Genomic DNA, 57,671 nt, shown 5'->3' on the forward strand with positions numbered 1-57,671 from the left:
GTAGAATTTCCTCGGCCAGTTTCTGAATGGCTGCTGTGGCTTGACTTAAAGAAACTTCTGGTAAAGTGTCAAAAGATATAGTTGCTGAAGGTAATTGTGCAAGGTGGTTTACTGTTAAAAGTGCAACAGTTTGGGTAATATTAGCTATGGCACTCAAAGGAACTAATTTACCATTATTTGAGCGCACATACAGCATCGCTAAAGCATTTGGATCACGTTGGTATTCTGGCTGCAATTCTAAAATTACATAAAATTGATCTAATTTTCTGCATGAGCCAAGTTTCCTAACCTGACTAGGAAAAAAGTCACAATAGTTTCATGACTTTTTTCCTAATTTAAAACTAGATCCAGCAATCAAATCAGCAATTAACCCCATATAAACCTCCATCATGACAACTAAAACCACTTTCACATCTTGGATAACTTGCCCTAAACCCAACCCCCAAGCTAAATTACGCCTATTTTGCTTTGCTTATGCTGGTGCTAGTGCCTCAGTTTTTCGGACTTGGGCTGATGATTTACCCGCAACTATTGAATTATGCCCTATCGAAATTCCCGGTAGAGGCAGACAAATCAAATCACCTCCATACACAAAAATCCTCCCTTTAGTCCGAGAAATAGCCACTAATATCATCCCCTGTCTAGATAAACCTTTTGCTTTTTTCGGTTACAGTATGGGTGCATTAATCAGTTTTGAGTTAATTAGGCTACTGCGCTCTGAATATAATCTTTATCCTTTGCATCTTTTTATTGCTGCCCGTTGCGCCCCACAATTCCCTAGGGAAAACCCACCCATTTCTAAATTACCAGATGCCGATTTTTTAGCCGCAATATCCCAGTTTAATGGGACTGCCAAAATGGTGCTAGAAAATGCCGAATTGATGCAGATTTTTTTGCCGATTATTCGGGCTGATTTTACAGTTTTGGAATCCTATGTTTATACTTCTCAACCACCTCTAAATTGTCCTATTAGTGCTTTTGGTGGGTCAGAAGATCCAACAGTTAGCTATACTGCTCTTTCTGCCTGGGAAAAACAAACTGTTGCCCCTTTTTCATTGAAAATGATCGGTGGTGATCACTTTTTTATCAATACGGCTAAAAGCACTTTAGTTAATAGTGTAATTCAATCTGTACAGTGTTATATTTAAGATATTTTTGGCTAAAAAATAGTAGCAATATCCACTCTCGCATTCTAACATACGAACCTGAAGTTATTAGCTCAATAGTACGGTTATTACGAAGATTATATCTATAAAACCGAACTGTAATTAATTGATTTTCTAGTGCTATCATCTAATTGGGAGGCTAAAGATTAGGCTTCAAGAAGTTAAAAGTTAGAGATTTTGCCAGTAGTATTATTGTTTACCAAGTCACAAGCTGAAGATTTAGTCTCACCAAATCAGAAAGTCCAATAGTGAATTTTTGAGGAGATAGTTATGACACTTGTACGTTGGAATCCGTTACGGGAAATAGAACGCTGGGAACCATTCCCTGAAATGGGTATTATCCGGCAGCAAATGGATCGCTTGTTTGAACAATTATTACCACCTGATGCAGTTGAAAGGGTGGGGTTAACTTTCATTCCTCCGGCTGAGATTGCAGAAACTGATAGTGATTTGAAGTTGAAAGTAGAAATACCAGGTTTGGACGCAAAGGATCTTGATGTCGAAGTCACTCCTGAATCGGTTTCTATTAGCGGTGAGCGGAAGTCGGAAACAACAACGGAAGCAGAAGGTTTGACTCGCTCGGAATTCCGTTATGGTAAGTTCCAACGGGTAATTGCCTTGCCTGCTGTTGTGGATAATGAGAAGGTAGCGGCAGAATATAAGGATGGAATTCTCTATCTAACTATTCCTAAAGCCGAATCGGAAAAACACAAAGCTGTGAAGGTTCGTCTTTAGTTAGTTACCTTTGATTAGGCTAGATCAGGAAGGGTGAGGGATTTTATAATTACTTCATCCTTCATTTTTTTTGTTACTAGTAGGCGATATCATAATTTATTATCAATAGTCCAGGTTTAAAAATATGCCTAAAAATATGTTTTCAATTATATAGTTAATTCTCAAGATAGATGCTAAAAAAGCATTCTTATATTCACAAGTCTTGAGAGCAACAAGTTTAACCTATATTTCTTTTCATTCTTTTATGTAAGGGATGGGAAAATATATCCCAGTCACTGTTAATATATCGGAAATAGCAGTTTATGCCTCTGAGTTACATGGGATTTTTTAATTTTTTAGAAAACTTCTATGAAAACACACACTGATACAGTTTCATTTGCTTGAATAGCTATATAAAGAGGATTAAGACTGGCAATTATTAATTATGGCAACCAAAGTAATTGATGTTAGAGAATATACTGTCCGAGCGCACAAAAGGCAGATTCATACGCGAGTTTTCAACTTTGTCTGTAAAGAATGTAATCAGGCTACAAAACGAGAAACTTTCGGAACTCGCCCTTTATATTGTGAATGTTGTCGTCCTCCCCAACCTCCTAAAAAATCACTCCAGGTATCGACACCGAGCAAACCTAGAGCCATGACTTACACCAGCAATATAGATTTAAGTTGAGTGAATTACTATGAATTCTCCAGAACAATTACAAGCACCACCCGATGTATTTATTACGCCATTGTTGGAATTACGAGATTACTATGGGAGTCTCGCAAAAAAGTACCAACATCTATTTATAGAGGCGCGATCGCAATTAGATAATGTAGAATCTTTGTTGTCTACTTGGTCTTATCCTCATGACAACGAACAAGTTGAGGCTGCTGAAGAAGATTCACTGTTGTTGTTGTCTTCCAATCAGAGTTCTCGTGTAGAATATTTGGATTCTCTAGAGTCAGAAATTCCTAAATCAGACTCTTTCAAGGTTGATCATTCCCTTTCTGAAGTTAGCAACTCAGGCAATTTTTCCTTTCAACGTCGTCACTATGTTGGTAAAGGGGAAGACGTTCCCATGCTGGCTCAGTATGAAAATATGACTCGCATGGAAGCACTTAAAAAGCTATTGCGAGAATATGTGGGAACTGTCTGTCACATAGATTTTATTGTGCGATCGCTCTACGGTAATTTAGAGTCTACTATCTTTAAAGTCGTTAAAGGTAGAGTCCAATCATCTCTAACTCAAGGGAGAGAAAGTGGTTATTGGTCAGCGATTCCCAATGAACCTGGTTGCTATACCCTAGATGTAAATTCACTAGGACCCATTCAAGGTAAGGGAATATCTAGAAGTATTAAATCCACCAAAACCAACAAACATTTCACTAGACCCCAGATGAAAGTAGTCCCGATGTTGGCACAATTTGATGGTCAATTTTTAATTGATGCTCTGACCTTATTTCTAGAACAAAATGCCGGACGAATTTTCAATGTGAATGAGATAGTCAATGGTATTTATGGACATTTAGATGCTGAAGAAGTCAGAGAGGTCAAAAATAAGGTTCTCAATGAACTATCTAGGGGTCATCGCACAGGCCGCTTTGTGAGAGTTCCTAACCAAATCGGTTTGTATACTTGGGATATGAATATGATTGTCCAGAAATGATCCAAAAAAGGGGCGTTAACAAATTGTAACGCCCTCTCTAAAGTTTGCCTATATACAAAAATGGGATGAGATTTTAAGCCCACCCCTAATTTATTAATCTTATTTGAATAGTCAAGAATTATTGAGGTTTATCTTGTTGACGACGAGAACGCATATTTTCTCGCATTTGCTTCATTTGTGCTTGCTGTTCCGGAGTTAACACAGCTTGCATTTGTTGTTTTGATGACTCTCTAATTTGTTTAATTTGATTTTTCTGTGTTTCAGTTAAGTTCAAAGAAGCAAAAATATCACCTTTTTTACCACGTCCTTCTTGACGTTCTCCTTGTCCTTGTCTTTGTTGACGTTGCGTTTGATGTTGAGCCTTACGTTCAGCCATTGCAGCTTGTAATTTGGTCTTTTGTTCGGGAGTCAGAACAGCTTCAATTTGAGCGCGGGTACTGCGGCCGATTTCCTTCATTTTAGCTTTTTGTTCAGGTGTCAAATTCAACTTTTTAAATTGACCCTTTTTTTGCCATTCTTTACCAGGTTGAGGTGAGGATGGATTATTTTGTTCCGCTTGAACTGCAAATGGAGTTGCGATTAAAGTTAAAGCCAGAGTACCAGCAATCAGTGATAATGTCTTCAGTTTCATAAATACCTTTTGGTTATGTCGGCTTTCTATAGTTCCTATCATATAGATTAACGCCCAGTAATGATATGAGGCAAAGGTCACGTCTACACCCATGACTTTAGTCATGAAATTAGGATTTCAATATCTTCCTCTCATCCTATTGAACTTGAATCATGATACAAATATATTAAATCTAGGTTAGGCTGCCATTTTTTCAATTATCAATTTTTTATGAATCGTCCTATTCAATTTAATAATCATCCTTTTCGATTTCTACTTTATTTAGAATGGCTACTATTAGGATTTTCAGCGTTAATGGCATTAATGCCATCTCCTTCACCGCGCTTTTCTGTCATGTATCCAGAACTGACAATTTGCAGTTTGACATTTTTCGGTTTAATGGGTTTAAGATTGCCTACTTACAATAAAATCAATAAATTTATTTATACGACTATTGAAGTTATATTAATTTTAATTACTGGCTTTTTTGGTGGTAGAAGTGCGAGGCTTTTTCCCTTTCTCTATCTAATTTTGGTAACTCGCAGTTGTTTAATTTTTCCACTACCAGGAAGATTAGCAGTTACTTTTTCCTCATTTATTTTATTTTTACTTACCCTCAGACAAAGGATGCCTCCTGGACGATTTTCACCAATAGCCCAAGAAAGATTTTGGTTTTTTAGTTTTAGTTTAGCAGTTTTATTTGGTTTAAGTTTAGTATTTGTTTTAGTATTAATGAATACTGTTTTATCTGAACGGCAAAGTCGAGATAAACTCCAAGCTGCAAACGAAAAACTCCGTCAATATGCTTTGAAAATTGAAAGTCAGGCAACTTTGGAAGAACGCAACCGCATTGCTAGAGAAATTCATGATTCTTTAGGACATTCTCTGACGGCTTTAAATCTTCAATTAGAAACTGCTTTAAAGTTATCAAAACATGATATACCTAGAGCAATGACGTTTTTAGCCACTGCCAAAGAACTCGGTTCAAAAGCCTTACAAGATGTCCGTCAATCGGTTTCTAGCATGAGATCCCATCCTTTACAAGAACAATCGTTAGCACAGGCAATTCAGAATCTTGCGGCAGATTTTCAGCGTTCTACTGGCATTTTACCCAGTTGTCAAATATCCATTATTTCTCCATTGTCTATGGAAGTCAGCACTCCTATTTATCGAGTTATTCAAGAATCATTAACTAATATTTCTAAATATGCCCAAGCCACAGAAGTTCAACTAGAATTAACAACAACATTAGAAACTGTGAAGTTAACAATTCAGGATAATGGCAGAGGTTTTGATTTAGAGCAAAATACTACTGGATTTGGTTTACAAAGTATGCGCGATCGCACGTTGGCATTAGGAGGTGAATTTCATATTCATAGCAGTCATAATCATGGTTGTCAAATTATAGTTGATATCCCTTGTTTATAGCAGGGGAGAATATTTTTTCCAATCACCAATCACCAATCACCAATCACCAATTACCAATTACCAATTACCAATTACCAATCACCAATCACCAATCACCAATTACCAATTACCAATTACCAATTACCAACAAAAATGATTAAAGTCTTACTTGTAGATGATCAAAGTTTAATTCGTCAAGGTTTAAGAGCCTTATTAGAATTAGAAGCAGATATAGAAATTGTCGGGGAAGCTGAAAATGGTCAAATCGCAATTAATCTAGTTGAAAAATTAAAACCTGACGTAATTTTAATGGATATTAGAATGCCTATCATAGATGGAGTTGCTGCTACCAAAGAAATTAATCACCATTTTCCTCACAGCAAAATTCTTATTTTAACAACTTTTGATGATGATGAATATGTGAAAGCAGGATTACAAAATGGCGCAATGGGTTATTTACTTAAAGATACACCCTCAGAAGAGTTAGCAGTTGCCATTCGTGCAGTTGACAAAGGATATTCCCAATTGGGACCAGGAATAGTCAAAAAACTAGTCACTCAATTTCCGGCTAATTCACAACCAGTATTAGCTGTACCAGCGAACTTAGCGGAACTCACCCCTAGAGAAAAAGAAGTTTTGCGGTTAATTGCTATTGGTGATAATAATCGAGAAATTGCCCAAAAATTGTATATTTCTGAGGGTACAGTTAAAAATCATGTTACGAATATCTTAAATAGACTAAGTTTACGCGATCGCACACAAGCTGCTATCCTGGCAAATAGTTTTTTTACTTACTTACAACAAAATATTGAAAATAAATAGCACATAATTTGCGGTACTCAAAGAAACAGGATGGTCAGCAGCCTTATTCAGAAGTTTAATTGCTACTGGTGCATCTGATATGTAGTGCCATAGGGAATAGGGAATAGGTGTAGGGGTTTAGCTCATGCTTTATCCCTATTTTTGGATGTGAATCCTGCTATATAATAGATATCACTTCTCACTGTTTACCTCTCATGCAAATTCCCCGCTTACATCCAGACACTATCGAAGAAGTAAAACTCAGGGCTGATATTGTTGATGTGGTTTCGGAGTATGTAGTTTTGCGAAAACGAGGTAAAGATTTTTTGGGGTTATGTCCTTTTCATGATGAGAAAAGCCCCAGTTTTAGCGTTAGTCCTAATAAGCAAATGTATTATTGCTTTGGCTGTCAAGCAGCGGGTAATGCGATTAAGTTTGTCATGGACTTGGGAAAACGTCAATTTGCAGACGTGGTACTAGATTTAGCAAAACGTTATCAAGTCCCGGTTAAAACTTTAGAACCTGAACAAAGACAAGAATTACAACGGCAAATATCTTTACGTGATCAATTATATACGGTTCTTGCTACTGCTGCTCAATTTTATCAACACACTTTAAGACAGTCTCAAGGACAAAAAGCATTAGAGTATTTAGAACAAACTCGTCAATTTAAACAAGGAACAATTCAACAATTTGGTTTAGGTTATGCTCCTGCTGGTTGGGAAACTCTTTACCGTTATTTGGTAGAAAGTAAACATTATCCCGTGCAATTAGTAGAACAAGCGGGATTAATTAAACCCCGGAAAGAAGGAGGTGGATATTATGATGTATTTCGTGATCGCTTAATGATTCCTATTCGGGATATTCAAGGTAGAGTCATTGCTTTTGGTGGCAGAACTTTAACAGATGAACAACCTAAATATCTCAATTCTCCAGAGACAGAATTATTTAGTAAAGGGAAAATGTTATTTGCTTTAGATGAAGCTAAAGACGGTATTTCTAAAGTTGATCAAGCGGTGGTAGTTGAGGGATATTTTGATGCGATCGCTCTCCATGCAGCCGGAATTAATAACGCCGTTGCTTCCCTAGGAACTGCATTAAGTATAGAACAAGTGCGGCTATTATTACGTTACACAGAATCCAAACAATTAATCCTCAATTTTGATGCTGATAAAGCCGGCACAAACGCCACAGAAAGAGCAATTGGTGAAATTGCTAATTTGGCTTATGCAGGGGAAGTGCAATTAAAAATCCTCAATTTACCTAATGGTAAAGATGCTGATGAATATCTACATAGTCACACTTCAGCCGATTATCAAAAACTATTAACAAATGCGCCACTTTGGCTTGATTGGCAAATTCAAAATATTATTAAAAATCGAGATTTAAAACAAGCTACTGATTTCCAACAAGTCACCCAACAAATAGTTAAACTATTGCAAAATATAGTTAATAGTGATACACTTAATTATTATGTTTCTTCCTGTGCAGAAATATTGAGTTTAGGAGATACTCGACTTATTCCTTTAAGAGTTGAAAATCTCCTAACTCAAATTAAACCTGGTAGGATAAAATCTCTAAATCCGCGGACAAGTAATCCCGCAACTAAAACCCCAAAGCTATCTTTAGTGAACACAGAACGCAGTTTACTAGAACGAGCGGAGGCATTATTATTAATTATTTATCTTCATTCTTCCCAGCAGCGGCAAATAATTATTGAAGATTTAGAAAACCGTAATTTAGAATTTAGTCTTTCTCATCATCGCTTTTTATGGCAACAAATGGCAGAATTTACAGTTGATGAAGTTGATTTAATTTCTAGTGTGCAAAATAGATATTTAGAATTAGCAGAAGAACTAGAAATAGTTTCTCATATATTTCATCTCAACGAAAAAAATAAAACAGAAATATTACGAACTCCTCATGTTATTCAAGCAGCACTAGCTTGTATGGAGAGAGTATTTCGAGAAAAACGCTATCGTTATTTTATGGAACAATGGGAAAAAATAGATCCTGAAGCCGAACCAGAAAAAGATAAATATTATGCTGAAGCCATATATATAGAAAAACTTCATTTACAAGACCTTGAGAAACAGCGACAATTTTCTATTACTGACTTAATTTAGGCAAGATGAAATTTTAGCAACACCTAACTTTTAATCTTCATTAGACATCTCCGAAAATGAATGTAGAGACGTTCTATAGAACGTCTCTACAAGGGTTTCAAACCACGCACATTTAATTACCGGAGATGCCTATTATCAAAATAATAGCAGCAGATATAGCCATTACACCATATCTGCTGCTTGATTACATGAAAAACTTCGATGATTAACTTCTTGATCATCCGTTTGCAATTACACTAGACTTTTGCTTGTAAAGACTTCAGTAATTCAGTATTCACACCCGATTCACGAGTCAGAGAAATTTTACCTGTGCGAGCGATTTCTCTCAGTCCAAATTTTTGTAGCATTTGCACAATCGCCACCATTTTACCAGGATCACCCACAACTTCCAAAGTTAAAGAATCTTCAGCCACATCCACAATTCGCGCTCGGAAAATCTGCGACAATTCGATAATCTCCGAACGATTACTGCTAGTAGCATTTACTTTCAGAAGCATCAATTCTCTTTCTACACAAGGAATTTCTGTAATGTCCTGCACTTTGAGAACATTAACTAACTTATACAGTTGTTTGGTAAGTTGCTCAATAATGCGATCATCACCAGGAACAACCATCGTAATTCGGGATACTCCTTCCTGTTCCGCAGGTCCCACAGCCAGGCTTTCAATATTAAAACCCCGACGAGCAAATAAACTAGCAATGCGGGATAGAACCCCCGCTTCATCTTCCACAATAACTGACAGCGTATGTTTCATCGGCGACTAAAGGAGCATGACATGAACGCAGACCGGCACTCATGACTGCAAAGCGAGTTTCGACTACGCTGCATTGTCGGTCTGAATTTTTATTTTATACTTAATAATTGCCATCATTCCGTTCCTGTGGAAAAGTTATCTATTTTCAAAGATAGATGCAGCCTTTAAATTAAAGCCATATATTGTCATCAGCAGTGAAAATTGACAGGAACAAAGTATTTATGGGTTGGTTACAAAGAATATTTGGCTTAGAGCAATCGGAAAGCGCCCAAGTTAATCCAATTTCTAGCGATGATGTTAATACACAAACAACAGAGCCAGAACGCATGGGATTGAATGGAGAATATGACCAAAGTGGTTTAGCCAAGCGCGTAGCATTAGCATTTGATCAAGATCCTGACCTTGATGATATTGACACTATTTGGGTTGCTCAAACAGGTAGCACTGTGGTACTAAAAGGTCAAGTTCCCACCCAAGATATTCTTAATCAACTAATTGCTGTAGCTCACACCGTTGATGGCACTACAGATGTTGATACAACGCAAGTTAATACTAATTAAAATTTACTGAATAATTTTTTAGTAAAAAGAAGAATCAGGGAGCAGGGAGCAGGGAAAATATATCTTTTGCAACTGACAACTAACAACTGTACGGGCGAAGCATTTGGAGAACTATTTTTGGCAATGACCGATAATTTATCTTCCAAATGCTTCGCCCCTACTAACAACTGTACGGGCGAAGCATTTGGAGAACTATTTTTGGCAATGACCGATAATTATCTTCCAAATGCTTCGCCCCTACTGACAACTGACGAATTACCAATTCTCAATCCAATCTAAAATCGCCTGGTTAACTTGTTCTGGTGATTCATCCTGGGGACAATGACCGACATCTTCCAAATATAGCAATTGCAATTTTTCATTGTAGCCAACAAATTGATTTGCTAGTTTTGGTGGCACAAATCGGTCTTTTTTCCCCCAAATTAACAGCATAGGAATTGTTAAGTTTGGTAAAATCTTCTTGACACTAGGACTAAAATTAACCCCCGTTGTCGCTTTAAACAAGGCTCTAAAGGCACGGGCAGATCCCCTATCCTGGGGCGGTCCTGCTAAAATATCTATAAGTTCATCAGTAATAGCTTCAGGATTTGCATAAGCTAAACTAGCCCAAGGACGCAGTACACCAGGACGACGCACAAAATAAAATATCGGTTTTAGTATTAATCTGGAAGTAAATATACTTTTAATCCCGCTAACAAGAGGTTGTAAAGCAGTCGGGATCATCTCCTGTTCCAAATTAGGATCAGGTAAGCTCATCATCACTATCCCCTTTACCATATCAGGATGGTTAGCGGCTGCGACTATAGAAATTAGTGAACCGATGGAATTACCCACTAAAACCACTGGTTGACGAATAAAGGTTTTCCAAAAATCGTAAACCTGCTCTACCCACAGTTCCACATTGTAGCTAGTTGCAGCCTTTTCCGAAGCCCCAAAACCAATCATGTCTAAGGCGTAAACCGGATGAGATTTACCCAAAACCTCTAAATTATGTCGCCAATGACCAATGGACGCGCCGAAACCATGAAGTAAAATTAAAGGTGTTGTTTTTGCATAATCATGGGGAGGACGAATATAAGTATAACGGGTTTGCCAACCACGCCACACCCAATCCCTTTGATTACCAACTCTTTGCTGCCAATGTGTTACGGTAGTCACAGTTATCTCTTACTGATTAGTTGGAAACTATTAATTTTGTGCGTTCTTTCTTAATATGTTACATTATATTTGGTTAGCTTCAATGTATACCTAATTTTGCTATCATGGAAACATCTTCTAGATATCATACCTCTATGTATCTCAGAAGAAAATTGTAACAATAGTTATTAGTGTCAAATATCATGTAATTTACGTTAAATAATGCAGTGGAATCAACTCAGAGTCAGACTATACAGTCAATCACTTGATTAAACTTCCCTTATAAATTTGCTACACTAGAGAGGGATATTCATTTTCCAATTCTGAGTTACTGTTGTATTTTGCCTTCAATGGCATATCAAACTAAACTAACTAAATTCAAGACCAGTCCAAAATCTTAACTAATAGAGCTGCCACTAATCATAATGCCTGTGATTGAGAAAAAAAGAACTCGCGATCTGCCCCAAATTAACGAACGGATTCGCTTCCCGAAAATTCGGGTGATTGACACTGATGGCGCACAACTGGGAATTATAACTCCGCAGGAAGCGATACAATTAGCAGAGGAAAAGGAATTAGACCTAGTGCTAATTAGTGACAAGGCTGATCCGCCAGTGTGTCGAATAATGGACTATGGGAAATATAAGTTTGAGCAGGAGAAAAAGGCGCGGGAAGCCCGGAAGAAGCAGCACACGGCTGATGTGAAAGAAGTGAAAATGCGCTACAAAATAGAAGAACATGACTATAATGTGCGCGTTAAGCAAGCTGAACGCTTCCTCAAAGATGGCGATAAAGTTAAGGCTACTGTGATGTTCCGAGGTCGGGAAATTCAACACAGTGACTTGGCAGAAACGCTGCTTAAACGGATGGCTACGGATTTAGAGCCTTTTGGTGAACTTCAGCAAGCACCTAAGAAAGAAGGGCGGAATATGATGATGCTGATTTCACCCAAAAAATAATCTTGTCAACAACCTGGTAATGAGTGCTGTATGAATTAGTGAATAATAGGATCTAAAATTGACCCCAGGGAAATTTTTCCCATTCCCTCAGCATTCAACCATAATTAGATTTATGTCAATTTATTCTAAAATGATAGTCCTGAAGGCTGAGTGGGAAAAATAATACTCAGTTGTTCAGGACTTTTGCTATGTTATTGCATATTTTAGATCGCCGTCCACCACAGGAAAAACTCCAGCGGCTGATAGAACACGGAATTGTGGAACGGGAAAAAATGCCGGATAGTAATGAAAAACATTAAAAACAGATCCAAATCCTCTGGTAGCGGCTCAAGTTCAGGAATTGATGAAGAAATCCGCTCTTTGACATTCTCTGATATGAAATTCTCAACATAAAAAAGAGGTCATTACTGACCCCTGATAAAATCAAAATAAAATAATGTTTGATTTATAGAAATTAAGACAAACCAGTATTAGTACCTTGTTTACCAGTTGCTAATTCCACCTTAACAATCTTGCCACCCATTTTTTGAATCCGTTGTTGTTCACGGAACCAATTTTCATAAGGAACTAACTTAGTAAAGTAAGTATTTTGTAATTCGCGTTGGGTGCGAGTCCGAGTTAGGCTGGGAACACAAGCAGTTACTTTAAATAAACGAGCCATTTTGTTTCAAATCTCCTGATATTGTTTTAGAAACTTTTTTATCTCAAATATCTTGAGTCAAAATCTTTAATTATTTTTTCCAAGGCTGGAAATCAACCATCAATACTAGACTGATAACACTTACAATCAATCAGCAAGAGAACCTTCTAGCAATCATGATTGATCTCCAGACCTTAACAAAGCCGCACCTATATGACTAAGTGCAAAGCTAACTCTTAGCTCAAGCCAGAGGAGACATAGTCAAAGTAAACACCCATTTCTTTACCAGCGTCAGGACCAACCAAACTAGCGGTTACTTCCTTCATAGCTTGGATAGCTTGAACAGTAGCGCCTACGGGTACTCCCAAGGAGTTGTAGGTTTCTTTCAAACCATTCAATACGCGCTCATCCAAAATGGAAGCGTCGCCAGCAAGCATAGCGTAGGTAGAATAACGCAAGTAGTAATCCAAGTCACGGATACAAGCTGCGTAACGGCGTGTGGTGTACATATTACCACCGGGACGGGTGATGTCAGAGTACAACAAGGATTTAGCTACAGCTTCTTTAACGATAGCAGCAGCGTTAGCGCTGATGGTTGTAGCTGCACGAACGCGCAGTTCACCAGTAGCGAAGTAGCCTTTTAGCTTTTCGAGAGCAGCGGTATCAAGGTATTTACCTTGAACATCTGAAGAATTGATAACGGAGGTAATTGCGTCTTGCATTGTTGTTTTTTCCTTATTTCCAACCTTATTGCCACAGTTTTAGTTTGAGCCAAAAAACAGCTAAAACTTACTGCATTGCACCAACAACGTAGTCGAAGTAAGAACCAGCTTCACCAGCGTCTTCAGAAGACAACAGGGTAGCAGCAACGTTCTTCATAGCGGCAACGCCACCAGCAACTGCATCAATGGGAGTACCCAAAGACTTGTACATTTCGCGGACACCAACGATACCGATTTCTTCGATGGCTGTAACATCACCAGAAACGATTCCGTAGGTAACAAGACGCAAGTAGTAGTCTAAGTCACGCAAGCAAGTAGCTGTCATTTCTTGACCGTAAGCGTTACCACCGGGGGAAACAACATCAGGACGTTTTTGGAACAGTTGGTCGCCAGCACCTTTAACAATGCGTTCGCGGTTTTCGGTCAATACTTGAGCGATGCGAAGACGTTGTGCGCCACCAGCAACAAAACCTTTGATTCTGTCTAATTCACCGGGGCTGAGGTAGCGAGCTTCTGCATCAGCATTCACGATAGCTTTCGTGACGATACTCATTAATGGATTCCTCCAAAACTAATGGAACCAGAATTTGATTAAACTGGTACGACTTTATATGGTTGGTACTGAATTTACATCTTGATTTACATTTCTAGCCAGATTGACTGGATTTGGTGTAAACCAGGTGGAAAACTCAATTACCTCCCGCAAAATATTGTCCAGTATTATGTTGAGCATTTATTACTGCTCTTAATATTTTGTAACACTTATTTTCAGATTTGCTCATTCTCAGGGAACAGAGAGCAGCGCGGTCTTGGGGTCTCCCCAAGTGGAGCGACTGCGGAGGAACAGGGAACAGGGAACAGGGAACAGTAAAAAGCTAGATAAAACAACCTTTTCTGTCACCTATTACCTATTACCCATGACCCATTTTCCTATCTATTGGGAAGACCACCTGTGAGAACAGAAGGAGACAAGCTAGACCAAGATTGTTTCACCAAGTCAGCTTCAGCTTGAACACTGCCTAAATAGTTACCTGCTGGTAAAGATGGATAGCGTTTGTAGGGAACAACGTCTTCACCAAAGTAACGAGCATACTCAGGACTGTTAACAATTGCCTCTACAGCCGACCGTAAACCGCTATCAGCCAATAATTTGTTATATTGACGGATTTCGCCTTGGGTAGCTGGTGCGCGTCCCAAAAGGTGACGGAAGAGGAATTCAATTACCTTGGTGTTGGGATAAGGCGCGTAGAAACGTTTGCGATAGATTTCGGAACTGGCTAGTTCGAGAACAAATTCACGCACGGTAATTTCACCGTTACGCAATTTGCTATCCAAGTCAGAACGGCGGAAATAAGCAGGTACTTGACCGCTAAATACGTCCATTACCTGACAGTAGATAGCATTAATGACTTGATTGGTTTCGGGGGAATTTGTCCCAGTGGTAGCACGGTAAATCCGGGCTGGTTTGCGACGGCTTGTACCAACACCAACTTCTACAGATTGACCACGACCATCATTGAAAGAACGACCCAATTCAATAAACAAGGGTTTAGTCTTGTCCATTTTCTTGGCTTGGGCTGCCAAATCAGCGATCGCCTTGGCGAGAATTGGCGTATTCTCAGTTTTAATCCGGGGCTTCACAGTGGCAAAACTAGGAACAACCAAATCATCATTTTGCTTGGTTAATTGGTTGTAAAGCTTCTCGGTATTGGGGAAGTTAGCCGCAGGTAAAGTGGGGAAGCGACGGAAAGGAACAGTATCTTCTCCAAACACTTGACCATATTCAGCACTTTCAACCATCGCGCTAATAAAAGCCCGAATCCCTTGAGTAGCGAGAATTTGGTTGTATTTACGAATTTCTGCTTGGTCAATAGGAGCGCGACCCAAGAAATGCTTAGTACCCAACTCAATTACCTTTGTATTGGGGTAAGGTGTGTAGAACTCCTTCAGGTACAGGCTAGAGTAACCCAAACCTTGAATAAATTCCTTAACGCTGATTTCACCATTCACCAACTTACTTTCTAGAACCGTGAACTCGTTCTTAGAGATGTAAGGAGCAATATCGCGCTCGAAAATCTGCCGATAAGCGCCGCTAATCACAGTTTCCGCCGCAACCTTGTCATTTTTAACTGCTGTCAGTTTAAAGACCTTGGTTTGCTCACGTTGCTTAGTAACACCTTGGTTAATGCGGAACTCAATATCTGGTTCAGTCCGCATTTCTGTGACTGTACCCAATTCCACAAAGCGAGGTGTTTCCTGTTTCTCAACATTCGCCAAATCTTCGCGGATAGTCCCCACACGTAATTGACGTAAAGACACACCCGCAGGAGTTAGATAGCGTTCGTAAGGAACTGTATCTTCATTAAATGCTTGGCTGTATTCGTCACTGTCCAGAATGGCATCAACGACCGCATAAAAGCCCTTCTTAGCAGCGATGTCAAAATACTTATTGTTTTCTTCCCGACCATAGGTAGGACGACCTAACAAGCGACGGTGAATGTACTCAATGGCTTTACAGACATAGAGAGAAGTCCAGTACATCTTCCGGAATAAATCCGACTTCGCCAACATCCGCACAAACTCGCGGACGGTGATATCGCCGTTTTCCAGCTTAATTTCTGCAACTTTCAGCCGTTGACCTTCGTAAACATCACGACCAAAAACTTGTAGATAAGTAGCCTTAATTACCGCTTGGGTAGAACTTTCCGAGAACTTGACACTTACACCCTTAGGAGCTTTTCTGCCAATAGTTCCAGGTAACTGGTCTAACTTGAACACCTTCGCGCCCAAAGTCCCAGGAGCTACACTCCGAGCATTAGGATTGCTGAGTTGGTTATTGATACCAGGACCTTGGTGAATCAAGATCCGGCGAGTATCCTTACTAAACGGTGCAGGGCTGCTGCTGGGGTTGCGGGTTGCTTTCGGGAAAATCGCCCCAAATTGGATTTCCAAGGGGTCATTACCAGAACCGTAGGGATGTTGGTCAGGTAATGGTTGTTCGTAAGCAGCAAAAGTTGTAATAAACTGAGGAACTTTCCGGAAAGGCGCACTGTATTTAAACAGGTCTTGCTGTTGTCCCCAGTTACGACATTCTTGGGCTTCTTGACCCAGACCCCGAATGTAGGGAACTGTTTCTTCACCAAAGTAATCGCTGTATTCGGTAGAATCTACCAAAGCATCAACTAAACCAGCCAAACCTTTGAGGGAAACAATGGCAAAATATTTTTGCACTTCCTCACGGCTACTTGGTCCCCGTCCTAAAATGTGACGGAAAGCCAATTCAATCACCCGGCTATTAATAAAAGGCTGATAAAACTGTTTTTGGTAAAGGGGAGATTTAGCAAGACGGCGAATAAACTCCCGCATGGAGATGTCGCAGTTTTTGACTTTCGATTCTAAGTCAGAAATAGACAAGCTATAAGCACGGGTAATATCGCGCTCAAATACTTGACGATAAGCCGCTTTGATGACTTCTGTTTTTTCGCCAGAAGACAAGCCGGGCTTCATGGCGTACTTGGGACGACGTTCTGCGGCCACAGCGTAAATTTGTGGCAGTTGTAACCCTTGTTGGTCGCCGGAAGGACGTTGACGAACTTTAGTAGAAGGTGTTGGTGCTTTAAATTCTGTCAGCAACACATTCATGTACTCAGTCACAATTTCTGTGGCTACGGCATCTTTACGGAAATAAGACAGGGACGCTGCTTTGATTTCTTGTAAAGCGACGATGGTTGCTTCTCCAGAACAGGCATTTTCAATAATTTCCCGCAAACCTCTGGTATTTACAGAGATGATGTTGGGGTCGCCAGCGACAATGGCGTAGGTGGCATAGCGCAAGAACCAAGACAAGTCACGTAAGCTTTTGGCCATGTTGCTAGGCCCATAACGAGCGACGTTAATAGGTCTAAAGCCTGGAGGTGTTGGTCCACCAGCAGAAGTATTGAAGATAGAACGGAGGTTTTCAAAGAAACCACCACTACTTTCAACGTAGGTGACTGTTCCTAGTTTCATGCCCTCTTGGACATTAGCACCAGCGCCAACCATTGCCAATTCTTTCTCTTGGGGCTTTTCTAAGAAAGCCATTGGTGAACCACCAATGAAAATCCGGTTAGCCGCACGAGAAACGATGATTTCGGAATTGTCTGTCAAAATTTTGGCAATTTCTAACCGCTTTGCCCCAGAGGTAAAATAACTGCCAAGTTCACTTAGTTCACCTCTTCCCAAAAAGCGGTCTTGTTGTTCCGCTTGGGAAATGGTGGCGACAGGTAAGGTTTGATATAGTTGCGGACGCGCAACTGAGCTTCCACCGCTTGCCTTAACACTCATGGGATTTTTAAGACTCCTATCATAATTGTTTATCTGTTCAGCCTGGGTTATTTATTTTAAGGCTTGACATTTTTGCGTATTTATGAATGTTACGCCTCTAAAACCCAGTAAATTAACTCGGTCGATTTTCAGATTAGAACGTTTTGCGTTTACACTGTTGGTTTATTAAGAAGTATGTCGAATCTGTAATCTAAATTTGATATTCAAGAAGATACATACTTCCATTTTCTGGGATGAATATAGATTTTATCCTACATTCTGTACTCTGATGATTCTTAAACTTATTCATAAAACCAGGGGACAGACGGGAGGCAAAAATGAGAATGCTATATTAGTAACGGGTTGGTAAACCGCTATATTCTCTATTTCGGTGATTGATATCAGAAGGAAATTACGTAAGATAAATTAAATGAGTAGTAAATACAACATTATTTATTAAGTATTATTGTTTATCTTAACAAGTTACAAAATTTACGCAGAAACGGAGAATGTAAATCTCCATATATATTACAGTGGTGAAATTATGACGAAAATTTTAGTTACAGGTGCGGCTGGTTTTATTGGTTTTCACCTCAGTAAACACTTACTAGAAAGGGGCGATGAAGTTATTGGTTTGGATAATCTCAATGATTATTACGATGTAACTTTAAAAAAAGATCGACTAAAACAACTTTTAGAAAAACCTGGTTTTAGCTTCCATTTATTAGATTTAGCAGACAGAGAAAGTATCCCCAAATTATTCATTGAATCAAACTTTGATAAAGTTGTAAATTTGGCTGCACAACCAGGAGTGCGCTATTCATTAAAAAATCCCCACGCCTATGTAGATAGTAATTTGGTAGGATTTGTCAATATTCTAGAAGGTTGCCGGCATACAAATGTACAACATTTAGTATTTGCTTCTTCCAGTTCAGTTTACGGTGCAAATACAAAAATTCCTTTCTCCGTTCACGACAATGTAGATCATCCCGTTAGTTTATACGCAGCCAGCAAAAAAGCCAACGAATTAATGGCACATACTTATAGTAGTTTGTATGGCTTGCCAGCGTCAGGATTGCGCTTTTTTACAGTTTACGGTCCCTGGGGTCGTCCTGATATGGCATTGTTTCTCTTCACTAAAGCAATTTTGGCAGGACAACCAATTGATGTTTTTAATTATGGTAAAATGAAACGCGATTTTACTTATATTGATGACATTGTTGAAGGTGTAATTCGCGTTATTGATCAAGTTGCTGAATCGAATCCCAATTGGTCGGGAAATGCACCTGACCCCGCGACAAGTTATGCACCATATAAAAATTACAATATCGGCAATAATCAGCCGATTGAATTAATGAACTTCATCGAAACCCTAGAAAATTACTTGGGTATGAAAGCCAAAAAGAATCTGCTACCAATACAACCTGGTGATTTACCTATGACTTATGCTGATGTTGATGATTTGGTGCAAGATATTGGTTTTAAACCCAATACCTCGATTGAAGTGGGTATTGAGCGATTTGTTGTATGGTATCGGTCATATTACCAAGTTTAAATGCAAAAATATTGACTCTTTAGCTTTTCTATAAATTCCGTCTTGAAGATGGACAAATATCATTTTCCTTGGTTAAAAATTAGTAATTGATGATTGGCCATAGTTTATTTTATGGCTTCAATCACCAATCACCAAGTTAAGTAAGCGCTTCCGCACCACCGACAACTTCCAGAAGTTCCTGGGTAATTGCGGCTTGACGGGCTTTGTTGTAAGACAAAGATAGAGTTTTAATCAATTCACCGGCGTTTTCGCTGGCGTTACTCATCGCTGTCATCCGTGCGGCCAGTTCACTAGCTGCTGATTCTTGTAATGACCGTAATAGCTGATTGCTCAGATATAATGGCAACAAAGAATCCAGAATTTGCACTGGATCTTGTTCAAAAATCATGTCACTAGGTAAAGCGGTAACTGTACTAGCTACCTTTTCCCGTTCCACTTGGAATTGACCACCACGGGTAGTTAAACGGAAAACTTCGTCATCCGCTGCTTCTAAACCTTGGGTATCCAAAGGGAGAAGGGTTTGGACTACGGGACGAGAACTAACCAGGGAGACAAATTTTGTATAAACTAGCTCAATCCGGTCTACTTTTTCCGAGAGGAAGAGAGAAAGTAGTTCATCAGCAATATTTGTAGCTTCTGCGGCGGTAGGAAGTTGTTCTAAACCGCTGTAGGTGGCATCAATAGGCTGATTCCGGCGTTGAAAGTATTGAGTAGCTTTGCGGCCAACCAATACATAAGTATAGTTTACACCTTCAGCTTTGAGTTCCTTGGCCCGATTTTCAGCCCGGCGGATCACGTTAGAGTTGTAACCACCACACAAACCCCGGTCGCCGGAAATTACCAACAAACCGACTGTTTTAACTTCGCGTTTTTTCAGTAGGGGGAGGTTGACATCTTCAAACCGCAATCTGGTTTGCAAGCCAAATAATACTTGCGCCAAACGGTCTGCAAAGGGACGGGTAGCAATTACCTGTTCTTGAGCGCGACGGACTCTCGCCGCTGCTACAAGCCGCATGGCTTCTGTGATTTTTTTGGTGTTTTTGACCGACTGAATGCGATCGCGTATTGATTTGAGATTAGCCATAATTTTTAGGTCATTGGTAATTGGTAATTGGTAATTGGTAATTGGTAATTGGGTAAAAGTTATTGCTATTACCTATTACCCACTACCTATTACCTGTTACCTGTTACGCTGCTGCTTGGAAGGTCTTTTTGAATTCGGTAAGAGCGGCTTTCAAAGCTGCTTCTTCTGCATCACCTAGAGCTTTGCTACCTTGTACGCCTTGGAAGTATGCAGTGTTAACATTCTTCAAGTAGCCACGTAGACCTAGGGCAAAGGTAGTTACTTGATTAACTGCAATGTCATCTAAGTAACCGTTAATACCAGCGTAAAGAACCGCTACTTGTTCAGCTACGGAGAGAGGATCGTTTTGGGGCTGTTTTAATAGTTCCCGTAAACGGACACCACGCGCCAACTGGTCTTGAGTGGCTTTGTCTAAATCAGAAGCGAATTGTGCGAAAGCTTGTAAGTCGTCAAACTGAGCCAATTCTAGTTTGATTTTACCAGCAACTTTTTTCATTGCCTTGGTTTGTGCCGCAGAACCTACACGGGATACAGAGATACCGGGGTTTACAGCGGGACGGATACCAGAGTTAAACAAGTCAGAAGACAAGAAAATCTGACCGTCAGTAATAGAAATTACGTTGGTAGGAATGTATGCAGATACGTCACCAGCTTGGGTTTCAATGATAGGTAGAGCAGTCATACTGCCTTTACCTAATTCATCGCTGAGTTTAGCAGCACGTTCCAACAAGCGAGAGTGAATGTAGAATACGTCTCCAGGATAGGCTTCCCGACCGGGTGGACGACGGAGGAGCAAGGACATTTGGCGATAAGCCTGTGCTTGCTTGGAAAGGTCATCATAGATGATTAAGGTCGCTTTGCCTTTGTACATGAAATACTCAGCAATACTAGCGCCTGTGTAGGGTGCGAGGAATTGGAGGGTAGCTGGGTCACTGGCGTTAGCCGCAACAACTACTGTGTAGTCCATCGCGCCCTTTTCTTGTAAGGTTTGGACTACGTTAGCAACGGTGGAAGCTTTTTGACCGATAGCTACGTAAACGCAAACTACATCTTCACCTTTTTGGTTGATGATGGTGTCAATAGCGATCGCAGTTTTACCAGTTTGACGGTCGCCAATGATTAATTCCCGTTGACCACGGCCGACGGGAATCATGGAGTCAATAGCGGTAATCCCTGTTTGCATCGGTTCATGTACAGACCGACGGGCAATAATCCCAGGGGCAGGAGATTCAATTAACCGAGTTTCGGTTGTTTTTGGATCACCTTTACCATCAATAGGACGACCCAAAGCATCAACAACGCGACCAATGAGAGCGTCACCTACGCCTACTTGGGCAATTCTACCAGTAGCGGTTACAGAGCTACCTTCTTGAATACTCCGACCTTCGCCCATCAGTACCGCACCGACGTTATCTTCTTCTAAGTTTTGGGCGATACCAATTGTGCCATCTTCAAATTCTAGGAGTTCCCCAGCCATAGCTTTTTCCAAGCCATAAATCCGGGCAATACCGTCACCTACTTGTAGCACTGTACCAACGTTAGCAACTTTAACCTCTTGGTCATATTGCTCGATTTGTTGTTGGATGATACTGCTGATTTCGTCAGGTCTAATGGAAATACTCATTTGTCAGTTGTCAGTTGTTAGTTGTTAGTTGTCAGTTGTCAGTTGTCAGTTGTCAGTTGTCAGTTGTTTTTTATTAGCTATTGACTATTGACCATTAACTAATGACTACTGACATTTATCAGAACTTTTTAGTTACTGCTTAAACGCAAAGAAAGACGACGTATTTGTCCACGCAAACTAGCGTCAATTACTTGAGAACCAACTTTGATAATTACACCACCAATTAAATCGCTGTCTATTTTTGTGGCTAATTCCACTTGACGAGCTTTGGTCAGAGTAATTACCTTTTCTGTAATTGCTTGCAGTTGGGTTTGGGTCAACGGAACCGCAGAAGTAATTTCAGCTAATACAGTTTGATTTAGTTGGCGTAATAGCACTAAATACTGCTGTAAAATTGGTTCTAAGAAAGCAATCCGTCTTCTGTCAACTAACAGCAGTAAAAAGTTACGGAGGCAGAGGTTTACACCTTCACCAAGTAATTGTTTGAGGACATTTTTCTTGTTCTCTGGCTTGACAAAGGGATTGCTCAAAAAGCTTGTGAGTTCTTGACTCCCTGTTAATAAGCTCAAGAAAGTCCGTGCGTCTCCCCCAACCTCTTCTGTTAAGTTTTGAGATTGAGCAATGGATAACAGTGCCTGTGCATAAGGCTGAGATACTTCAGCGGTTGCTGCATCACTTTTCATATCTCGCCTCCCAGTTGTGCGATGCTACGATCAATTAGAATTTGTTGAGCATCTGCGCTAATACCACCCTTGAGTTGTCCTTCCACTTTTTGCAGTGCTTGTGCAACTACCTTTTGTCGAAGTTGGGAGATAGCTTTTTCTAGTTCTGCATTCAAATCAGATGCTGCGGTTTCTTTTAAACGGGCTACATCCAGATTCGCTTTAACTAAAATAGCTTCTTTAGCTGCTTGAGCATTTTGTTCAGCTACTTGAGTAATTCTCTGTGCTTCCTGCTGTGCTTGGGTTAACTGCCCTTGGGCTTTTGCCAAAGCAGTTTGTGCTTCCCGCAAGCGTCCTTCTGCATCTTGAATAACGCTTTCAATACCGGAGCGTCTTTCATTCAAGATATTGGTTAAAACTTTGCGTCCAAAGTAGAATAGTATGCCAATCAGAATTACTAAGTTAATTAGATTGGTTTCCAGGATGTCTAGGTTTAGACCGAAACCGCCTTCTGCTGCGCCTTCTGCCATTTCAGAGTTAACAGCTTCTGCGGCAAGTAATAAAATATTGCCCATGTTAGCCATCTACAAGTGCGCTGCTCGCTTGGTAATTCGTTGATTTTTCCCGACAGGGAAAAAAGTGCCAATGTTTTGGACACTTAAATTTCGCCACATTTTTGGGCATAAGCCCTGATGTGTTTATGCTTTCGTAGCACCAACTTGGTGATATAGTTAGAACTATTTCACCAAAGCAGGTCCTAATAGTTTTTCTAGAATCTGGTTGCTGAGGGCATCAACTTGTGCTTCTAGGGTTGCCATAGCTGCTTGCTTTTGCTGCTCTATTTCTCTAGCAGCTTGTTCGCGTTGAGCTTGGGCTTCCTGTTGAGCTTCAGCTATTTTTTGTGCTGTAATTTTCTTAGCTTCATTCTGGGCAGCTTCTACAGTCAATTGAGATTGCTTACGCGCAGATGATAGTTGCTGCTCATACTCTTTAGCTAATGCTTCAGCTTTAGCCAAGCGTTCACGAGCATCAAGGTTATTGGTACGGACATAATTATCCCGATCATCCAATACCTTGGTCATAGGCTTGTAGAAAATTGCATTCAACAAAGCTGCCAACAACAGGAATTGCAATGCCATTAATGGCAAGGTAGCATCGAAATCAAACATTTCTCTCCTCTTTGGCTGGAATACTAATTTTCTTGGCTAGTAAGATGATCCAGCCTTTGATAATTTTACGAATCCCGTTCTGACTAATGAGCGATAAGTTGCCAGTTTGTAGAGGCGTGCAGATGTCCAGCTTTTCGCTGTCTGTGACATCTTTCACGTCTCTACACTAACAAAACTTTTTCGGTCTTAGGCAAAAGGGTTAGCGAATAGCAATACCAAGGCAATTACCAAACCGTAAATTGTCAAGGATTCCATGAAGGCTAATGTTAAAAGTAGTGTGCCGCGAATTTTGCCTTCTGCTTCGGGCTGACGAGCAATACCTTCTACTGCTTGACCGGCTGCATTACCTTGACCAATACCAGGTCCAATTGCAGCTAAACCGATAGCGAGGGCAGCAGCTAGAACTGAAGCAGCTTGTACGATTGGATCCATGACGATTTTCCTTGCTTTAACTACAAAAATTACAAATGTACGTAACAACTAGATATGTGTTTTTCACACTGTACTAGGTTCTCAAATCGCTGTAGCGATGTTTTGAGCGAATTTGCTCGTTTTAACTGGGCGATCAACTGAGGGCGTTAATGCTCCTCATGTCCTTCTTCGCCGTGTCCCTCTAGGGCTTCATGAATATATGCCCCGGCTAGGGTAGCAAATACTAGGGCTTGAATGGCACTAGTAAATAAACCCAAAGCCATTACTGGCAAAGGCACAAAGAGAGGCACGAGCAATACCAATACCGCGACTACTAATTCATCCGCTAATATATTTCCAAATAACCGGAAGCTTAGGGAGAGGGGCTTGGTAAAATCTTCGAGAATGGCAATTGGCAACAGAATTGGTGTTGGCTCAATATATTTCTTAAAGTAGCCTAAACCTCTTTTGCGAAATCCAGCGTAGAAATACGCCAAGGAGGTTAGCAATGCCAATGCGACGGTTGTATTGATGTCGTTGGTAGGGGCGGCTAGTTCACCAGAAGGCAAGTGGATTAGCTTCCAGGGAATTAATGCTCCTGACCAATTTGATACGAAGATAAACAAGAATAGCGTACCAATAAATGGTACCCAGGGGCGATACTCTTTCTCTCCGAGTTGGTTTTTCGCTAGATCCCGAATAAATTCTAGGGCATATTCCATCAAATTTTGGATGCCGCTAGGAATTTTTTGGACGTTTCTGGTGGCAGCTAGTGATGCTATTACTAGGATAGCAATCACAAACCATGAGGTGAGAAATACTTGCCCATGTATTTTGAGACTGCCCAGTTGCCACAAGAAGTGATGACCTACTTCTAATTCGGCGAGGGGAAAAGCGTTAAAAGCGTTTAATACACTAAGCATGGGCGTTCTTCAAGGTTTTCCCCAAAAATCGAGGATTGGAGGATTGTCTGTAGTGGTTTAGCATTGTGCTTTACCTCTACAACTTTAAGCTTCAGGAATGAATGCAGTTTGCACCATATAGATGAGGAGGGTAGCTTTGTAGGTGAGAAACCCCAAGAATATAGGCAGAATATGTAGCTGATGCCATTGACTCGCCAATATAATCGGTATCATGATCAGAGCAAAACGATTTTTACTCAAACTTTGTTTTTCACCACCAAGTCTCTCGACATCGTTAGCCAGCATTTTTAAGTAAACCACACCTGTACACGCCCCAATCAAATAATTTAGGGCTATGTTTAAGGAATAAAAAATCCACACAGAGATAAAAATAATCCCCGTCAACACAAGTGTGATGACTAGCAACTTCTGATAGAGTTGATAGAACTCTTGCATGGAAGAGGTTACTGGTTCTGTTTGAGCAAAACCAGATTTCTCATCTTGTTGTGTTGTCTGAGTCGGTGCAATTGATTCTTCTGACAAGCTCACGAGACTTGAAACCAGTACAGCTAATATGAGATGACTGTACATTCAGTCAGTTGAATCATATCACGATCCGGTAACACTACTTTAGAAAAAAACAATTAACTTATTTTTTGAGGAGTCAGGAGTCAGGAGTCAGGAGTCAGGAGTCAGAAGTCAGGAGTCAGGAGTCAGAAGTCAGGAGTCAGAAGTCAAGAATCAGAAGAAGGAATTTCTCCCCGGACTCCTTTGCTCCCTGCACTTTACACCCTCTCTCCGGGGGTTAGTAAGAGTAGTTGTTGTTTGAGGAGATGTCTTACTCCGTTTAAGTCTAGCTCGACTTGGGCTAAAATTTCAGCCACTGTGGCATTGTTACCACATTTTTGCATAAATTCAAATTCTGCTGTTGTTAAGTTAATAATTTGATAATCATAGTTAAATAAGCATTGACTGGGAAACCCATCTATGCAAGGGTTAAGTTCAGGAATAGCTGCTAGTAATGTGTTATCTGCTGACCAATCAGTTTTTGGTATGGGGGGACGACTGAGGAAAAATTCGTAATGGGTAACTTCGGGATTCAGTAATTCTACGAGACGATAACGTTGACGTTCTGTTAATTCTTCGGCTCGTTCAATTAGCTCTGGTGCTTTTTCTAGAAGCTTTTCCAATTGCCAAAAACCAGGATTTGAGAACCCCACAAAGTCTAAACCAGCAGCGTCTATTAATGTAAATAATGTATCAATATTGTAATCAGTTTCTTGAGGATGGACGTACATATCAGCGAAACATTCATCTCGCTGGTTTTCCATTGCCCATCTTTCTTTTTCTCGCTTGACAATGCGGTTGTTTTCTGGTAATGAGGCAAATATTTTGCGACCGACTTGGACACCATCACGATAGTCGCCTTTTTTGTTACCTTGGAGGAGAGCGATCGCTTTTTGCATTAGTTGTATTTCCCATCTTCCTAATTCTCCATACACAAAGATGTGCATTATTCCACCTGGAGCGAGTTTTTTCGCTAAAGCTTGAATGCCACGAATGGGATCTGGAAGATGATGAAGCACACCAACGCAATTAATTAATTCAAATTCTCCTGGTATCTTATCCACATCATAAATACTCAGATGATGAAATTCTACACGGTCAGCGCCAGAACTTTGACAGCGTTTTTTTGCTACTTCTAATGTACCAGCACTTAAATCTATTCCCACTACCTGCGCTTGTGGGTTGAGATGTACTAAATATTCTGTTCCCACTCCCGAACCACAACCAGCATCTAAAATGCGGATATCTTGCTTTTGTGGTTTTCTACCTGTGCAGAAGCTATAAGCAGCTAACCAATTCCAACGCCAATTGTAACCTGGTGGTGGTTCGTCGAGGATGGGTTCGGGAGGGAATGGATAGGTATCGTAGAGTTTCGCAACAGCAGCACTTACTTGGGAGTCGGACATGATTAGGAATAACGCAGCATCTCTGAGTTTACCGGATGGGGGGGATTTTGGGCAAAAAATAAATTCTGTCTATTCGTAGGGGTTTAGCATTGCTAAACCCTTACTGTTTATAGATATGGGTATTGATTCCGTAATAACACTAATGTTCATATAGCTGACTTACCATCTCATCCAATTGTTTATAAGTTGAACGAATATCAGAAATGGTATCAGTTATTGCTGTTTGTAAACGAGTACATTGATCGAATATTTGCTGGATATATTCATCTGTTTTAGGTATTTTACCTTCCTGGATTAAATCTGTCCAAGTTAAGCCCCGTTTTTCATATTGTTGAAGATAAATTTTCAGAAATTCTAAAACTATTGTACTTTCTGAAAATATTAATTCTTGACGAACATTTAAAAGTTTATCATCTTTTATTTTTATTTTCGTGATAGTTTGATTACGTTCACCGATAATTTCAAATCTGTGCGGTTCTGCGTTTAAAAAATTCCAACAAGGTAAATTTAGACTTTCAAAAACTTGCCGAAAATTAACTTCGATTGTTGGATCACTATCACTATAATCGAACTTAATTTTATGTCCTAATTGTGTCAATGTATATAAATTCCAATTCGATTCTATTAAATGATTAACATAATCAATAAATGGCTGTTGTTCTTCTAAAGAAATATTTTTAATGGGAAATTCTTTCAAATCATCAGGATATATACGACTTTTAGCTATTTGAGTTTCACTATTGACACTCATAATATTTTCATCACGATTGTTTAATAGTAAAAAGCGTTTACCAAAACTAGATGCAAGAATAGCAGCAATATATCTTAAATCAAATTTTTCTGCTATTTTTATTTTCTCTTCTGCATATTGATAAATTTGTAATTTCTTACCTTTTCCATCACCAATAAGTTTTTGACGCTTTTTAGAAAGCTCATACATCTGTCTTTTTTCTTTCTCTAAACGCTTAACTTTATAAACATCATCCCATCTTACACAAATTCTCACGCTATCAGGAACGTAAAATCCATCTCCTTCTGCTATTCCTCGATCATAGGTTGGAAATGAAGTCATTCCAAATAAAATTTTCGGATAATTATATAATTCAGGAATTGTTGCTCTACGAATTTGTCCAGGAACTCTTTCAGTATCCCATTCCAGATAACGAATATTATCAATTGCTAGTTCTCTAATAATATTTTCTCCATCAATATATTTCTTAGAATGAATCTTATCTGCTTGTGAACTTAAAAGAATATCTTTTTTAAATGCTCCTTTAGCTTTGGTTTCATCAGCATTCAAAACCATTCCTACAGTACAATAACAAATATCTTCTAAATATGTAACATCTTCAAAATTATCATTAACTACAAACTGTCTAAATACTTTTCCTTGATATTCAGATTGATTCAAAGGATTAATTTCTTGAATTTGTGTAAATGAACCAGTGTGTAAAACTCTTTTTACCTGATGATCATCTCCTGGTGAAATCTTTTCTAAAAAAAGAACCGTATTATTAACAACAGCATCAGAGAAAATTCGCACATTATTAAAAAAATCTACTTGATTAATAGTGAGATTTTTAGCAATATATTCTCGGAGTGACTCTCCATAATTATTAGTTTGAATACCCCTAGAAACAATCAAACCAACTTTACCTAAATCCTTAGTAGCTTTACAAGAAAGTTCAATAAATGGAACAAAAAGATCCCACTTTTCATGAAGTGTTTCAAATCGTCCAGAACTTTCGATTTCTCGACGATAAATATCTGCTCCAGGTTCATCAGCTTTAACATAAGGAGGATTAGCAACTACAAAATCAAAACCATCTGCAAACATTCCTGTTTGTGTTTTGATTTGAGCAACCGTAGAAAGTTCTAAATCAAGAATAGGGTTGAGTAATGTAGTTCTAATTTCTTGCGATTTTGCTAATAAAAGAGAATCTGTATTATAAACATTAAATCTATCAATAGTACAGTCTTTTAATTTATCTGCTTCTTTCGCTTGTTTTAGTAAATCAATCACTTGAATTAATAAATTTGTTTCGGCTAAATAACAAGCAAACGGATTAATATCTAAACAAAATAGGCAATTTTTCACCTTTTGAATAATAGCAGGAACATTTTCAACGGGAATTGTGTTTGTTCTCCGTGAACGATAGGAATCAATCAAACGACGCGCAGCATGAACTAAAAAGCTCCCAGAACCTCCTGCGGGGTCTAATAACTTTTTGTCACGAATATCAGGATTATCAGATTTATATCCTATGCAGTCTAGAATATATTCAACTACTGGTTTTGGTGTAAAATATCTACCCTGTTCATGTTTTCCTTCTTCAACATATCTACCATAAACCATCCCAATAATATCACTATCAATTTGTTGTAAGTTAAACCCATTCAGGATGTGCAAAACTTTAATTAAAGTATTGGAATTTATCCGATACCAATTAAATAAATCAGCATTATTAAAGAAGTGAGTATAGATATTTTGAGCAGAACGATAGGACATTTCTAAAAGATAATCCATTGACATTCCTTGCGCTAAATCTAAATATCGCGGTTCAACTTCTTCTTTCCAATATTTAAACCCTCCATTAGAGAATTTACGATTAATTAATTTCTTGTCTTCACAAATTCTGACAATTAAAAGACGAGTGACATAAACATAAGCAGTTTGTCGAGCAAATTCTGTTTTTAATTTATCTTCATCCGCACCTTGTAAAATGGTTTTACTAACTAAATTACGCCAAGATATAAAATATTGATGTATTTTAATTGCATTTGCATGAGTTAAATTTTGATTGGCTTCCCATGCTTTCCAATCCAAAACAATTCTATAATATTCTTTTAAAATTTCACTTAGCTTAGTGTGGTCAAGTTTTTTAATTTTATTTTCATCAGCAATTTTAATTCCTAGTTCTTCTTGTTTTGATTCGGAAATATTAGGAATTAAATCTAATTGCACTACCTTTTGATTTTTACTAGGTTTTTTATCTTTTTGAGCTTGTTTTCTGGCTTGAGCATTTCTTAATTTATCTAAAAATATTTGTTCAAAATCGTGAATCGAACCTTGTGGTTTTTCGGCAAATTCAATTAATTTTTCACCAGCATCAGAAAATTCTTCAACTTCTAGAACTCCATACACTCTTAGATGATTTTTAATTTTATTCCGTAAACCTTCTAAAGTTTTAGTTATTGTTTCATTTTCTGATATATTTATTTTATCAATACTATTGGGTAAATATTTAGCTTGACAATATTGATCATATTCTTCCAGTGATAATTGCAATTGATATAAAACATCTTCTTCTAAAAGATTAATAGCTTGTTTGAGGTCTGCAATTAATAATTCATCAAAGTTAGGAGTATTATCTTGAGATTTTGCACAATTCAACCATTCATTTTCAGGTTTACTCAAGTCTTGAATGAAATTCTCAATATTTTCAAAACTTTGCTGATTAAATCTACGATATAAACTTTTTAAGTCTTGATTTTGTTCAATTGTTAAATTTTCAATTCCAGTTGAATGATAAGTTTCTATAATTTTCTGAATATCAAGATGTAAAACAGGATTCGGATAACTTGGGTTAGAAAAATCATAACCTAATAGCAACTTACCATTACAAATTAATCCCAGTTCATAACCTCGACTCGTTGCATAACCACGTAATTGTTGTAATGGATCAGATTTTTTAAGATTATATGCAGTATTTTTATCTTCAACTAGAAAACACCGAATATTACCACTTGCTAATTTTACTTCAAAATCTGGACGGCTACTATCTTTAGCATTACCTGTCGTATTTTTAGCTATATCTCCTGAATCAAAACCTAAAGCAAGCAGCAATGGCAAAACTATTTTAGTATCAACAATGTTATCTTCATCATTAGTTTGTGGTTCGGCAATATATTCTAAATAAGTTTTGCCTTCATAGAAGTTCTGATTATTGAAAATATTGAAGAAATCATTTTGAAACTGCTCAAAACTAGACATAAGTATTTACTTTATTTTTATTATTTAATCATTGTTCATTTTAGCATAGATATTGAAATGATACACCCATGCAAATCATTTAGATTGTAAATATTTGTAATATATAGGATAAACTTTTGCAACAAAATATTTATATTCATGGATGATATCAAGCTAAATTATCTATTTCTTCATCCTGTTAATCCTCTAATCCAGGATTTAAGGATGTACAGGATTGTAGTTTGTAGATTTTCTGTGAATAGTTAATGATTATAAATTATGATTCAGAGAAAAATATATTTTCTATCATTCACAAAAACCTATATTTCCTAAAAAACATCCTGTTAATCCTTTAATCCTGGGTATCCTGATTCTAACAATTTACTTATTACTCGATTTCCTTTATAATCAAAATACTAAACAATAGAAATAGCCAAACAGGAGTAAATAGATTATTAATAATCAACCTCAACTACTTCCAGGAGAAGGAATTGTAGGCACTTATGGAGACTTAATCAAACAGGGACGTAGAGGTGATAACCTCACACCTCATCATATACCTGCGGATGCTTTTATGAAAGCCAGAGTTTCGCTTAATTATACAACAGATCAAGGATATGCCATTATGATGGAACATTTATCACCAGGAAAAGGAGGTCGTCATCGGCAAACAATGTCTTACGGTAAACGCCCTAATTTAAACTTATCACCCAGAGTAGCATTAGCACAAGAAATTTGGGATGTACGTTGTATTTATCTTCGTCAAGGTTTGTATAATAGAGAAATCAGAGAAAGTTTGCAAACATTAATCAGACAGAATAAATATACTTGGCCATGGATTTTTGAGAAATAAGGGACAAAACAATGAATCACAATAATTTATTGGCAACCTTGCAAGAAAATCGCTTAATGCAAACAGAAGAACAAGTTACAAATTTTGAAAATGCTTTAACTGAAATAGCTGAAAGTCCTGATGAAAATAAATTATCTGCCTATCATCTAATTTTAGATGATCAATGTCAACAGCCAGAAGTGATGTTTAGCTTAATTCATTTTCTGGAATCTTTTGATATGGAAAAACAAATTACAGCATTTATTCATGTTGTGCCTCAATTAATGATAACAGCACCAGAATGGACGAGAATTATTCACAACCGGATTTTAAATGATGTATCAGCGTGTGGAGTTTATCGTCACGGTTTAGAATTAATAAATCGTAAAAACCCTCATCATTTTATCTATGATCTGTTAGAAGAAAGTGTTATTAATCAAATAAATTATCATATAGAAGCACCTCGTGGTATTTTAGTAGGAGAACTAGCAGAACCTCATTCTTTGACAAGACTTCCTTCTTGAAGATGTACTCGAAGGGAAAACTCTATAAAGGATTTATCACCTGGGGACTGGTGGTGTTATACTATTTTTAACCAGAAAAGGTAATCAACTTGTGTAAAAACCTAACTCTCTAACAGCTTTTCTAGTTCTGTTTAAGTGGTCTCTTTGAACTAAAAATCTTCCTGTCTCTAGAATGATGAATGTTAGAATAATTATCAATATTGCTGTAATATTTAGTAAAATCAACTAAATACTAGTCTTTAAGCAATGATGCTTACTTTTTGTAAAAGTCAACCCAAAAAACCTGCTTGTGAATTACTCTAATAATCTACAGGTAAATGTTTCCTCTTTGAACTCCTTAAGAGAACGCGATTGGGAAGCTTTAACTTCGCTATTTGATAGAGACGATAGCAATGAAATTGAAGACGAGATTAAAAGCAAATTGGTTTGGTTAGTACCCGAACCCTGTTGGGAAGATAATCCTTTTGAGTTATTGCGTGAGTTTTTGTGAAAATTCCCAACAGACAAGATACATATCTTAACTTTATTAATTCTCTTTTATTTCATAAAATCTATAACTTCGTTGTAGTCTTGTGAATGAACTACTCTAAGTGCAGATGATGCGACCGAGGGGGAGATGGTAAGATTTGATTTTAGTCGGTTGTGTGTGCTTATTGTCTTAATTTGTGGTTTATTAGCTGGTTGTAGTGGGAATTCTCGCGGAAATTACATTCTCCGAGTAGCTACTGAACCTGCATTTCCACCTTTTGAGTTTCAAAGTAAAGGTGGAGAGTTAGCAGGGTTTTCAATTGATTTAATGAGAGCAATAGCGACTGCTGCTAATTTTCGGGTAGAATTTCAGAGTTTGCCTTTTGATGGCATTATTCCGGCACTGCAAGCTAAAACCATAGACGGGGCGATTAGTTCCATTACAATAACTGAAGAGAGGGCGAAGACAGTGGCTTTTTCTCGTCCCTATTTTAAAGCAGGTTTGGCCATAGCTATTCGTGCAGATAATCAAAATATTACAGGTTTTGACAGTCTCCAAAATAAAAAAATTGCTGTTCAAATTGGCACAACTGGCGCAGAAAAAGCTAAAAGTGTGACTGGGGGGGAAGTTCGCAGTTTTGACTCTGCACCATTAGCCCTCCAAGAATTACAAAATGGCAATGTAGATGCAGTTATTAATGATGCACCTGTAACTTTATATGCTATTAATACAGGTAATTTGCAAGGAATCAAAGTTATAGAACAATTACTAACTGAGGAATTTTATGGAATTGCAACTGCTAAAAACTCTCCTTATTTATCTTTGATTAATCACGGTTTAACGAAGATTTTAAAAAACGGCAACTATCAACAGATTTACCAAAAATGGTTTAAATCTACACCGCCAATATTGCCAGAAATATTACCATTTATCAATAAAAACACAGCCAAATTAAACTCTTTTAGTGTATTTTGGCAATCTTTACCAACTTTATTAAGTGGTGTCTTGGTAACATTGCAATTAGCATTTATATCAGGTTTCTGCGGTTTAACTAGCGGTTCTCTAATTGGGATAATTCGGCTTTCTCATATTAAACCTTTGCGTTTTTTAGCCAGGGCTTATATAGATTTTTTCCGAGGAACGCCGTTATTAGTACAGATATTTATGATTTACTTTGGCTTACCAGCAATTTCTCCAGGGGAAACGCATCTTATCAATAAGGACTATTTAATCTCAATAATGACCCAAAAATTTGCATTAACGTCTACTTATTGACAATAATTTAAACCATCACGATGACTCTGAAAAAATCCATCAAACGATAAATACCGATTCTTTCGTTTATACACAAAAATGGTATTTTGTCAATAAAATTTAGATGCGTTTCCCCTGGCAATTTCTCAAGAGATGGGTTTTACTTTGACTTTAAATCGTCTTGCGGCTGGAGTAATTGCGTTAAGTTTAAATAGTGCAGCTTATATTGCGGAAATTGTGCGTGGAGGAATTCAATCTATTGAAATTGGACAATCAGAAGCAGCCAAATCACTCGGTTTAAATTCTGTGCAAACTATGACTTATGTGATTTTTCCTCAAGCATTACGCCGCATGATACCACCTTTAGGTAATGAGTTTATTAGTTTATTGAAAGATACTAGTTTAGTTGCTGTAATTGGGTTTGAGGAATTATTTAGAAAAGGACAATTAATTGTTTCAGAAAATTATCGCGCTTTTGAAGTTTATGCGGCTGTGGCTATAATTTATTTGTGTTTAACTTTGATTTGTTCCCAACTTTTTAGCAGGTTGGAAATTTGGATGAATCCAATGAGTAAGTAGGCTATCACCCACACTCCTGATTTTTATTCAATCCCCTTATAAACAACAACTAATAGCTAATTCTGCATTCTTCACCAAGGTCTCCTTATCAAGAGTCGAAACCGGATATTGAGGAGTTATCCGCAATAACTTTTCCACCCTCTCCCGCGCAGCTTCTACCACCGCTACATCTAAACTACCATTATTCAAACTATCAGAAAAATCTGCCGCTATTTTATATGTTCTTTCCAAAGAAGAAGAATTGATATTTCGAGAAACTATAAATAAATCACAACCAGCATGAAAAGCCCGCGCAACTGTTCCCGATTGCATAAAAATTTCCGAGACAGCTTTCATATCTAAATCATCGGAAACTATCACACCTTCAAAACCTAACTCTTTCCGCAAAATATCATTTAAAATGATTTTAGATAAGGTTGCTGGCACTTCTGGATCAATTTGCGGAAACAAAATATGCGCCGTCATAATTAACGGAATTTTGTCCTGAATTAATGTTTGAAAAGGAATCAATTCCCGGTTTCGCAAATCTTCCCGACTCAAATTTAATATTGGTAACTCCAAATGGGAATCTGTGCTAGTGTCTCCATGGCCAGGAAAGTGTTTAGCAGAACCTAAAATGCCCTCTTCCCGCAATCCTCGGTAATATTCCCGCGCACCTTCACTAGCGGTTTGCGGTGTATTTCCAAATGCACGACTTCCAATAATTGGGTTTTGGGGATTAGAGAAAATATCTGCAACCGGAGACCAAGAAACATTAATTCCCAAAGATTTTAATTCTAAAGCTGTGGCTTTTGCAACTTCATAAGCATGAGATTGCAATAAATAAGCGTAAGGAAAGCGAGTAATTGGTAAAGGTGTCCGCACAACTCGCCCACCTTCATGATCTAAAGTAGTAAAAATGGAGTCGCGTTCAGAATATTGGCGAACTTCGTCAATGAGGGTTTTAAACTTTTCTAACCAGACTGGATATGGTACACCGTCAAGAAAGTTTTTAGCAAAAAAGATAACACCAATCGGTTTTAATTCATTTAACGCCCGTTTATCATCATCGTTTAAACTTGTCCCAGAAATACCCAGAATTAGGTGATTACCAAAGCTTTGTGATAATTGAGATATTGACATAATTTGGTGATTTAAGTAAAGGATAAAGTATTTTCTGGTGTTGCTAAATTCAGGTATGAAATTCTCTTGATTGAACTTATAGCTTACGCTACACAATTAAAACTCTTACCTTTGCGTCTTTGCTCCTTTGCCTCTTTGCGTGAAACAGAATTCATACTGCCATTATGCAACGCATTTTCTCTACTTTATCCTTCCATGTTACTAAAAGTTAAAAACTAATAACTCACTTTTAGCATTAGCCATATTTTCAGTTTTTGGTGGAGATGGTTTCAACGTCATTTGTGGCGCATTTTGTTGTAAAACCACAGCCTGATAAGCTACGACTCCAGTATGTTCACTATCGAGACAACGAGCCGCTGTTCGAGACAAATCTAGGCTTCTTGGTGCAATATACGGACCGCGATCATTTACACGCACAATCACGGATTTATTGTTTTGTAAATTTGTTACTTTTAAGAAGGTATTAAAAGGTAGGCTACGATGGGCAACAGTGAAATCATCTTGATTATATATCTCACCATTTGCGGTTAAACGACCATGAAAATAGCCACCATACCAAGAGGCTATTCCAGAAAGTTTTGTATTTGAGGACTGTAATCCATACATTTCCATTTGCCCTTGTATCAGTGTCAGCGGTTTAGTATGGAGGGCTATTCGCAAATTATTCGTCCATTCCATTGCTAAAATATCACCGCTGCGACCAAGTTCATCAGAGACTTTTCTATCTATTGCAAATAGTAACCTATTACCTATCATCAGCGAAGGAGTCTTATCAACTAAACCTGGTTGTAATTGCGTAGGTTTTTCAGTAGGTGATATTACTAATTGCTGTAAGCGGTTTTGTAAAGCATTAGCTGTAATTTGATCAGGTAGTCGGGCAACAAAGCTGTTATTAACCCAGACCTCATAACTGGATGAATTCCGCTTGACAATCAATACTGGTGAGTAATCATAACTTCCATTTGGCTCAATTGGATTGTTGATGATATTAAAGAAGCTTTCGAGCGATCGCACAACAGTAGCTGGTGACAAATCTAGTTTAGGAACACTAACTTGAGTAAATATTATCTGTCGAAAGTTAGTAGAATTTTGCCAGTGAGGTTGTGCAGGTATATTTTCTGGCACAGAGGCACAAAATTTTGTTTCTTTTGCCTTCAAGGTTGTTGAAGGTAGAGTCATAGACCTATCTCTATATGATGATAATCGTCTATTTATCCAATCAAATGTCAAAGAGGTTTTTGATATTAAGGTTTTCTGCCAAGCAGTTTTATATTCTTGAGAAATGATCAGAAATTGAGCCTGGGGCTTGACTAAGTTGGCTGGAAGTTGTATTGGAGAAAATGCAGCTATTAAACCCAGCGGTAAATTTGCTGTCAACACCAAAGTACCACCTGTGAAGGATGTCGCCCATATTATTCCCGTTGATATCATAGTTTATTTATTCTCCAGATAGATGCACAATTCCTAGAGAAATAATTCCCAGGTTGAATAAAAAGAGAGTTTTTTTAATTACATAATTTCTATGTGATTTCAGACTTAATTATGATTAAACCCTCTGGGATCATCATATACCGTAATAGAGATTGAAATAAATAAAAGTTTTAAATCTAGTTTTCAGGTATTACTAATATTTCCATTACTTTTGCTTATGAATAGCGATTTATCCTGCCATTTACTTTACTAAGTCACATAGGCATCTTGCATATTAATACTTAATAAAAAAATCAGGTTTTGTATTTGTGACAAGCAGTTACCCAAAAATATACACGGATTGATGATGAGTCATAAACTACACTAAATATTTTTGACTTCAAAAAAATTTGTGTTAATCCCTGGACTGATGATTAGGGTAAATTAGATAGTTGGCGGAAGATTTTGGGAATTTTTTGGGAAGCAATCAAACTAGAATCGCCAAATGTAACGGATTGTAACGTATAATTAGAACGACAAAACAGTTAAGAAATATTAAATAATAGTAGGTTTAAATGCGCGTAGCAATCGCGGGAGCGGGTCTAGCAGGACTTTCCTGTGCAAAATATCTCACGGATCTAGGTCACACACCCATCGTTTTGGAACGCCGAGACGTAGTGGGGGGGAAAGTGGCAGCGTGGAAGGATGCTGATGGGGACTGGTACGAAACAGGACTGCATATTTTCTTTGGGGCTTATCCCAATATGTTGCAGTTATTCAAAGAATTGGATATTGAAGATCGGTTGCAGTGGAAAGAACACACAATGATCTTCAATCAGCCCGAAGCGCCGGGGACTTACAGCCGCTTTGATTTCCCCGATTTACCAGCACCTATCAATGGGATGGTAGCAATTCTCAGAAACAACGATATGCTGACCTGGCCGGAGAAAATCAGTTTTGGCATCGGATTACTACCTGCCATTCTCCAAGGGCAAAAGTATGTCGAAGAAATGGACAAATATTCTTTCCGGGAGTGGCTGCAAAAACAAAACGTCCCCCCCAGGGTAGAAAAAGAAGTATTCATTGCGATGTCCAAAGCCTTGAACTTCATTGACCCCGATGAAATTTCTGCTACTGTCCTCTTAACGGCTTTGAATCGCTTTCTCCAAGAGAAAAACGGCTCAAAAATGGCCTTCCTTGATGGTTCACCCACAGAAAGATTGTGTCAGCCCATTATTGACCACATTACTGAACGGGGTGGTGAAGTCCGTCTGAATGCGCCCTTGAAAGAGATTTTACTCAATGAGGATGGAACTGTGAAAGGCTTCCTCCTCCGCGGTTTAAATGGGGCAGAAGATGAAATATTTACAGCGGATACTTATGTCTCTGCCCTTCCAGTTGACCCCTTAAAGCCGATTTTGCCCATTTCTTGGAAAGAAATGCCATTTTTCCAAAAATTAGAGGGTTTAGAAGGGGTACCAGTGATTAATGTCCATATCTGGTTCGACCGCAAATTAACAGATATTGATCATCTGCTATTTTCGCGTTCTCCTCTCCTCAGCGTTTATGCTGATATGAGTAATACTTGCCGTGAATACGCCAATCCTCACCGTTCCATGCTGGAATTAGTTCTAGCACCGGCAAAAGATTGGATATCTAAATCCGATGAGGACATTGTTGCTGCAACTATTACTGAGTTAGAAAAACTCTTTCCCCAACACTTTGGGGGGGATAATCCTACCAAAATGCTGAAATATCATGTGGTAAAAACACCACGTTCAGTTTACAAGGCTACCCCAGGTCGTCAACAGTACCGTCCTTCCCAGGAAACCCCCATTACTAATTTCTATCTGACTGGGGATTACACCATGCAGCGCTATCTAGCCAGCATGGAAGGGGCTGTACTTTCTGGTAAACTGACAGCGCAGGCGATATTCCAAGCACAGACGGTAGCAAATCCCTCTAACCTGCAAACGCCAACACGACCGCCCGCCAAGAATGCTGCAACTGCCTGATTCCCCCCCGCGCATGAAAACGCTGGTCTCTATAGATGAGTCATACAACCTTTGTCGGGAACTCACAGCTAAGTACGCCAAGACTTTTTACTTGGGGACAATGTTGATGAGTCCGGCCAAGCGTCAATCTGTTTGGGCAATTTATGCCTGGTGTCGCCGCACAGATGAATTAGTGGATGGTCCTGCATCTGCTATTACCACGCCAGAAACCCTAGAACTATGGGAAAAGCAACTGGAATCCATTTTTGCGGGATGCCCATTGGATAATTATGATGTAGCGTTAGTAGATACTCTCCAACGCTTTCCGCTAGACATTCAACCCTTTCGGGATATGATCGCCGGTCAGCGGATGGATTTGTATCGCAGTCGCTATGCAACCTTTGAGGATTTATACCTCTACTGCTACCGAGTAGCGGGGACTGTAGGTTTGATGTCAACAACGATTATGGGTATAGATGATAATATCTATACAGCCCCTTGGCATCAAGGCCAACAGCCTTATCTTCCTATAGAAGAAGCGATCGCTTTGGGAATTGCCAATCAACTCACGAATATTCTCCGTGATGTTGGTGAAGATGCCCGTCGAGGCAGAATCTATATTCCCCTAGAAGATTTGGCCAAATTTAATTACACCGAGGAAGAATGTATTCGCGGCGTAGTGGATGACCGTTGGCGTTCACTCATGCGGTTTCAAATTGATCGCGCCCGTCAATTCTATATTCAAGCAGATAAAGGTATTAGTTATCTTTCTGCTGATGCTCGGTGGCCTGTTTGGGCTGCATCCATGCTCTATGAGCAGATTTTAGAGGTGATTGAGCGCAATAATTATGATGTGTTCAGTCAGCGAGCTTATGTTCCCCAATGGAAAAAGTTACGTACTTTGCCAGCAGCTTGGATGCGATCTCAAGTTTTATAAGGAAGAACGTCGAAAACCCTTGAAAATGTGGCTGACTGAGTCAGCCACATTTGGGCTTTAGACAAGAGATGAAGGCTAGAGGCTTTCCTTTATCCTGCATTGACGTTAATTTGAAAATTTGAAATTATTTCAAATTTTAATCCATATTCGTGATAGAATTAAATTGTCACTAAAGACATAAAAAGCTACCGAGGGACTCTCGGAAAGTTACGCTTGTCAGATATGATTTCGCCCGCCAGGGCAAACGAAATCAGGGCAAGAACCCAAATATTTAAGGAACCCTGCCTGAAACTGGGATAACTGAGGGATATAGACTGAAACTCTCTATAGAATCTCCGCGTCTTTAGACCGGAGAGTGTCAAAACTTGGTCATTGGTCAATGGTCAATGAATCTATTTACAAAATAACTATTGACAAGCTCAAAAACTTCTGCTACGATTATTACTCATGACCTGGAGAGGTGGCTGAGTGGTCGAAAGCGGCAGATTGCTAATCTGTTAAGGGATTATATCCCTTCGGGGGTTCGAATCCCCCCCTCTCCATTTTTACAGAAGCTACATACCGGATTTCTTAAAGAAGTCCGGTATCTGAGTATAAACTAGATCCAAGTTGGAAACTATAGTTTTGAAAGAGCTTGATGTTAACCTACATCCTCTATCCGCTTATGGTGATAATTTTATCAACTCTGTACCACTATGTTAACATCTGCAATTGATACTAACGATATAAATACTATTCAAGCGGTAAGGGAAGGGGTCGTGGTCAGAGATCGCTCTGATTGGGGGCGTATTCGGATTTCTGATGATGATCGTCTCCGCTTTTTACATAATCAAAGCACTAATGATTTTCAATCTCGCAAACCTGGTCAGGGCTGCGATACTGTCATGGTGACATCTACCGCTCGGACGATAGATTTAGTGACTGCTTATGTATTAGATGATGCTGTTTTATTGTTAGTTTCCCCTCACCGTCGTCAGGAACTTATGGCATGGTTAGATCGCTATATCTTCTTTGCAGATAAGGTTAAATTAACTGATGCGACTGAGGAAACGGCAACATTAAGCCTGATTGGACCTCAAAGCCATGCTATCGTCGAAAATTTAGGAGCTGGTGATTTAATTGGTCAACCAGATGGTAATCATATTTTAGTTGATCGGGTGATAGTTGCAGTGGGTAGTGGCCTGGCTGCACCTGGATATACATTGATTTTACCGATTGCCGAAAAACAAATATGGTGGGAGAAAATACTAGGATTGGGGGCTGTGGAATTGAGCGATCGCGCTTGGGAAATGTTACGAATATTACAAGGTCGTCCCGCGACCGATTCAGAACTCACGGATGATTATAACCCCTTAGAAGTGGGTTTATGGCAGACAGTTTCCTTTAGCAAAGGTTGTTATATCGGTCAGGAAACCATTGCCAGACTTAATACATACAAAGGTGTAAAGCAATACCTTTGGGGAATTCGTCTTAGTGCTACGGCTGAACCAGGAACAGTCATCACCATTGGGGAAGAAAAAGTAGGTAAACTCACCAGCTATACAACCACTCCTGATGGTCATTTTGGACTAGGTTACATCAGGAGTAAAGCTGGTGGAGTTGGCTTAAAAGTACAAGTTGGAGAAACAGAAGGGGAAATAATTGCTATTCCCTTTGTTTCCCACGAATATCCATTAAGTAATGTCTAATTGTCCATTACCCATTTCCTCTACCTGGGCACAATTCATCTAGCCAAGACGGAAAAATATTGCTATAAGTAGATGAAATCCCGGTAATATTTGGGCTGGGAATTCCCGTAGTTATCAATCGTTTATCTATTTGTTCCCTGGCCAATCCGACAGGTAGCTTAACTGAAGAATGATGATGAATCGGTGTAGCCACTGCAATCACAGAAATGCCTGTAGTCATTTTCAATAACACCTGTTTGCGTTCTTTGGGTACAGGTGAATCTGTCAAGGCTATATGAGCAGGAGAGGTACTCACAATCTCATTTTTTGCGGTAGAATGCTGGGATTTTAATAAGTTTAATTCCTGTTCAGGATTGAAGTGCAAACACAAAGCTGCAATGATCCTATCAGGATCATTGTTTAAATCCAAAATGAAAGGGAGGATTTTTTTTAACTCTGGTTCTAAAGTGGATAAAGTTGCTAAAATGTAACCAGAAGAAGGTCTGCGGATGCCAGCATAATCTTTCCAGATTCGCATTTTAACTAGCCAAGAACGATTTTGTTCATAATAAATTAGCCACTTCATTTTTAATGCTTGACGTAGATGCTGAATATCCATTCATTCCCTCACTTCTTACTGTACTAAATTACAGCATTTATATATTTTCAGTGATCTTTATCCCTGGGGATGAAACCGATAATAAAGCATTTCCTTAACTCTTTTACCAGCTAATAAATGTTGTTCCACTAATCTGGGTATTTCTTGAGGTAAAACCCGACAATACCAAACCATTTCGGGTAAAACTAGCACCATTGGACCATTACCACATTGACCTAAACAGCCACTAGCTGCAATTGTCACATTAGGAGCAGGTAAAGCTTGTAAAGCTGCTAATATTTCCTCTGCACCTTGTTTTTTACAAGTACGATGTTGACATACTTTTACAGAAATAGGCAGGGGTTGTTCCTGAGTTGGGATGTTTGACATTTGTTTACAGTTAATTCACTGAAAATATCCAAATATTTACTGTTTTTACTTGCTAGTAACTTTTTTATCAAGACGTTCAGCCAGCCATAATTTAATAATAGAATCAGAAGTAACACCCAAGCACTGGGCTTCATCTAAATCGCCACTATGATACTATATTTGGTATATGTGGCGATCGCTAAGAAATCCTAATTGATCACTAATCCTTTACTGGCTAACCATGCACTATTAAATATTCGTGATTGATAGCGAGAACCACTGTCACACAAAATAGTTACAATAGTATGTCCTGGACCCAACTGTTTAGCTAAAGCCACAGCCGCACCGACATTAATTCCTGTTGAACCACCCATTAATAAACCATCTTTTCTTAATAGTTGATAAACAACACGCAAGGCTTCAGAATCATCAATTTGGATAGCATCATCAATAGGTGCGCCTTCCATATTGGCGGTAATGCGACTATTACCAATACCTTCAGTAATCGAATTACCTGCTATTTTGATCTCACCAGTTTTGATATAGCTATATAGTCCACTACCTAAAGGGTCAGCAACAACACATTTAACGCCCGGATTTTGTTCTTTTAGGTACATTGCCACACCAGCATAAGTACCACCAGTACCAGTTGATGCCACCCAGCCGTCGACTTTACCATTTGTCTGTTGCCAAATCTCTCTACCTGTGGTCTCATAATGGGCTACACGATTGGCTAAATTATCAAACTGATTAGCCCAAATGGCGTTTTCCATTTCTGCCGCAATTCTACCAGATAGTTTAACGTAATTATTCGGATCTTTGTAAGGGACCGCAGGAATAGGACGAACTTCCGCCCCCAAGGTAGTTAAAGCATCTATTTTTTCTTGGGATTGGGTATTGGGAATAATAATCAAGCATTTATAACCTTTGACGTTGCAAATATGTGCCAGTCCAATTCCCGTATTTCCCGCTGTTCCTTCAACTACTGTACCACCGGGTTTGAGAAGTCCTTTTTTTTCTGCATCTTCGATAATATACAGCGCAGCCCGATCTTTGACAGAACCACCAGGGTTCAGATATTCGGCTTTGGCTAAGATTTCACAACCTGTTTCTTCGCTAAAACTGTTTAAACGAATTAATGGGGTGTTACCAATTGTACCAACAAATCCATTTTTGATATCCATTTTGCATCTACCTGAGTTTTTCCCAATCAAATTTTGACATTTTTATGTAATTTTGTTTCGCGCAAAGACGCTAAGGAGCAAAGACGCTAAGGAAGAAATACATTAAAATTGCTATAATCTCAATTCTAATGGGATCTTCTTCCCGAAAATTTCTGAAAAGCAAGTACAAAAGATTGAATTTAAACTCAATCTAGCAATGTTAATATTGCTTTGGTTGTTTCTGTGCGTAAGTTATCATACAATATACTAAATGATTTCATAAACAAGGTGGACATTAATGAAATCTCCCCATGAACACAATCAAGACATTCAACGTCGGCTAGAAAAGCGACTCCGAGAACTGGATGATCAAATCAATGCTATTGATCAACCTGTTTATAAAACTCAGAAACATCAACCAGAACAATCTCAAAAACCTTGGCTAAGAAAAATCATTCTTGGTGGAAAATTTTTTGGTTTGGCTGTTGCAACTATAGTTGCAGTTCGAGTAGCCTCAGTTTTAGCCGGAATTATTATTTTTGGGGCTTTGGCTTTTCTTTTTTACAAACTTTTCTTAGAATCGCAAATTAAAAAAAAACTCTAAATAAAGTATAATCATCATGAATTATCAAGTGGGAACTGAGCAATTTATAAATGATTTAGAACGGGTTTCTCAGGTTCGTTCAGAAATTGCTATTTGTTTAGCTTATTACAATCAATAAGATCCCCGACTTCTTGGAGAAGTCGGGGATCTAAATCTGACATTATCCGATTCTATTTCTGATTCTTTCTGGACTACCTGTAGGAATTGCAGCAATTAATTTTTGTGTATATTCTTCTTTTGGTTCTAAGTAAATACTGTCAGATGTCCCTGATTCCACTATTTTCCCTTGATTCATCACTAAAATGCGATCGCTCAAAAATTTGACTACACTTAAATCATGGGAAATAAAAATGTAAGTTAGTTGAAAATCCGCTTGTAATTCTTTCAATAAATTGAGAACTTGCGCTTGCACAGATACGTCTAAAGCTGAAACTGATTCATCACAAATAATAAACTTAGGTTTTAAAGCCAAAGCGCGAGCAATACAAACCCGTTGACGCTGACCACCGGAAAACTGATGAGGATATTTTTTCATATCATCCGCACTTAAACCCACCCGTTCCAACAGTTCCACTACCCTAGCTTGTCGCTGTTGTTTCGACTTACCGACACCATGAATTAACAGCGGTTCTACAATCGCTTCCCCAATCTTAATCCGGGGGTTGAGGGAACTAAAAGGATTTTGGAAAATAATTTGCATTTCCCGTCGTAAGTGCTGCAAAGTTTTCCCAGTCAAGTGAGTAATATCCTGTCCATTAAATAATATTTTACCGCTCATCGGTTCGATTAATCGCAGCAATGTTCTACCTAAAGTAGTTTTACCGCAACCAGATTCTCCCACCAATCCCAAGGTTTCTCCCGGAAAAACATCAAAGGAAACCCCATTTACAGCCTTATGGTAACGTTTTGTGCTGCCAAATACCCCCCGGACTGGAAAACCCACTTCTAAGTTACTAACTGTCAACAGAGGTGTTTGTGAACTAATATTTGCTAATCTTGCGTTAGTCTCGTCCCTAGTAGTTTCTGCTGGTTGTGCAGGTTCTTTACTCTGAATTGTCACTTTTCCAAATTCATCTTCTGTCACCCTCATGTAGTCAGAAACAGTCAGCAGTTTGTGGGGACGACGATTCAAACTAGGACGACAAGCTACAAGTCCTTTCGTATAAGGATGTTGGGGGTTATTGAAAATTTGTGCTGCTGCACCATATTCGACAATTTTACCTTTATACATCACTGCTACTTGGTCAGTAATTTCCGCAATTAACCCCAAATCATGGCTAATAAAAATCATTGCCATATTGCGACTTTGTTGCAGTTCATATAACAATGCTAGAATTGTCGCTTGCACAGTCACATCTAAGGCTGTAGTTGGTTCATCAGCAATTAATACAGATGGATTGCAAGAGATAGCCATGGCAATCATAACTCGTTGCAATTGTCCTCCAGATAGCTCATGGGGATATCTTTCCAACATAGCTTCTTTGTGTTCTTTCACCAACTGTGCTAATTTAAAACTACCTGATGCAGATAAATTATGATCAAGATACTGTTCCTCAATTTGTTCATCACTAGCTAAAAGTTTAACTTCTTGTAAACCCGCGATCGCAATTCTTTTCGCTTCAATTGCATTTACATTCTGATGTCGCATAATAGCTTCTTGCAACTGAAACCCGATAGTATAAACCGGATTTAAAGAACTCATTGGTTCTTGAAAAATCATCGCAATATCACCACCTCGATAAAGCTGCATTTCTTGAGGTGATAATGCTAATAAATCCAGCGGTTGTCCACTTGTCCGAGAAAAGAAAATTTCCCCTCCACTCACTTTTCCTGGATATTGCAACAAACCCATGATTGCTAAAGCCGTAACCGACTTTCCACTTCCCGACTCTCCCACTATTCCTAAAGTCTCACCCTGATGTAGCTGAAAACTAATATCATCAATAGCTTTTACTTTACTGCTGTCACTGATAAATTCAACTTGTAGATTGCGAACCCCTAAAACTGTTTCTTTCATATTACCAATTACCAATTACCAATTACCAATTACCAAATTACAACTTAGGTAAGACATTTGGCAATAAATGTCCTGGAAGCTTAGATAAAGCTAAATTTTGTCCTTGAATTCCTAACTCATTGTGAAAAGCCCGAATTGTGCTAATAATATAGCTGATTGTTGTTTGATAATTTTCTGTTTGTCTATCAAATCCACTTAACGCTTGTAAATGATTTTCTAAAGCGGCTTCTAACTGTTGAGAAAGCATTTTTTTATCACCATTAAAAGACAAATTTATCACTAAATAATAATGAGCTAATCCTAAATTATTGTGTGTCATCCATAAATCAAAACTTAAAGGTAGACTACTAAGTAAGTGAGCCGTATTCACAGCTTCTTCATAAGCATTAATACATAATTTTACGAATTTTTGTTGATCTTCTTTTGTTGTTTGTGGCTGATTTGCTAGATGCCAGTAAGCGATACCCAGATTATTTTGAGTAGCAGCATAGGATTGAGGAACATCCACAGATGTTCGATATTTTAGGGCTTCATTATAAACCTGAATTGCTAACTGGAGATTTTCTATTGGTTGTTCATATTGGGAAAGATTCCAATAAGCCGTACCCATATTATTTTGAATCATCGCATATTTTAGGGGATCATTTGTCTGTTGATAGTGAACGACTGCTAACTTATAAGCAGAAATCGCTTTGGTGAGATTTTCTACAGGTTGATCGTACTGCCCTAGATGCCAATAAGCTGTACCTAAATTGTTCTGACAAGCAGCATATTTTAAAGGTTCTATTTCTTCTTGTCGGTAACGAATGGCTTCATCATAAGCAATAACTGCGAACTGCCAATTTTCTACAGGTTCAGCAAATTTCGCTAAGTCACCATAGGCAGTACCCAGGTTATTTTGAATCCGCGTATAAGTTTCTGGCTGAGTATCACCTGTAATTATCTTGAGTGCTAATTTATAAAAGTCTACCCCTTGTTGAATATAAATTTTTGCTTCTTCAGAATTATCAGGGATGCGGTGCAACATCCAGTAAAGTGTCCCCAAATCATTCAAAATATCTGGAAGTTGTGGAGAATTTTCATCATAATTAACTGCTTCCTGATAAGCTAGAATTGCTATCATCAAATTTTCCACAGTTGCTTGTCCTTGCTCAATCTGCAACCGATAGAAATTACCAAGATTCTGATAAGCTATCCCTAACTCTTCTCCCTTAGCTGTTTGAATATGTAACTGTTCAATTTCCCAGAGTATTTGTTGAATTTGATCACTATCATCAGTATTTATTGTTGCCTTAATTAATCCTTGCAACTCCTGGTTAATATGAGATAAGGAAGGAAAATGCTGATTAGTTGTTATTTGAGGAGATTGAGCCGGAAATTTATCTGGTATTTGTGTTAAATCTGTGGTTGAAGTTAAAGGCAAATCAAACTCATTTGTTTTTTTGATGTCTTGAGAAACTTCCTCTTCATTAACAACTAAATGCTCTAAATTTTCTTGACCTAAATTATAGGAATCTGCAAATTTTTCTGGATAACCTCTATTATCTATAGTTGGTGTCGGTTCTCCTGCAAATACAAATACGCCGGTTCGACAATGCCAAAATTTTGATGCTGATTGCTGAATCGCAGACAACCAAGGACGAGAAACCCAAAATAAAAGACTAGATTCTACAAAGTGACTAAATTCCTGACTTGATAAATGCTGTTCACCTAAACGGAGATAATTTAAAAATAAACGTTGTACTGCTACTGGTTCTTTAGTCAGCATTTCTACCCCGACAATCTGAAATCCCGGCATTGGTAAGGGACGGCCAGGATTATCTGTTGATCCTCCCACCATCGGGGGTGGATAATTAGCTAACCATTCATTGATTTGCGCTATAGGATTAGGATCACTTAAATTTAAACGCAGAGTGACTAATCGCGGATAAGCTGGCGTGCTAAAATCTCCCACATTAGCTCGCTGATATATGACCTTACCCACTGGATAAGCTAGAGTGGAGTGTAACCGCGCTGCTATCCGATTTCTTAAATGTAAATTATCACATATAGCAAATAGGATTTGTCTACGTAAACCCAGACTCAGAGCAAGTTTTAGGCGTTGATATACTTGCCGATTCAAACTAATGTTTTCTGTATGTACAGTTTCATTCACGCTTGTATTTAGTTGAGTTTTAGCCCTATTTTCTGTATACATCCTGACTGAATAAATTAAATATTAATGTCACATCTCATAATTTGGATTTTCACGGAGATGCTTTCTTTTTCAGGATGAATCAAATTTTATGGGCTAGAATATCAAAAAAAAAGACTATGATTATACTTGTATTTTGCCATTCTAGCAAAAAATCAGGCTCTTGATCAAAATAAGAACCTGAAATCAGGAAAGGCTGTTAAAGGGCAGTTTTGCAATTAGCTAACATTAGAGACAGTGAAAGCGACAAAAATTACCCCTCCAATTAAAAGCATCGCTGCAATTCCTAAGATAATATAAGTACGCTTTTGGGAGTTTGTTGGTGGTTCAGCTTGATAAAGCTTGGGTTCTTTAGCAAAGTTATTGAGAAGACCACCTTCTTCGTTTGTATAGGGCATGAACTGATTCCTTATTATCTTTCTTGACTTAATGTTACATAAATTTTACATCACTCTCATAAAAATAGTTACATTAATCAAAGTTTTTGGGATTTTGGCTGCTGTCTTGACAAAATAGACAATTTATGTTTAATTTTGTGCTATTCTATTTCACCTGAATGCTAATTCAGGAAGAGAATTCATTCCTAATTAAGCGCGAAGTTCAGTTACATGACTATTTGCCATCAAATTTTTGTTACACTGTTCATAGTGATTTATATTTTTGAATCTCAATCAAAACATCATAATTATGCAAAGAATCTCTATAGAAAATTTTGGTCCTGTTAAAAAATTTGAGGCTGATATTACAGATGTTATGCTGTTAATTGGACCCCAAGCAAGCGGTAAAAGTACAATTAGTAAATCTATTTTTATATTCAAATCTATTAAAGATGAAATACTTGATTATATATATGCTAACGATCTGACTTCTCCTAAACCTCTCTTAGATTTATTAAGTCATCTGGTAGTTAATTTTTTAGATAATTTCAATCTTTCATTGGATTGTGAATTATTTAGAGTCGCATATCAATATTCACCAACAAAACAAATAGCCATTTACAAAAATCAATCTAAATCTTTTGTTATTCCAAAAATAAAATTAAGTAATATTCTAGAAAACGAATTAAGTTTGCTAATTACAGAAATTTTAAATTACAAAATAATTTCCAAAGAACAACAGCATAAATTTAAATCATTAGAAGAATTACGAGAATTAGAATCAGACAGAAGATTGCAGTTTAAAAATTTTAAATCGCGCATTGATAATATATTTGAGGAAACACACTCTCCTGTATTTATTCCTGCTGGTAGAAGTTTGATGTCTACATTAACAAATCAACTACAAGATATCAACAATCCAAACATTTTAGACTACTTTACACAATCTTTTGTAAAGCGAATTAATTTATTGAAAACTTACTTTACAGATGATTTAAATACTCTTATTCAAAATAGAAATATTGCTGTTGATTTAGGTTCTAACTTACTAGATTTATTAAAAAAAATCCTCAAAGGTGAATATAGATTTAATGCTGATATTGATAAAGAAAGAATTTATTTTAAAAATAACCAATATGTGAAACTACAATATGCTTCTTCAGGACAACAAGAATCTGTCTGGATTTTATTGCTGATATTTCGATATATTTTAGATGAAACGAGTGTATTTATGGTGTTTGAAGAACCAGAAGCACATCTTTATCCTGAAACCCAAAGTGATATTGTAGAACTGATTGGTTTATTAGCAAATGTTTATAATAATCAAATAATTATAACTACTCATAGTCCTTATATTTTATCTGCTTTCAATAATCTTTTATATGCTTATCAAGTAGGTAAAAATAAAATAGGTGATGAAAGAGAAGCAGTAGAAAGTATTGTTAATAGTAAAAGTTGGATTGATCCAAATCGCATTTCAGCTTACTTTATTTCTGAAAATGGCTATGAATCAATTATTGATGAAGAATTAAAATTAATTCAAGCGGAAAAAATAGATAGCGCATCCAGTATAATTAACGACAAGTTTAATGATCTATTCAATCTGGATGAATAACTATGTGTAACGATTTATTTAGAGAAAGTGAATGTAAGGAATTTTGTGATACTAGAAAAACCATAGTTGTTAAAGATTCAGGAAATAAACAAGAGTATAGAATCACCAATGATAACGGTAAAGAGATTTGTAAGATTAAGGTTGATGGTTGCTTAATTAAAGAAGGTGAAAGATGTGATTACCTAATTTTAGCCTGTGAAGATAAATCAGCGTTTTTTGTAGAATTAAAGGGACATGATTTAAAAAAAGCAATTGCACAAATAAATTCATCTATAAATCAACTGATGACTGAAATAAAAGAATTCAAAATTTATGCACGTATTGTCTTAAATAGAAATCCCACACCTGATATTAATAGTTCTATAGAAATTAAGCTCAAGAAACGTCTTAAACAACAAAATGGCAAAGATTCTGGTGATCTGATCAAATATAAAAGTCAGGTTTTAGAAGAAAATCAGATCCCCGACTTCTTCAAGAAGTCGGGGATCTAAGTAAATACAAATTAGCCCGTAATAGTCCCCGTTAAAGGAGAACTAGCACTAGCGTAATCCTTTATGGGCATTCGTCCTGCCAAATAAGCCATGCGACCGGCTACCGTTGCTAAATTCATCGCATAAGCCATTGCTGGGGCATTCTGAGCCAGGGCGATCGCACTATTAATCAATAACGCATCCGCTCCCAATTCCATCGCCTCAGCAGCCTCAGAGGGCGCACCAATGCCGGCATCTACCACTACGGGAATATGGGCATTTTCAATAATAATCTGAATATTGGCAGTTGTTTGCAGTCCTTGTCCCGAACCAATAGGGGCAGCCAAAGGCATAACCGTGGCACAACCCACCTCTTCTAGTCGCTTGGCTAACATGGGATCAGCATTAATATAAGGCAATACAGCAAAACCCTCCTTTACCAACTGTTCCGCAGCTTGCAAAGTGCCAATGGGATCAGGTAATAAATACTTGGCATCAGGTATCACTTCTAACTTAACAAAATTATTATCTTCCTGTCCTAATAACTTGGCCATTTCCCGTCCCAACCGTGCCACTCGCACCGCTTCTTCTGCGGTTTGACAGCCAGCGGTATTGGGTAACATCCAGATTTTACTCCAATCTAGTGCCTCTGCTAAACCTTCATGTCCTGGGGCGTTGGTTTGTACCCGTCGCACAGCCACCGTGACAATTTGACAACCACTAGCAGCGACACTTTGCTGCATTTCTCGGATATTGCGATATTTACCGGTTCCCGTCATTAACCGAGATTTGAAGCTTTTGCCGGCAATAATTAAGGGTGAATCGGGAACAATTAAATCTGATATTTCTGGGTTACGGTGTCCGTTAGTGGCAGGAGTCGCGTGAATTAACATTGGTGTAGTAGTAGATGACACAGTAGAAAAGCGAGAATAATGAAAATTAGCTAAAAGAGGATCTGCTTTTTGTTCACAAATCAAATCAGCAATTAATGTGGCTGTAATTGGTGCAAGTAAAATACCATTGCGGTGATGACCAGTAGCCAAGGTTAAGTTACTACAATAACTATGACCCAAAATAGGGAATTCATCGGGAGTAGCGGGACGAAATCCCCACCAAAGTTCTTGTAGAGGATAATTCTCTAGTTGGGGATATAGTCGTATAGCTGATTGTAATAAACTTTGAATGCCCCCAGGGGTATTATGGGCAGTAAATCCTACATCTTCGCTAGTTGCACCAATAATGATAGAGCGATTGCGGCGGGGAACAATATAAATATTTTCACCAAACAACACCCTGGTTAAAGGTAATTCAGTCACAAAGTCCGGGACTCGCACACTCAACATTTGTCCTTTGCGGGGACGCACTGGTAAAGGTAATAATTGATTTGTCCAAGCACCAGCAGTTAAAAGATAATGATCAGCGCGAAGTAACCCAGTATTAGTTTGTACACCAATAACTTTTCCCTGTTGTTGAGAAATCGCTTCTACTGTAATTCCATCTTGGAAAACAACACCCAAAGAGGTAGCCGCAGTTCGCAGAACTTTCATTAAAGCCCTGTTATCAACTTGCCCATCTTCAGGATACCACCAGCCACCAACCACATCTGCACCCAAACCTGTTTGATATTGGTTAATCGTATTTTTATCTAACCAGTTAGCGTTTTTGTGTTCCCGGTTTTCAGGTTGTTGATACAATGGTGCGAGGATACCGCAAGGCCAATAACCTGTATTGTTTAAATCTTTTGTGGCGGTTAATTTTGTTAATTTTTCCGTCCAGTCTAAATATAAATTACGCGATCGCCGACATAAAGACAACATCGCCTCATTAGTAATATTTTCCGCATCAGGCGCTAACATTCCCGCTGCGGCATGGCTGGCTGCGGCAGTAAAATCACGGCAAATTACAGTTACATTTGCACCCCGTAATTTGAGTTCAACACCGCAAGCCAACCCGATAATACCACCACCAATAATTAAAACATCATTAGTCATTAGTCATTAGTCAATTAGTTATTAGTAAATAACTAATAACTCATAAATGGCGCAGAGGGGGTGGAAATTGGTCATTGGTCATGAGTTTTTTAATTTTGACCTTTGACCTTTAACTAAATTTTTCCCTAGTTACCACAAAGCCCGAATTGGTGCTTTGTTTTCATTGGTATTACTACCAGAATTTGAGTTACGTTCTGTAGTAGAAGTTTCATTGGCAGAACTGGAACTTTTATTACTATCACTTGTTTCTTGTGTAGTATTAGCAGAATTGTTGGTAGTCTCTGTAGAACCATTACTTTGAGCTACACGGGTATTCCGAGGGTTTTCACTGGCAGAATTAGAATTGTTTCCGCTGGAAGTTTCTGACTCATTACTACTAGTATTTTCCGAATCATTCCCATTCGCAGCACTATTAACATTAATATTAGCGGGAAGAACGCTAGATTCTTTGCGTCCTTGGGGAACATTAGCAGTTTGTTGTCCGCCCATAGGAAAATTAATTCCCAGTAACGTACCTAGCAAAATTGCTACGCCGCCAGCCATTAAAATCAAGGGTGTCCATCTACCCATCTTGTTTCTCTCCTTGTTAACCTTCTGGTATCTAAACTAATTGAGAACCTTGACCCCAAAACCCATAAAATTTAGTTACTTTGACATCACCTAAAACCTGAATTTGGCAAGTTAAACCCAGGCCGTTTGTAGGAGAATGGGGAGGAAGCGATTCCTAGATTGTGCTTCGCTATCGCTGTGTTTGCTCAGGCCAATTCACTGCGGACACCTCACTTTCTACTGTAACCGCATAAGTACCATAAGTGCCAATGCCTCCACAGTTGATCATCTCTGTGTACCTTATCCCCAGCCTCTTCTTTACACTCAATTAATTTACTTGGCCTTACTAACTGAGGGATATTGAAATTACCGAAATAGCGTTTTGTTGTATATTGGCACATCGCCGCCAATTTGTCTCTCAGGTGTCAGTGTTGAACCAACGGTTCACCCAATTTTTATGACCACAACTCCCTCAAATCAACTTTGGATCTATGACACTACTCTCCGCGACGGAACTCAACGAGAAGGACTGTCAGTGTCTATAGAAGATAAGTTACGCATTGCTCACAAACTTGATGAATTGGGTATACCCTTTATTGAAGGTGGTTGGCCGGGAGCAAATCCCAAAGATGTCCAATTCTTCGAGCAACTTCAAACAAATCCCCTCAAACAAGCAGAAGTTGTCCCTTTTTGTTCCACCCGTCGTCCTCATACCAAAGCAGTAGATGAACCCATGCTCCAAGCGATTTTGGCGGCAGATACGCGCTGGGTGACAATTTTCGGTAAATCTTGGGATTTGCACGTTACAGCCGGACTCAAGACCAGTCTGGCGGAAAATCTAGCCATGATTGGCGACACAATCGAGTATTTGCGTTCTCAAGGACGGCGAGTAATTTACGATGCTGAACATTGGTTTGATGGTTATAAGCAAAATCCTGATTATGCTTTACAGACGTTGACAGCAGCAGTCACAGCAGGTGCAGAATGGTTAGTTTTATGTGATACCAATGGTGGGACTTTACCTCATGAAGTTTCGCAAATTGTGTCAGTTGTCAGTGGTCAGTTGTCAGTTGTGAGTCAGCGCGGTCTTGGGGGTTTCCCCCATGAGCGACTGACGAACCCCGAAGGGGTTAGTTGTCAAGAAAAAATTCCCCAAATAGGAATACATACTCATAATGATTCAGAAATGGCGGTGGCGAATGCCTTAGTGGCAGTTATGGCTGGAGCTAGAATGGTACAAGGAACAATTAACGGTTATGGGGAACGTTGCGGTAATGCAAATCTGTGTTCTGTGATTCCCAATTTACAGCTAAAGCTGGGTTATAGTTGTATCGGTGAACACCAGCTAAATCAGCTTACAGAAGCTAGTCGGTTTGTCAGTGAAGTTGTTAATCTCGCACCTGACGAACACGCACCTTTTGTGGGACTTTCGGCTTTTGCTCATAAAGGGGGAATTCATGTCTCTGCGGTGGCACGGAATCCTTTAACCTATGAACATATTCAACCGCAATTGGTGGGAAATCACCGCCGGATTGTGATTTCTGAACAGTCTGGTTTAAGTAATGTCTTAGCTAAAGCTCGCAGTTGTGGGATTGAATTAGATAAGGATCATCCCCAAGCTAGACAAATTCTTCACCGCATGAAGGAATTGGAAAGTCAAGGCTATCAATTTGAAGCCGCAGAAGCTAGTTTTATTCTTTTGATGTATGAGGCTTTATCCTGTCGTCAGCAGTTTTTTGAAGTTCAAGGTTTTCAAGTCCATTGTGATTTGGTGGAAATGAAGGAATCTACTAATTCTTTAGCAACTGTGAAAGTTGCTGTTAATGGTAAAAATATTCTCGAAGCCGCAGAAGGTAATGGCCCAGTAGCCGCTTTGGATGCCGCTTTGCGGAAGGCTTTAGTGAATTTTTATCCCCAAATTGCCGATTTTGAATTGACTGATTATAAGGTGAGAATTCTCAATGGAAATACGGGAACATCTGCTAAAACTCGCGCTTTAGTAGAATCAGGTAATGGTCAACAACGCTGGACTACTGTAGGAGTTTCTAGCAATATTTTGGAGGCTTCTTATCAAGCTGTGGTTGAAGGTTTGGAATATGGGTTATTGCTGCATTTCCAAGCTGAAAAGGCGTTGAAAGTTTAGAGGTTGATAAATTTTGGTAGAGATGTTTAATGTCTCTACCTGATTAATGTCTGATAGCGTAGCGTGGCGTAGCCATATCAGGATTTCTGGTTACTGAGCGAAGTCGAAGTACAGGATTAAAGGATTTACAGGATTATCTATTGATAATTTATTCATTTTGATTACACACATTTTACATTTGAATTCTGAATATTCTGAGTTGTGAGATACCTAACTTATTTTCTACATCTTTTCATTTATCAATATCAATTATATCAGAAGTCGGTTATCTTTAAATGCAAACTAACATCCTGCAAATCCTTTAATCCTGTAAATCCTGATTCTGACAAATAATTACAAACTCATTTCTAACAACACTTTTAAAACTCCTTTAGTTTTGGCTTTCTCAAAAGCTGCTAAACCTTGAGAAAGTGGATAATGACTATCAATTAAAGATTGAACATCTATCTTTCCCGTCGCTAACAATTCCAATGCTGGAACAAAGGGACCACAACGAGAACCAATGAGAGTGATTTCATCTACCACTAAAGCAGAAGCATCTAAACTGAGATTTCCCGCATAGGTGCTTTTTAAAATTAATATACCACGAGGACGTAAAGCCCGACGAGCAATATTAAAACCTTCAGGATTTCCTGTACAATCAACAGAGATATCAAAGTATCTATCAGTGACGCTATCAGCGAAACCAGTTTTAATTCCTTTCGCTGCTAAATTTACTAATTTATCTTTATGTCTTCCAACTACTAATAATTCACAACCTGTTAAGGCTAAAGTTTGGGCTATTAATTGTCCCAGTTTACCATCTCCAACTACTAATACTCGGTCATCTTTACATATTTGTATTTGTTGTTGAATTTCCAAAGCTGCGGCTATGGGTTCAGTAAAAGTTGCGGCTGCTGTAGAGACATTTTCAGGAACAAGATGCAAATTCTCAATAGGTAAAGATAGATATTCTGCAAATGCACCATGACGGTTAACAATTCCTAAAACTGTCCGATTTTCGCAATGTGTTGGTTGTCCCCGCCGACAAAAACGACAATCACCACAAGCAGCGTTAATTTCACCAACCACTCTTTGATTAATTAACTGTTTGGGACCTTGTTCAACAACACCAACAAATTCATGGCCGATAATGCCAGTATAAGGATAATAACCTTTAATTAATTCTAGGTCTGTATTACAAATTCCCGCCCGCAAAACCCGCACCAAAGCCTCTCCTGGTAGTGGTTCAGGAATAGGAATATTGGTGCGTAATTGTAATTGATTATTTTCTAGCCAAAGTCCTTTCATAATTTTTTCAGTTGTCAGTTGTCAGTTGTCAGTTGTTAGTTGTTAGTTGTTAAAGTTTTGCACTTTCTAGAAATGGTGTAAATATCGGAACTATATCGGAATTACTCACAACCATTGTGGGAAAAGAGCGATCGCTATAATCCATTCCCGGCGATAATGGAAAAGACTCAGAATTGAGCGATACCCACGTCCCACCCGCAGCTTGGACAATGACCCAAGCGCCAGCAATATCCCATACCTTGGGTGTGGCTTCAATTCCCCCCAAAACCGCACCAGTTGCGACGGAAAGAAAGTTATAACTAGCAACTCCTAACATCCGAATTTTACAGGGGAAACCCGGTTGAATAATGTCGGTACTGCGAGAACAAAGGTTAAAAAAGTGGTTTTTGCTGGGAGCATCTTTACTGGTATGAATGGGATGATTATTTAAAAATGCTCCCGTTGGCGTTGTTAAGCCTGATGAACCCGCCCAAAATCCGTGAAAGGCTTGATTTAATGGTGGCGCGTAAACATAACCAAAAATGGGCGTTCCTCGATAAAGTAACCCCAGAGAAATAGACCAAATCGGAATTCCTCTGGTA

52 protein-coding genes, 1 tRNA gene and 1 pseudogene (1 of these 54 running past the window's edge) are annotated in these 57,671 nt (G+C 38.5%); 24 read left to right on the forward strand and 30 right to left on the reverse strand.

Annotated elements, in window-relative coordinates; translation table 11 throughout:
* Positions 1-235: efflux RND transporter permease subunit (locus tag FJR08_RS00895; RefSeq protein ID WP_174782944.1), on the reverse strand; the 235-nt coding region annotated here is incomplete at its 3' end.
* A 154-nt stretch (positions 236-389) separates the two neighbouring features.
* Here FJR08_RS00895 and FJR08_RS00900 point away from each other — a divergent pair.
* The 4 genes from FJR08_RS00900 to FJR08_RS00915 all read left to right on the forward strand — a co-directional run bounded on the left by FJR08_RS00900 (position 390) and on the right by FJR08_RS00915 (position 3,550).
* The gene (locus FJR08_RS00900; protein WP_168631862.1) at positions 390-1,148 is read left to right on the forward strand and encodes a thioesterase II family protein; all 759 of its coding nucleotides are present in this window, start codon (positions 390-392) and stop codon (positions 1,146-1,148) included.
* A 288-nt stretch (positions 1,149-1,436) separates the two neighbouring features.
* Positions 1,437-1,901 (forward strand): Hsp20/alpha crystallin family protein, encoded by a 465-nt coding sequence (locus FJR08_RS00905; protein WP_015083275.1) that lies wholly within the window; start codon positions 1,437-1,439, stop codon positions 1,899-1,901.
* 424 nt (positions 1,902-2,325) lie between these two features.
* Complete coding sequence (locus FJR08_RS00910) at positions 2,326-2,571, forward strand: hypothetical protein (protein WP_015083276.1); 246 nt, start codon at positions 2,326-2,328, stop codon at positions 2,569-2,571.
* 10 nt (positions 2,572-2,581) lie between these two features.
* Entirely contained in the window at positions 2,582-3,550 is a 969-nt protein-coding gene (locus tag FJR08_RS00915) for a hypothetical protein (protein ID WP_168631863.1), read from the forward strand.
* Between the two features lie 118 nt (positions 3,551-3,668).
* Here FJR08_RS00915 and FJR08_RS00920 read toward each other — a convergent pair whose 3' ends face one another.
* Positions 3,669-4,181 (reverse strand): Spy/CpxP family protein refolding chaperone, encoded by a 513-nt coding sequence (locus tag FJR08_RS00920; RefSeq protein WP_015083278.1) that lies wholly within the window; start codon positions 4,179-4,181, stop codon positions 3,669-3,671.
* A 210-nt stretch (positions 4,182-4,391) separates the two neighbouring features.
* Between FJR08_RS00920 and FJR08_RS00925 the strand changes: the two genes are divergently transcribed.
* The 4 genes from FJR08_RS00925 to dnaG all read left to right on the forward strand — a co-directional run bounded on the left by FJR08_RS00925 (position 4,392) and on the right by dnaG (position 8,494).
* Entirely contained in the window at positions 4,392-5,588 is a 1,197-nt protein-coding gene (locus FJR08_RS00925) for a sensor histidine kinase (protein ID WP_015083279.1), read from the forward strand.
* Positions 5,579-5,728, forward strand: coding sequence for a hypothetical protein (locus tag FJR08_RS00930; protein WP_168631864.1), 150 nt, complete (start codon positions 5,579-5,581; stop codon positions 5,726-5,728). The genes FJR08_RS00925 and FJR08_RS00930 overlap by 10 nt, the downstream gene beginning before the upstream one ends.
* On the forward strand, positions 5,721-6,389 hold the full coding sequence (locus FJR08_RS00935; protein ID WP_148767000.1) for a response regulator transcription factor: 669 nt from the start codon (positions 5,721-5,723) through the stop codon (positions 6,387-6,389). Before FJR08_RS00930 ends, FJR08_RS00935 begins: the two co-directional genes overlap by 8 nt.
* A 194-nt stretch (positions 6,390-6,583) precedes the next feature.
* Positions 6,584-8,494 (forward strand): DNA primase, encoded by a 1,911-nt coding sequence (dnaG, locus tag FJR08_RS00940; RefSeq protein WP_015083281.1) that lies wholly within the window; start codon positions 6,584-6,586, stop codon positions 8,492-8,494.
* Positions 8,495-8,730: 236 nt separating this feature from the next.
* Here the strand turns inward: dnaG and ilvN are convergent, their stop codons facing one another.
* Positions 8,731-9,249 carry an acetolactate synthase small subunit gene (gene ilvN, locus FJR08_RS00945; RefSeq protein WP_015083282.1) on the reverse strand — a complete coding sequence of 173 codons (519 nt, stop codon included), beginning with the start codon at positions 9,247-9,249 and terminating at the stop codon, positions 8,731-8,733.
* A 221-nt stretch (positions 9,250-9,470) separates the two neighbouring features.
* On the opposite strand from ilvN, the gene FJR08_RS00950 reads away from it, so the two are divergent.
* Both FJR08_RS00950 and FJR08_RS00955 read left to right on the forward strand, forming a co-directional pair.
* The gene (locus tag FJR08_RS00950) at positions 9,471-9,809 is read left to right on the forward strand and encodes a BON domain-containing protein (protein WP_168631865.1); all 339 of its coding nucleotides are present in this window, start codon (positions 9,471-9,473) and stop codon (positions 9,807-9,809) included.
* Positions 9,810-9,875: 66 nt separating this feature from the next.
* Positions 9,876-10,088: a hypothetical protein gene (locus FJR08_RS00955; RefSeq protein WP_168631866.1), complete on the forward strand. Its 213-nt coding sequence runs from the start codon at positions 9,876-9,878 to the stop codon at positions 10,086-10,088.
* On the opposite strand, the gene FJR08_RS00960 is transcribed toward FJR08_RS00955, so the two are convergent.
* A complete protein-coding gene (locus FJR08_RS00960) occupies positions 10,065-10,967 on the reverse strand; it encodes an alpha/beta fold hydrolase (RefSeq protein ID WP_168631867.1) in 903 nt (300 codons plus the stop codon). The two genes, FJR08_RS00955 and FJR08_RS00960, sit on opposite strands and share 24 nt — an antisense overlap.
* Positions 10,968-11,371: 404 nt before the next feature.
* Between FJR08_RS00960 and infC the strand changes: the two genes are divergently transcribed.
* On the forward strand, positions 11,372-11,905 hold the full coding sequence (infC, locus tag FJR08_RS00965; RefSeq protein WP_015083285.1) for a translation initiation factor IF-3: 534 nt from the start codon (positions 11,372-11,374) through the stop codon (positions 11,903-11,905).
* Positions 11,906-12,359: 454 nt separating this feature from the next.
* Here infC and FJR08_RS00970 read toward each other — a convergent pair whose 3' ends face one another.
* The 4 genes from FJR08_RS00970 to FJR08_RS00985 all read right to left on the reverse strand — a co-directional run bounded on the left by FJR08_RS00970 (position 12,360) and on the right by FJR08_RS00985 (position 17,590).
* Entirely contained in the window at positions 12,360-12,566 is a 207-nt protein-coding gene (locus FJR08_RS00970) for a phycobilisome linker polypeptide (protein ID WP_015083286.1), read from the reverse strand.
* Between the two features lie 215 nt (positions 12,567-12,781).
* A complete protein-coding gene (apcB, locus tag FJR08_RS00975; RefSeq protein ID WP_015083287.1) occupies positions 12,782-13,267 on the reverse strand; it encodes an allophycocyanin subunit beta in 486 nt (161 codons plus the stop codon).
* A gap of 67 nt (positions 13,268-13,334) precedes the next feature.
* Positions 13,335-13,820, reverse strand: coding sequence for an allophycocyanin subunit alpha (apcA, locus tag FJR08_RS00980; RefSeq protein ID WP_148763726.1), 486 nt, complete (start codon positions 13,818-13,820; stop codon positions 13,335-13,337).
* 377 nt (positions 13,821-14,197) lie between these two features.
* Positions 14,198-17,590, reverse strand: a complete 3,393-nt coding sequence (locus FJR08_RS00985; protein ID WP_168631868.1) for a phycobilisome rod-core linker polypeptide — start codon at positions 17,588-17,590, stop codon at positions 14,198-14,200.
* Positions 17,591-18,113: 523 nt separating this feature from the next.
* Here FJR08_RS00985 and FJR08_RS00990 point away from each other — a divergent pair.
* Positions 18,114-19,124: an NAD-dependent epimerase gene (locus FJR08_RS00990; protein ID WP_168631869.1), complete on the forward strand. Its 1,011-nt coding sequence runs from the start codon at positions 18,114-18,116 to the stop codon at positions 19,122-19,124.
* Positions 19,125-19,260: 136 nt separating this feature from the next.
* Here the strand turns inward: FJR08_RS00990 and FJR08_RS00995 are convergent, their stop codons facing one another.
* The 10 genes from FJR08_RS00995 to FJR08_RS01040 form a co-directional block, all read right to left on the reverse strand.
* Entirely contained in the window at positions 19,261-20,208 is a 948-nt protein-coding gene (locus tag FJR08_RS00995; protein WP_015083293.1) for a F0F1 ATP synthase subunit gamma, read from the reverse strand.
* Between the two features lie 103 nt (positions 20,209-20,311).
* The gene (atpA, locus tag FJR08_RS01000; RefSeq protein ID WP_168631870.1) at positions 20,312-21,832 is read right to left on the reverse strand and encodes a F0F1 ATP synthase subunit alpha; all 1,521 of its coding nucleotides are present in this window, start codon (positions 21,830-21,832) and stop codon (positions 20,312-20,314) included.
* 128 nt (positions 21,833-21,960) lie between these two features.
* On the reverse strand, positions 21,961-22,515 hold the full coding sequence (gene atpH / locus FJR08_RS01005; RefSeq protein WP_015083295.1) for an ATP synthase F1 subunit delta: 555 nt from the start codon (positions 22,513-22,515) through the stop codon (positions 21,961-21,963).
* Positions 22,512-23,078, reverse strand: coding sequence for a F0F1 ATP synthase subunit B (locus FJR08_RS01010; RefSeq protein WP_015083296.1), 567 nt, complete (start codon positions 23,076-23,078; stop codon positions 22,512-22,514). Before FJR08_RS01010 ends, atpH begins: the two co-directional genes overlap by 4 nt.
* Before the next feature lie 153 nt (positions 23,079-23,231).
* A complete protein-coding gene (locus tag FJR08_RS01015; protein ID WP_015083297.1) occupies positions 23,232-23,663 on the reverse strand; it encodes a F0F1 ATP synthase subunit B' in 432 nt (143 codons plus the stop codon).
* Positions 23,664-23,849: 186 nt separating this feature from the next.
* Complete coding sequence (gene atpE / locus FJR08_RS01020; protein ID WP_015083298.1) at positions 23,850-24,095, reverse strand: ATP synthase F0 subunit C; 246 nt, start codon at positions 24,093-24,095, stop codon at positions 23,850-23,852.
* A gap of 146 nt (positions 24,096-24,241) precedes the next feature.
* Complete coding sequence (gene atpB / locus FJR08_RS01025; RefSeq protein ID WP_015083299.1) at positions 24,242-24,997, reverse strand: F0F1 ATP synthase subunit A; 756 nt, start codon at positions 24,995-24,997, stop codon at positions 24,242-24,244.
* An 84-nt stretch (positions 24,998-25,081) separates the two neighbouring features.
* Complete coding sequence (locus FJR08_RS01030) at positions 25,082-25,567, reverse strand: ATP synthase subunit I (protein WP_015083300.1); 486 nt, start codon at positions 25,565-25,567, stop codon at positions 25,082-25,084.
* A 194-nt stretch (positions 25,568-25,761) separates the two neighbouring features.
* Entirely contained in the window at positions 25,762-26,949 is a 1,188-nt protein-coding gene (locus tag FJR08_RS01035) for a bifunctional 2-polyprenyl-6-hydroxyphenol methylase/3-demethylubiquinol 3-O-methyltransferase UbiG (RefSeq protein WP_168631871.1), read from the reverse strand.
* 139 nt (positions 26,950-27,088) lie between these two features.
* Positions 27,089-30,943 carry an Eco57I restriction-modification methylase domain-containing protein gene (locus FJR08_RS01040; protein WP_168631872.1) on the reverse strand — a complete coding sequence of 1,285 codons (3,855 nt, stop codon included), beginning with the start codon at positions 30,941-30,943 and terminating at the stop codon, positions 27,089-27,091.
* A 553-nt stretch (positions 30,944-31,496) separates the two neighbouring features.
* On the opposite strand from FJR08_RS01040, the gene FJR08_RS01045 reads away from it, so the two are divergent.
* From FJR08_RS01045 to FJR08_RS24145, 4 genes and pseudogenes are all read left to right on the forward strand, one after another.
* Complete coding sequence (locus FJR08_RS01045; protein WP_168631873.1) at positions 31,497-31,775, forward strand: hypothetical protein; 279 nt, start codon at positions 31,497-31,499, stop codon at positions 31,773-31,775.
* Positions 31,776-31,786: 11 nt separating this feature from the next.
* Positions 31,787-32,278, forward strand: a complete 492-nt coding sequence (locus FJR08_RS01050) for an Imm30 family immunity protein (protein WP_168631874.1) — start codon at positions 31,787-31,789, stop codon at positions 32,276-32,278.
* Between the two features lie 289 nt (positions 32,279-32,567).
* Positions 32,568-32,768: a hypothetical protein gene (locus tag FJR08_RS01055; RefSeq protein ID WP_168631875.1), complete on the forward strand. Its 201-nt coding sequence runs from the start codon at positions 32,568-32,570 to the stop codon at positions 32,766-32,768.
* A 126-nt stretch (positions 32,769-32,894) separates the two neighbouring features.
* Positions 32,895-34,580, forward strand: a pseudogene (locus FJR08_RS24145) (ABC transporter permease subunit).
* Between the two features lie 36 nt (positions 34,581-34,616).
* Here the strand turns inward: FJR08_RS24145 and nagZ are convergent.
* Positions 34,617-35,702 carry a beta-N-acetylhexosaminidase gene (gene nagZ / locus FJR08_RS01070; protein ID WP_168631876.1) on the reverse strand — a complete coding sequence of 362 codons (1,086 nt, stop codon included), beginning with the start codon at positions 35,700-35,702 and terminating at the stop codon, positions 34,617-34,619.
* Between the two features lie 201 nt (positions 35,703-35,903).
* On the reverse strand, positions 35,904-37,133 hold the full coding sequence (locus tag FJR08_RS23070) for a septal ring lytic transglycosylase RlpA family protein (protein ID WP_217357466.1): 1,230 nt from the start codon (positions 37,131-37,133) through the stop codon (positions 35,904-35,906).
* Between the two features lie 554 nt (positions 37,134-37,687).
* On the opposite strand from FJR08_RS23070, the gene pds reads away from it, so the two are divergent.
* The 4 genes from pds (at position 37,688) to FJR08_RS01095 (ending at position 41,731) form a co-directional block, all read left to right on the forward strand.
* Positions 37,688-39,127, forward strand: a complete 1,440-nt coding sequence (gene pds / locus FJR08_RS01080; protein WP_015083306.1) for a 15-cis-phytoene desaturase — start codon at positions 37,688-37,690, stop codon at positions 39,125-39,127.
* Positions 39,111-40,043, forward strand: coding sequence for a 15-cis-phytoene synthase CrtB (crtB, locus tag FJR08_RS01085; RefSeq protein ID WP_168631877.1), 933 nt, complete (start codon positions 39,111-39,113; stop codon positions 40,041-40,043). The genes pds and crtB overlap by 17 nt, the downstream gene beginning before the upstream one ends.
* A gap of 454 nt (positions 40,044-40,497) precedes the next feature.
* Positions 40,498-40,585: transfer RNA gene (locus tag FJR08_RS01090), tRNA-Ser, on the forward strand.
* A gap of 153 nt (positions 40,586-40,738) precedes the next feature.
* Positions 40,739-41,731 carry a folate-binding protein YgfZ gene (locus FJR08_RS01095; RefSeq protein ID WP_168631878.1) on the forward strand — a complete coding sequence of 331 codons (993 nt, stop codon included), beginning with the start codon at positions 40,739-40,741 and terminating at the stop codon, positions 41,729-41,731.
* A 7-nt stretch (positions 41,732-41,738) separates the two neighbouring features.
* Here the strand turns inward: FJR08_RS01095 and FJR08_RS23905 are convergent, their stop codons facing one another.
* From FJR08_RS23905 to FJR08_RS01110, 3 genes are all read right to left on the reverse strand, one after another.
* On the reverse strand, positions 41,739-42,329 hold the full coding sequence (locus FJR08_RS23905) for a DUF5331 domain-containing protein (protein ID WP_015083309.1): 591 nt from the start codon (positions 42,327-42,329) through the stop codon (positions 41,739-41,741).
* A 57-nt stretch (positions 42,330-42,386) separates the two neighbouring features.
* A complete protein-coding gene (locus tag FJR08_RS01105; RefSeq protein ID WP_168631879.1) occupies positions 42,387-42,698 on the reverse strand; it encodes a ferredoxin in 312 nt (103 codons plus the stop codon).
* Between the two features lie 188 nt (positions 42,699-42,886).
* Positions 42,887-43,861: a cysteine synthase A gene (locus FJR08_RS01110; protein WP_168631880.1), complete on the reverse strand. Its 975-nt coding sequence runs from the start codon at positions 43,859-43,861 to the stop codon at positions 42,887-42,889.
* Positions 43,862-44,138: 277 nt separating this feature from the next.
* Between FJR08_RS01110 and FJR08_RS01115 the strand changes: the two genes are divergently transcribed.
* Complete coding sequence (locus FJR08_RS01115; RefSeq protein WP_015083312.1) at positions 44,139-44,444, forward strand: hypothetical protein; 306 nt, start codon at positions 44,139-44,141, stop codon at positions 44,442-44,444.
* A 160-nt stretch (positions 44,445-44,604) separates the two neighbouring features.
* Here the strand turns inward: FJR08_RS01115 and FJR08_RS01120 are convergent, their stop codons facing one another.
* The 3 genes from FJR08_RS01120 to psb34 all read right to left on the reverse strand — a co-directional run bounded on the left by FJR08_RS01120 (position 44,605) and on the right by psb34 (position 49,053).
* The gene (locus FJR08_RS01120; protein WP_168631881.1) at positions 44,605-46,461 is read right to left on the reverse strand and encodes an ABC transporter ATP-binding protein; all 1,857 of its coding nucleotides are present in this window, start codon (positions 46,459-46,461) and stop codon (positions 44,605-44,607) included.
* Positions 46,462-46,498: 37 nt separating this feature from the next.
* Positions 46,499-48,658 carry a tetratricopeptide repeat protein gene (locus FJR08_RS01125; RefSeq protein WP_168631882.1) on the reverse strand — a complete coding sequence of 720 codons (2,160 nt, stop codon included), beginning with the start codon at positions 48,656-48,658 and terminating at the stop codon, positions 46,499-46,501.
* 215 nt (positions 48,659-48,873) lie between these two features.
* Complete coding sequence (gene psb34, locus FJR08_RS01130) at positions 48,874-49,053, reverse strand: photosystem II assembly protein Psb34 (protein ID WP_168631883.1); 180 nt, start codon at positions 49,051-49,053, stop codon at positions 48,874-48,876.
* A 289-nt stretch (positions 49,054-49,342) separates the two neighbouring features.
* On the opposite strand from psb34, the gene FJR08_RS01135 reads away from it, so the two are divergent.
* Together FJR08_RS01135 and FJR08_RS01140 are read left to right on the forward strand one after the other, a co-directional pair.
* Entirely contained in the window at positions 49,343-50,647 is a 1,305-nt protein-coding gene (locus FJR08_RS01135) for an AAA family ATPase (RefSeq protein ID WP_168631884.1), read from the forward strand.
* 2 nt (positions 50,648-50,649) lie between these two features.
* Complete coding sequence (locus FJR08_RS01140; protein WP_168631885.1) at positions 50,650-51,138, forward strand: hypothetical protein; 489 nt, start codon at positions 50,650-50,652, stop codon at positions 51,136-51,138.
* Between the two features lie 11 nt (positions 51,139-51,149).
* On the opposite strand, the gene thiO is transcribed toward FJR08_RS01140, so the two are convergent.
* Both thiO and FJR08_RS01150 read right to left on the reverse strand, forming a co-directional pair.
* On the reverse strand, positions 51,150-53,108 hold the full coding sequence (gene thiO / locus FJR08_RS23910) for a glycine oxidase ThiO (protein ID WP_168631886.1): 1,959 nt from the start codon (positions 53,106-53,108) through the stop codon (positions 51,150-51,152).
* A 129-nt stretch (positions 53,109-53,237) separates the two neighbouring features.
* Entirely contained in the window at positions 53,238-53,678 is a 441-nt protein-coding gene (locus FJR08_RS01150; protein WP_168631887.1) for a hypothetical protein, read from the reverse strand.
* A 436-nt stretch (positions 53,679-54,114) separates the two neighbouring features.
* Between FJR08_RS01150 and cimA the strand changes: the two genes are divergently transcribed.
* The gene (cimA, locus tag FJR08_RS01160; RefSeq protein WP_168631888.1) at positions 54,115-55,800 is read left to right on the forward strand and encodes a citramalate synthase; all 1,686 of its coding nucleotides are present in this window, start codon (positions 54,115-54,117) and stop codon (positions 55,798-55,800) included.
* 333 nt (positions 55,801-56,133) lie between these two features.
* On the opposite strand, the gene FJR08_RS01165 is transcribed toward cimA, so the two are convergent.
* Both FJR08_RS01165 and FJR08_RS01170 read right to left on the reverse strand, forming a co-directional pair.
* A complete protein-coding gene (locus FJR08_RS01165; protein ID WP_168631889.1) occupies positions 56,134-57,090 on the reverse strand; it encodes an alcohol dehydrogenase catalytic domain-containing protein in 957 nt (318 codons plus the stop codon).
* Between the two features lie 49 nt (positions 57,091-57,139).
* Positions 57,140-57,671 carry the 3' portion of an inositol monophosphatase family protein gene (locus tag FJR08_RS01170; RefSeq protein ID WP_015083321.1) on the reverse strand. The gene runs 275 nt beyond the window's last position, so the window shows 532 of its 807 coding nt (coding positions 276-807); its start codon lies beyond the right edge, outside the window; its stop codon occupies positions 57,140-57,142.

Source organism: Dolichospermum sp. UHCC 0260, assembly GCF_009711985.1.
GTDB lineage: Bacteria > Cyanobacteriota > Cyanobacteriia > Cyanobacteriales > Nostocaceae > Dolichospermum > Dolichospermum lemmermannii.

What these genes read in the sequence shown, in the direction of transcription:
- FJR08_RS01115 (WP_015083312.1), top strand. Translation starts at nt 44,139, where the DNA reads ATGAAATCTCCCCATGAACACAATCAAGACATTCAACGTCGGCTAGAA.
- FJR08_RS01105 (WP_168631879.1), bottom strand. Translation starts at nt 42,698, where the DNA reads ATGTCAAACATCCCAACTCAGGAACAACCCCTGCCTATTTCTGTAAAA.
- FJR08_RS01030 (WP_015083300.1), bottom strand. Translation starts at nt 25,567, where the DNA reads ATGTACAGTCATCTCATATTAGCTGTACTGGTTTCAAGTCTCGTGAGC.
- FJR08_RS01140 (WP_168631885.1), top strand. Translation starts at nt 50,650, where the DNA reads ATGTGTAACGATTTATTTAGAGAAAGTGAATGTAAGGAATTTTGTGAT.
- pds (WP_015083306.1), top strand. Translation starts at nt 37,688, where the DNA reads ATGCGCGTAGCAATCGCGGGAGCGGGTCTAGCAGGACTTTCCTGTGCA.
- FJR08_RS00995 (WP_015083293.1), bottom strand. Translation starts at nt 20,208, where the DNA reads ATGGCTAATCTCAAATCAATACGCGATCGCATTCAGTCGGTCAAAAAC.
- FJR08_RS01095 (WP_168631878.1), top strand. Translation starts at nt 40,739, where the DNA reads ATGTTAACATCTGCAATTGATACTAACGATATAAATACTATTCAAGCG.
- FJR08_RS01125 (WP_168631882.1), bottom strand. Translation starts at nt 48,658, where the DNA reads ATGTATACAGAAAATAGGGCTAAAACTCAACTAAATACAAGCGTGAAT.
- atpA (WP_168631870.1), bottom strand. Translation starts at nt 21,832, where the DNA reads ATGAGTATTTCCATTAGACCTGACGAAATCAGCAGTATCATCCAACAA.
- ilvN (WP_015083282.1), bottom strand. Translation starts at nt 9,249, where the DNA reads ATGAAACATACGCTGTCAGTTATTGTGGAAGATGAAGCGGGGGTTCTA.
- FJR08_RS01120 (WP_168631881.1), bottom strand. Translation starts at nt 46,461, where the DNA reads ATGAAAGAAACAGTTTTAGGGGTTCGCAATCTACAAGTTGAATTTATC.
- infC (WP_015083285.1), top strand. Translation starts at nt 11,372, where the DNA reads ATGCCTGTGATTGAGAAAAAAAGAACTCGCGATCTGCCCCAAATTAAC.
- FJR08_RS00990 (WP_168631869.1), top strand. Translation starts at nt 18,114, where the DNA reads ATGACGAAAATTTTAGTTACAGGTGCGGCTGGTTTTATTGGTTTTCAC.
- FJR08_RS00915 (WP_168631863.1), top strand. Translation starts at nt 2,582, where the DNA reads ATGAATTCTCCAGAACAATTACAAGCACCACCCGATGTATTTATTACG.
- FJR08_RS23070 (WP_217357466.1), bottom strand. Translation starts at nt 37,133, where the DNA reads ATGATATCAACGGGAATAATATGGGCGACATCCTTCACAGGTGGTACT.
- FJR08_RS01040 (WP_168631872.1), bottom strand. Translation starts at nt 30,943, where the DNA reads ATGTCTAGTTTTGAGCAGTTTCAAAATGATTTCTTCAATATTTTCAAT.
- FJR08_RS01015 (WP_015083297.1), bottom strand. Translation starts at nt 23,663, where the DNA reads ATGTTTGATTTCGATGCTACCTTGCCATTAATGGCATTGCAATTCCTG.
- FJR08_RS01110 (WP_168631880.1), bottom strand. Translation starts at nt 43,861, where the DNA reads ATGGATATCAAAAATGGATTTGTTGGTACAATTGGTAACACCCCATTA.
- atpH (WP_015083295.1), bottom strand. Translation starts at nt 22,515, where the DNA reads ATGAAAAGTGATGCAGCAACCGCTGAAGTATCTCAGCCTTATGCACAG.
- FJR08_RS01050 (WP_168631874.1), top strand. Translation starts at nt 31,787, where the DNA reads ATGAATCACAATAATTTATTGGCAACCTTGCAAGAAAATCGCTTAATG.
- FJR08_RS00925 (WP_015083279.1), top strand. Translation starts at nt 4,392, where the DNA reads ATGAATCGTCCTATTCAATTTAATAATCATCCTTTTCGATTTCTACTT.
- FJR08_RS01010 (WP_015083296.1), bottom strand. Translation starts at nt 23,078, where the DNA reads ATGGCTAACATGGGCAATATTTTATTACTTGCCGCAGAAGCTGTTAAC.
- thiO (WP_168631886.1), bottom strand. Translation starts at nt 53,108, where the DNA reads ATGACTAATGATGTTTTAATTATTGGTGGTGGTATTATCGGGTTGGCT.
- crtB (WP_168631877.1), top strand. Translation starts at nt 39,111, where the DNA reads ATGCTGCAACTGCCTGATTCCCCCCCGCGCATGAAAACGCTGGTCTCT.
- FJR08_RS00900 (WP_168631862.1), top strand. Translation starts at nt 390, where the DNA reads ATGACAACTAAAACCACTTTCACATCTTGGATAACTTGCCCTAAACCC.
- apcA (WP_148763726.1), bottom strand. Translation starts at nt 13,820, where the DNA reads ATGAGTATCGTCACGAAAGCTATCGTGAATGCTGATGCAGAAGCTCGC.
- dnaG (WP_015083281.1), top strand. Translation starts at nt 6,584, where the DNA reads ATGCAAATTCCCCGCTTACATCCAGACACTATCGAAGAAGTAAAACTC.
- FJR08_RS00985 (WP_168631868.1), bottom strand. Translation starts at nt 17,590, where the DNA reads ATGAGTGTTAAGGCAAGCGGTGGAAGCTCAGTTGCGCGTCCGCAACTA.
- FJR08_RS01150 (WP_168631887.1), bottom strand. Translation starts at nt 53,678, where the DNA reads ATGGGTAGATGGACACCCTTGATTTTAATGGCTGGCGGCGTAGCAATT.
- FJR08_RS00910 (WP_015083276.1), top strand. Translation starts at nt 2,326, where the DNA reads ATGGCAACCAAAGTAATTGATGTTAGAGAATATACTGTCCGAGCGCAC.
- FJR08_RS01045 (WP_168631873.1), top strand. Translation starts at nt 31,497, where the DNA reads ATGAAAGCCAGAGTTTCGCTTAATTATACAACAGATCAAGGATATGCC.
- cimA (WP_168631888.1), top strand. Translation starts at nt 54,115, where the DNA reads ATGACCACAACTCCCTCAAATCAACTTTGGATCTATGACACTACTCTC.
- atpE (WP_015083298.1), bottom strand. Translation starts at nt 24,095, where the DNA reads ATGGATCCAATCGTACAAGCTGCTTCAGTTCTAGCTGCTGCCCTCGCT.
- apcB (WP_015083287.1), bottom strand. Translation starts at nt 13,267, where the DNA reads ATGCAAGACGCAATTACCTCCGTTATCAATTCTTCAGATGTTCAAGGT.
- FJR08_RS01165 (WP_168631889.1), bottom strand. Translation starts at nt 57,090, where the DNA reads ATGAAAGGACTTTGGCTAGAAAATAATCAATTACAATTACGCACCAAT.
- atpB (WP_015083299.1), bottom strand. Translation starts at nt 24,997, where the DNA reads ATGCTTAGTGTATTAAACGCTTTTAACGCTTTTCCCCTCGCCGAATTA.
- nagZ (WP_168631876.1), bottom strand. Translation starts at nt 35,702, where the DNA reads ATGTCAATATCTCAATTATCACAAAGCTTTGGTAATCACCTAATTCTG.
- FJR08_RS01135 (WP_168631884.1), top strand. Translation starts at nt 49,343, where the DNA reads ATGCAAAGAATCTCTATAGAAAATTTTGGTCCTGTTAAAAAATTTGAG.
- FJR08_RS00905 (WP_015083275.1), top strand. Translation starts at nt 1,437, where the DNA reads ATGACACTTGTACGTTGGAATCCGTTACGGGAAATAGAACGCTGGGAA.
- FJR08_RS00970 (WP_015083286.1), bottom strand. Translation starts at nt 12,566, where the DNA reads ATGGCTCGTTTATTTAAAGTAACTGCTTGTGTTCCCAGCCTAACTCGG.
- FJR08_RS00935 (WP_148767000.1), top strand. Translation starts at nt 5,721, where the DNA reads ATGATTAAAGTCTTACTTGTAGATGATCAAAGTTTAATTCGTCAAGGT.
- FJR08_RS23905 (WP_015083309.1), bottom strand. Translation starts at nt 42,329, where the DNA reads ATGGATATTCAGCATCTACGTCAAGCATTAAAAATGAAGTGGCTAATT.
- FJR08_RS00950 (WP_168631865.1), top strand. Translation starts at nt 9,471, where the DNA reads ATGGGTTGGTTACAAAGAATATTTGGCTTAGAGCAATCGGAAAGCGCC.
- psb34 (WP_168631883.1), bottom strand. Translation starts at nt 49,053, where the DNA reads ATGCCCTATACAAACGAAGAAGGTGGTCTTCTCAATAACTTTGCTAAA.
- FJR08_RS01035 (WP_168631871.1), bottom strand. Translation starts at nt 26,949, where the DNA reads ATGTCCGACTCCCAAGTAAGTGCTGCTGTTGCGAAACTCTACGATACC.
- FJR08_RS00920 (WP_015083278.1), bottom strand. Translation starts at nt 4,181, where the DNA reads ATGAAACTGAAGACATTATCACTGATTGCTGGTACTCTGGCTTTAACT.